63 protein-coding genes and 2 pseudogenes (2 of these 65 only partly in view) are annotated in these 56,283 nt (G+C 39.9%); 48 read left to right on the top strand and 17 right to left on the bottom strand.

The features are described from left to right. A protein-coding gene (locus ACG916_RS07130) for an MATE family efflux transporter (protein WP_419327720.1) crosses the window boundary here: on the bottom strand, positions 1-767 show its 5' portion. 589 nt of this gene lie to the left of the window's left edge; only the first 767 of its 1,356 coding nucleotides appear in the window; it begins with the start codon at positions 765-767; its stop codon lies beyond the left edge, outside the window. A gap of 40 nt (positions 768-807) precedes the next feature. Next, positions 808-1,269 (bottom strand): DMT family transporter, encoded by a 462-nt coding sequence (locus tag ACG916_RS07125; RefSeq protein WP_419327719.1) that lies wholly within the window; start codon positions 1,267-1,269, stop codon positions 808-810. Between the two features lie 118 nt (positions 1,270-1,387). Between ACG916_RS07125 and hemW the strand changes: the two genes are divergently transcribed. Together hemW and ACG916_RS07115 are read left to right on the top strand one after the other, a co-directional pair. Next, positions 1,388-2,542 carry a radical SAM family heme chaperone HemW gene (hemW, locus tag ACG916_RS07120; protein ID WP_336953469.1) on the top strand — a complete coding sequence of 385 codons (1,155 nt, stop codon included), beginning with the start codon at positions 1,388-1,390 and terminating at the stop codon, positions 2,540-2,542. Positions 2,543-2,618: 76 nt separating this feature from the next. After that, on the top strand, positions 2,619-3,104 hold the full coding sequence (locus ACG916_RS07115) for a hypothetical protein (RefSeq protein WP_419327718.1): 486 nt from the start codon (positions 2,619-2,621) through the stop codon (positions 3,102-3,104). A 210-nt stretch (positions 3,105-3,314) separates the two neighbouring features. Here the strand turns inward: ACG916_RS07115 and ACG916_RS07110 are convergent, their stop codons facing one another. After that, the gene (locus ACG916_RS07110) at positions 3,315-5,138 is read right to left on the bottom strand and encodes an acyl-CoA dehydrogenase C-terminal domain-containing protein (protein ID WP_004725609.1); all 1,824 of its coding nucleotides are present in this window, start codon (positions 5,136-5,138) and stop codon (positions 3,315-3,317) included. Positions 5,139-5,371: 233 nt separating this feature from the next. On the opposite strand from ACG916_RS07110, the gene ACG916_RS07105 reads away from it, so the two are divergent. After that, positions 5,372-7,777, top strand: coding sequence for a hypothetical protein (locus ACG916_RS07105; RefSeq protein ID WP_419327717.1), 2,406 nt, complete (start codon positions 5,372-5,374; stop codon positions 7,775-7,777). Positions 7,778-7,855: 78 nt separating this feature from the next. Here the strand turns inward: ACG916_RS07105 and aroE are convergent, their stop codons facing one another. Next, positions 7,856-8,644: a shikimate dehydrogenase gene (gene aroE, locus ACG916_RS07100; RefSeq protein ID WP_336953473.1), complete on the bottom strand. Its 789-nt coding sequence runs from the start codon at positions 8,642-8,644 to the stop codon at positions 7,856-7,858. A 674-nt stretch (positions 8,645-9,318) separates the two neighbouring features. Beyond that, entirely contained in the window at positions 9,319-10,260 is a 942-nt protein-coding gene (gene hemF, locus ACG916_RS07095) for an oxygen-dependent coproporphyrinogen oxidase (protein ID WP_336953474.1), read from the bottom strand. A 273-nt stretch (positions 10,261-10,533) separates the two neighbouring features. Here hemF and hemN point away from each other — a divergent pair, with 273 nt between their 5' ends. Next, positions 10,534-11,898 carry an oxygen-independent coproporphyrinogen III oxidase gene (hemN, locus tag ACG916_RS07090; protein WP_419327716.1) on the top strand — a complete coding sequence of 455 codons (1,365 nt, stop codon included), beginning with the start codon at positions 10,534-10,536 and terminating at the stop codon, positions 11,896-11,898. 217 nt (positions 11,899-12,115) lie between these two features. Here the strand turns inward: hemN and ACG916_RS07085 are convergent. Together ACG916_RS07085 and ribA are read right to left on the bottom strand one after the other, a co-directional pair. Next, positions 12,116-12,226 (bottom strand): annotated as a pseudogene (locus tag ACG916_RS07085) (DUF4844 domain-containing protein); the annotation flags it as partial. 212 nt (positions 12,227-12,438) lie between these two features. Beyond that, positions 12,439-13,041 carry a GTP cyclohydrolase II gene (ribA, locus tag ACG916_RS07080; protein ID WP_336953476.1) on the bottom strand — a complete coding sequence of 201 codons (603 nt, stop codon included), beginning with the start codon at positions 13,039-13,041 and terminating at the stop codon, positions 12,439-12,441. A gap of 315 nt (positions 13,042-13,356) precedes the next feature. Between ribA and dxs the strand changes: the two genes are divergently transcribed. The 10 genes from dxs to ACG916_RS07030 all read left to right on the top strand — a co-directional run bounded on the left by dxs (position 13,357) and on the right by ACG916_RS07030 (position 23,087). Beyond that, the gene (gene dxs / locus ACG916_RS07075; RefSeq protein ID WP_336953477.1) at positions 13,357-15,261 is read left to right on the top strand and encodes a 1-deoxy-D-xylulose-5-phosphate synthase; all 1,905 of its coding nucleotides are present in this window, start codon (positions 13,357-13,359) and stop codon (positions 15,259-15,261) included. Between the two features lie 130 nt (positions 15,262-15,391). Next, positions 15,392-16,222 (top strand): inositol monophosphatase family protein, encoded by an 831-nt coding sequence (locus ACG916_RS07070; RefSeq protein ID WP_004725624.1) that lies wholly within the window; start codon positions 15,392-15,394, stop codon positions 16,220-16,222. A gap of 179 nt (positions 16,223-16,401) precedes the next feature. After that, complete coding sequence (locus ACG916_RS07065) at positions 16,402-16,815, top strand: hypothetical protein (RefSeq protein ID WP_419327715.1); 414 nt, start codon at positions 16,402-16,404, stop codon at positions 16,813-16,815. A 33-nt stretch (positions 16,816-16,848) separates the two neighbouring features. Beyond that, on the top strand, positions 16,849-17,184 hold the full coding sequence (locus tag ACG916_RS07060; protein WP_419327714.1) for a hypothetical protein: 336 nt from the start codon (positions 16,849-16,851) through the stop codon (positions 17,182-17,184). A 336-nt stretch (positions 17,185-17,520) separates the two neighbouring features. Next, positions 17,521-19,458, top strand: a complete 1,938-nt coding sequence (locus tag ACG916_RS07055; RefSeq protein ID WP_419327713.1) for a DEAD/DEAH box helicase — start codon at positions 17,521-17,523, stop codon at positions 19,456-19,458. 400 nt (positions 19,459-19,858) lie between these two features. Next, positions 19,859-20,677, top strand: a complete 819-nt coding sequence (locus ACG916_RS07050; protein WP_004725631.1) for an ABC transporter ATP-binding protein — start codon at positions 19,859-19,861, stop codon at positions 20,675-20,677. After that, positions 20,674-21,453 carry a lipid asymmetry maintenance ABC transporter permease subunit MlaE gene (mlaE, locus tag ACG916_RS07045; protein WP_004725633.1) on the top strand — a complete coding sequence of 260 codons (780 nt, stop codon included), beginning with the start codon at positions 20,674-20,676 and terminating at the stop codon, positions 21,451-21,453. The genes ACG916_RS07050 and mlaE overlap by 4 nt, the downstream gene beginning before the upstream one ends. Further along, positions 21,453-22,130 (top strand): outer membrane lipid asymmetry maintenance protein MlaD, encoded by a 678-nt coding sequence (gene mlaD, locus ACG916_RS07040; RefSeq protein WP_244014196.1) that lies wholly within the window; start codon positions 21,453-21,455, stop codon positions 22,128-22,130. The genes mlaE and mlaD overlap by 1 nt, the downstream gene beginning before the upstream one ends. A 21-nt stretch (positions 22,131-22,151) precedes the next feature. Then, positions 22,152-22,772 (top strand): MlaC/ttg2D family ABC transporter substrate-binding protein, encoded by a 621-nt coding sequence (locus ACG916_RS07035; protein WP_004725637.1) that lies wholly within the window; start codon positions 22,152-22,154, stop codon positions 22,770-22,772. A gap of 27 nt (positions 22,773-22,799) precedes the next feature. Continuing rightward, complete coding sequence (locus ACG916_RS07030) at positions 22,800-23,087, top strand: toluene tolerance protein (RefSeq protein ID WP_419327712.1); 288 nt, start codon at positions 22,800-22,802, stop codon at positions 23,085-23,087. Between the two features lie 107 nt (positions 23,088-23,194). On the opposite strand, the gene ACG916_RS07025 is transcribed toward ACG916_RS07030, so the two are convergent. After that, entirely contained in the window at positions 23,195-24,208 is a 1,014-nt protein-coding gene (locus ACG916_RS07025; protein ID WP_004725641.1) for a magnesium and cobalt transport protein CorA, read from the bottom strand. Between the two features lie 158 nt (positions 24,209-24,366). Here ACG916_RS07025 and ACG916_RS07020 point away from each other — a divergent pair, with 158 nt between their 5' ends. Next, positions 24,367-24,984: an LOG family protein gene (locus ACG916_RS07020; RefSeq protein ID WP_419327711.1), complete on the top strand. Its 618-nt coding sequence runs from the start codon at positions 24,367-24,369 to the stop codon at positions 24,982-24,984. Positions 24,985-25,059: 75 nt separating this feature from the next. Next, positions 25,060-25,458: an NUDIX hydrolase gene (locus ACG916_RS07015; protein WP_056512162.1), complete on the top strand. Its 399-nt coding sequence runs from the start codon at positions 25,060-25,062 to the stop codon at positions 25,456-25,458. Between the two features lie 52 nt (positions 25,459-25,510). Here the strand turns inward: ACG916_RS07015 and ACG916_RS07010 are convergent, their stop codons facing one another. Both ACG916_RS07010 and recG read right to left on the bottom strand, forming a co-directional pair. Further along, positions 25,511-26,140, bottom strand: a complete 630-nt coding sequence (locus tag ACG916_RS07010; protein WP_419327710.1) for a ComF family protein — start codon at positions 26,138-26,140, stop codon at positions 25,511-25,513. 184 nt (positions 26,141-26,324) lie between these two features. Continuing rightward, entirely contained in the window at positions 26,325-28,370 is a 2,046-nt protein-coding gene (gene recG, locus ACG916_RS07005) for an ATP-dependent DNA helicase RecG (RefSeq protein ID WP_419327709.1), read from the bottom strand. 59 nt (positions 28,371-28,429) lie between these two features. Here recG and ACG916_RS07000 point away from each other — a divergent pair, with 59 nt between their 5' ends. Both ACG916_RS07000 and ACG916_RS06995 read left to right on the top strand, forming a co-directional pair. Then, complete coding sequence (locus ACG916_RS07000; RefSeq protein ID WP_419327708.1) at positions 28,430-29,251, top strand: NAD-dependent epimerase/dehydratase family protein; 822 nt, start codon at positions 28,430-28,432, stop codon at positions 29,249-29,251. A gap of 20 nt (positions 29,252-29,271) precedes the next feature. Beyond that, complete coding sequence (locus ACG916_RS06995) at positions 29,272-29,784, top strand: alpha-ketoglutarate-dependent dioxygenase AlkB (RefSeq protein WP_336953486.1); 513 nt, start codon at positions 29,272-29,274, stop codon at positions 29,782-29,784. Between the two features lie 252 nt (positions 29,785-30,036). Here ACG916_RS06995 and plsB read toward each other — a convergent pair whose 3' ends face one another. Further along, complete coding sequence (gene plsB / locus ACG916_RS06990) at positions 30,037-32,622, bottom strand: glycerol-3-phosphate 1-O-acyltransferase PlsB (RefSeq protein WP_419327707.1); 2,586 nt, start codon at positions 32,620-32,622, stop codon at positions 30,037-30,039. Between the two features lie 288 nt (positions 32,623-32,910). Here plsB and ACG916_RS06985 point away from each other — a divergent pair, with 288 nt between their 5' ends. After that, positions 32,911-33,786: an acyl-CoA thioesterase gene (locus ACG916_RS06985; RefSeq protein ID WP_336953488.1), complete on the top strand. Its 876-nt coding sequence runs from the start codon at positions 32,911-32,913 to the stop codon at positions 33,784-33,786. 152 nt (positions 33,787-33,938) lie between these two features. After that, a complete protein-coding gene (locus tag ACG916_RS06980; RefSeq protein ID WP_336953489.1) occupies positions 33,939-35,177 on the top strand; it encodes a dicarboxylate/amino acid:cation symporter in 1,239 nt (412 codons plus the stop codon). A gap of 97 nt (positions 35,178-35,274) precedes the next feature. Here the strand turns inward: ACG916_RS06980 and ACG916_RS06975 are convergent, their stop codons facing one another. The 6 genes from ACG916_RS06975 to ACG916_RS06950 all read right to left on the bottom strand — a co-directional run bounded on the left by ACG916_RS06975 (position 35,275) and on the right by ACG916_RS06950 (position 42,413). Continuing rightward, positions 35,275-36,222 (bottom strand): metal-dependent hydrolase, encoded by a 948-nt coding sequence (locus tag ACG916_RS06975; RefSeq protein ID WP_056512178.1) that lies wholly within the window; start codon positions 36,220-36,222, stop codon positions 35,275-35,277. A gap of 136 nt (positions 36,223-36,358) precedes the next feature. Next, entirely contained in the window at positions 36,359-37,216 is an 858-nt protein-coding gene (yihA, locus tag ACG916_RS06970; protein ID WP_004816856.1) for a ribosome biogenesis GTP-binding protein YihA/YsxC, read from the bottom strand. 123 nt (positions 37,217-37,339) lie between these two features. After that, entirely contained in the window at positions 37,340-37,783 is a 444-nt protein-coding gene (locus tag ACG916_RS06965; RefSeq protein ID WP_419327706.1) for an RrF2 family transcriptional regulator, read from the bottom strand. Between the two features lie 94 nt (positions 37,784-37,877). Then, a complete protein-coding gene (gene hmpA, locus ACG916_RS06960; protein ID WP_419327705.1) occupies positions 37,878-39,086 on the bottom strand; it encodes an NO-inducible flavohemoprotein in 1,209 nt (402 codons plus the stop codon). 295 nt (positions 39,087-39,381) lie between these two features. Further along, positions 39,382-40,941, bottom strand: coding sequence for a helicase HerA-like domain-containing protein (locus ACG916_RS06955; RefSeq protein ID WP_209827921.1), 1,560 nt, complete (start codon positions 40,939-40,941; stop codon positions 39,382-39,384). Positions 40,942-41,222: 281 nt separating this feature from the next. Beyond that, positions 41,223-42,413, bottom strand: a complete 1,191-nt coding sequence (locus tag ACG916_RS06950; RefSeq protein WP_336953492.1) for a PLP-dependent transferase — start codon at positions 42,411-42,413, stop codon at positions 41,223-41,225. A 180-nt stretch (positions 42,414-42,593) separates the two neighbouring features. Between ACG916_RS06950 and ACG916_RS06945 the strand changes: the two genes are divergently transcribed. The 28 genes and pseudogenes from ACG916_RS06945 to ACG916_RS06810 all read left to right on the top strand — a co-directional run. Further along, positions 42,594-43,319: a type 1 glutamine amidotransferase gene (locus ACG916_RS06945; RefSeq protein ID WP_419327703.1), complete on the top strand. Its 726-nt coding sequence runs from the start codon at positions 42,594-42,596 to the stop codon at positions 43,317-43,319. Positions 43,320-43,593: 274 nt separating this feature from the next. Beyond that, complete coding sequence (rpsJ, locus tag ACG916_RS06940) at positions 43,594-43,905, top strand: 30S ribosomal protein S10 (RefSeq protein WP_004725677.1); 312 nt, start codon at positions 43,594-43,596, stop codon at positions 43,903-43,905. A gap of 61 nt (positions 43,906-43,966) precedes the next feature. Then, entirely contained in the window at positions 43,967-44,605 is a 639-nt protein-coding gene (rplC, locus tag ACG916_RS06935) for a 50S ribosomal protein L3 (protein ID WP_004725679.1), read from the top strand. Positions 44,606-44,616: 11 nt separating this feature from the next. Beyond that, the gene (rplD, locus tag ACG916_RS06930) at positions 44,617-45,219 is read left to right on the top strand and encodes a 50S ribosomal protein L4 (protein ID WP_004725681.1); all 603 of its coding nucleotides are present in this window, start codon (positions 44,617-44,619) and stop codon (positions 45,217-45,219) included. Beyond that, positions 45,216-45,536, top strand: coding sequence for a 50S ribosomal protein L23 (gene rplW, locus ACG916_RS06925; protein ID WP_004725684.1), 321 nt, complete (start codon positions 45,216-45,218; stop codon positions 45,534-45,536). Before rplD ends, rplW begins: the two co-directional genes overlap by 4 nt. An 11-nt stretch (positions 45,537-45,547) precedes the next feature. Continuing rightward, positions 45,548-46,372, top strand: coding sequence for a 50S ribosomal protein L2 (rplB, locus tag ACG916_RS06920; RefSeq protein ID WP_004725686.1), 825 nt, complete (start codon positions 45,548-45,550; stop codon positions 46,370-46,372). A 19-nt stretch (positions 46,373-46,391) separates the two neighbouring features. Then, entirely contained in the window at positions 46,392-46,667 is a 276-nt protein-coding gene (gene rpsS, locus ACG916_RS06915; protein WP_004281508.1) for a 30S ribosomal protein S19, read from the top strand. 9 nt (positions 46,668-46,676) lie between these two features. After that, the gene (rplV, locus tag ACG916_RS06910; RefSeq protein ID WP_004725688.1) at positions 46,677-47,006 is read left to right on the top strand and encodes a 50S ribosomal protein L22; all 330 of its coding nucleotides are present in this window, start codon (positions 46,677-46,679) and stop codon (positions 47,004-47,006) included. A 1-nt stretch (position 47,007) separates the two neighbouring features. Then, positions 47,008-47,824 (top strand): annotated as a pseudogene (rpsC, locus tag ACG916_RS06905) (30S ribosomal protein S3). Further along, the gene (rplP, locus tag ACG916_RS06900) at positions 47,764-48,177 is read left to right on the top strand and encodes a 50S ribosomal protein L16 (RefSeq protein WP_004725694.1); all 414 of its coding nucleotides are present in this window, start codon (positions 47,764-47,766) and stop codon (positions 48,175-48,177) included. The pseudogene rpsC and the gene rplP overlap by 61 nt, the downstream one beginning before the upstream one ends. Continuing rightward, positions 48,177-48,374 carry a 50S ribosomal protein L29 gene (gene rpmC, locus ACG916_RS06895; RefSeq protein WP_004725696.1) on the top strand — a complete coding sequence of 66 codons (198 nt, stop codon included), beginning with the start codon at positions 48,177-48,179 and terminating at the stop codon, positions 48,372-48,374. The genes rplP and rpmC overlap by 1 nt, the downstream gene beginning before the upstream one ends. Beyond that, positions 48,371-48,628 (top strand): 30S ribosomal protein S17, encoded by a 258-nt coding sequence (gene rpsQ / locus ACG916_RS06890; RefSeq protein ID WP_004725698.1) that lies wholly within the window; start codon positions 48,371-48,373, stop codon positions 48,626-48,628. Before rpmC ends, rpsQ begins: the two co-directional genes overlap by 4 nt. A gap of 92 nt (positions 48,629-48,720) precedes the next feature. Further along, positions 48,721-49,089, top strand: coding sequence for a 50S ribosomal protein L14 (gene rplN / locus ACG916_RS06885; RefSeq protein WP_004725701.1), 369 nt, complete (start codon positions 48,721-48,723; stop codon positions 49,087-49,089). Positions 49,090-49,100: 11 nt separating this feature from the next. Further along, complete coding sequence (rplX, locus tag ACG916_RS06880) at positions 49,101-49,418, top strand: 50S ribosomal protein L24 (RefSeq protein WP_336953494.1); 318 nt, start codon at positions 49,101-49,103, stop codon at positions 49,416-49,418. 16 nt (positions 49,419-49,434) lie between these two features. After that, positions 49,435-49,971, top strand: a complete 537-nt coding sequence (gene rplE, locus ACG916_RS06875) for a 50S ribosomal protein L5 (protein WP_336953495.1) — start codon at positions 49,435-49,437, stop codon at positions 49,969-49,971. 9 nt (positions 49,972-49,980) lie between these two features. After that, positions 49,981-50,286 (top strand): 30S ribosomal protein S14, encoded by a 306-nt coding sequence (gene rpsN / locus ACG916_RS06870; protein ID WP_004725707.1) that lies wholly within the window; start codon positions 49,981-49,983, stop codon positions 50,284-50,286. Between the two features lie 13 nt (positions 50,287-50,299). Next, positions 50,300-50,695 (top strand): 30S ribosomal protein S8, encoded by a 396-nt coding sequence (gene rpsH, locus ACG916_RS06865; RefSeq protein ID WP_004725709.1) that lies wholly within the window; start codon positions 50,300-50,302, stop codon positions 50,693-50,695. Between the two features lie 13 nt (positions 50,696-50,708). Then, on the top strand, positions 50,709-51,242 hold the full coding sequence (gene rplF / locus ACG916_RS06860) for a 50S ribosomal protein L6 (RefSeq protein WP_004725711.1): 534 nt from the start codon (positions 50,709-50,711) through the stop codon (positions 51,240-51,242). A gap of 14 nt (positions 51,243-51,256) precedes the next feature. After that, positions 51,257-51,607, top strand: coding sequence for a 50S ribosomal protein L18 (gene rplR, locus ACG916_RS06855; RefSeq protein WP_004725713.1), 351 nt, complete (start codon positions 51,257-51,259; stop codon positions 51,605-51,607). Positions 51,608-51,609: 2 nt separating this feature from the next. After that, positions 51,610-52,107, top strand: a complete 498-nt coding sequence (gene rpsE / locus ACG916_RS06850; RefSeq protein WP_004725715.1) for a 30S ribosomal protein S5 — start codon at positions 51,610-51,612, stop codon at positions 52,105-52,107. Positions 52,108-52,113: 6 nt separating this feature from the next. Next, positions 52,114-52,290, top strand: a complete 177-nt coding sequence (gene rpmD / locus ACG916_RS06845) for a 50S ribosomal protein L30 (protein WP_004725717.1) — start codon at positions 52,114-52,116, stop codon at positions 52,288-52,290. 3 nt (positions 52,291-52,293) lie between these two features. Continuing rightward, positions 52,294-52,734 carry a 50S ribosomal protein L15 gene (gene rplO, locus ACG916_RS06840; protein WP_336953496.1) on the top strand — a complete coding sequence of 147 codons (441 nt, stop codon included), beginning with the start codon at positions 52,294-52,296 and terminating at the stop codon, positions 52,732-52,734. Positions 52,735-52,779: 45 nt separating this feature from the next. Next, positions 52,780-54,099, top strand: a complete 1,320-nt coding sequence (gene secY, locus ACG916_RS06835; protein ID WP_171066869.1) for a preprotein translocase subunit SecY — start codon at positions 52,780-52,782, stop codon at positions 54,097-54,099. A 21-nt stretch (positions 54,100-54,120) separates the two neighbouring features. Beyond that, on the top strand, positions 54,121-54,237 hold the full coding sequence (rpmJ, locus tag ACG916_RS06830; protein WP_000867907.1) for a 50S ribosomal protein L36: 117 nt from the start codon (positions 54,121-54,123) through the stop codon (positions 54,235-54,237). Positions 54,238-54,344: 107 nt separating this feature from the next. Further along, positions 54,345-54,701 (top strand): 30S ribosomal protein S13, encoded by a 357-nt coding sequence (gene rpsM / locus ACG916_RS06825; protein ID WP_336953497.1) that lies wholly within the window; start codon positions 54,345-54,347, stop codon positions 54,699-54,701. A 19-nt stretch (positions 54,702-54,720) separates the two neighbouring features. Then, entirely contained in the window at positions 54,721-55,107 is a 387-nt protein-coding gene (rpsK, locus tag ACG916_RS06820; RefSeq protein WP_004281491.1) for a 30S ribosomal protein S11, read from the top strand. A 12-nt stretch (positions 55,108-55,119) separates the two neighbouring features. Further along, the gene (rpsD, locus tag ACG916_RS06815; RefSeq protein ID WP_004725725.1) at positions 55,120-55,743 is read left to right on the top strand and encodes a 30S ribosomal protein S4; all 624 of its coding nucleotides are present in this window, start codon (positions 55,120-55,122) and stop codon (positions 55,741-55,743) included. A gap of 17 nt (positions 55,744-55,760) precedes the next feature. Further along, positions 55,761-56,283, top strand: partial view of a DNA-directed RNA polymerase subunit alpha gene (locus ACG916_RS06810; RefSeq protein ID WP_336953498.1) — the 5' portion only. 485 nt of this gene lie beyond the right edge of the window; 523 of the gene's 1,008 nt are visible here — the first part of the coding sequence; the start codon lies at positions 55,761-55,763; its stop codon lies off the right edge, out of view.

The following is a 56,283-nucleotide window of genomic DNA, read 5'->3' as shown; positions in this document are numbered from 1 at the left end:
AAGAAAATCGCCAAACCAATCGGCAATCCCAGTTTGAGAATGCGTTTAATCAGTACGCGGTCTATTTTCTCAAACATATTTAAGGGTTGTGTCGCTTGATAGCGTTTGGCTTTTAAAATATAGATGCTAATCGTGATGAACATGATCCACTGCAACAGGGCTGTTGCAAAACCACAGCCCGCACTTCCCAAGTGTGGAATCGGACCAAGCCCATACATAAAAATAAAATTGAGCGGAATTTGTACCACAAGTGCTACAAGGCTAATCACTGTAACTGGACGAGGATAGCCTAAAGCTTCTGAATAGCCGCGCAATGTTGAATACATGGTAAAAGCAGGCATACCAAAAGCAATTGCATGTAAAAACAAACTGGCTTTAGGCAATAAAGATTCAGGCACACCAACCAAAGGTAACAATAAAGGAATAATCTGTAAAATGAGCATACCAATAATACCCAGCAATAAGGCAACCCATAAAGACTGACGAACAATCGAAGGGATGTTTTCTGGAGTGCGTGCGCCATTGGCTTCTGCTACTAAAGGTGTAGTTGCGATCATGATGCCACTAAACAGCAGCATGACAGGAATCCATAAACCTACACCAACAGCAATTGCAGCGAGATCTTCGGGAGACATATGCCCAGCCATAATGGTATCAATCAATCCAAAGCCTGCCGCAGCAAACTGAGTGATTAATATTGGGAGCATTAAGTTAAAAAGTTGCTTTAATTCAAAGCGGGTAGTTGTGGCTTTTATCGATGCAGACACAGTAAATACTCGTTTTAAATGTGCTTAGAAAATAGATTGGTTAGCGTTGTAGAGTGAGAAGCACACCTATAAAAATCACCACGCCACCTAAAAGACGTTGCCAGTTGACTGGCGTTTTATCTGTACCCAGTAGTCCAAATTGGTCAACGATCATCGACATTGCAATTTGTCCAAAAATAATTAAGCCTGACAGGGTTAAAAAACCCAATTTCGGTGCAGTATAAATGCTCATACTGATTGCATAAACACCTAAACAGCCACCCAGCCAAAGATACCAAGGTATCAACGCTAAACTGGAAAGGGTTGGTCTTTGTTCAGCTTGTACAATCACCAAAATAGCGAGCAATAGTGTACCAACTAAAAAGGATAAAAGGGCAGCTTGTAATGGAGAGTGAAGATATTCACGTAGTTGAGTGTTAAGAGCTGTTTGAAAGGTCATGGCGATGCCAATACCCATAGTGAGTGGTAAAAGGAACAATAATTGACTCGATATTTTCAGCATTCTTCTTCATCTACTTTTATTGTTAATGTTTAGTCTAAAGCAAATTGATCACTTGTTCTAATCGGATGGTAGAAGTCATGTTAAAATAATCACTCTCTAAACTTGTTCTGAGCTTTCTTTGACTGATTTAACACCTCAAAATATACCTTTGTCGCTTTATATCCATATGCCGTGGTGTGTCCGTAAGTGTCCGTATTGTGACTTTAACTCACATGCTGTACCTGATGGGAAGCTGTCTTTAGATTTAGAGCAAGAATATTTGCTAGCATTGGTTGAAGACTTTAAAACCCAAGTGGATTTTGCTCAGGGACGTAAAATTCATAGTGTGTTTATTGGTGGTGGAACCCCGTCATTGATTTCTGCACAAGGTTATCAGTGGCTTTTTTCCCAGTTAAAAGCTTTAATACCGTTTGAGCAGGATTGTGAAATTACTTTGGAAGCCAATCCTGGGACAGTTGAACATGATCCTTTTGCAGACTATTTAGATGTTGGGATTAATCGTTTATCGCTTGGGGTGCAAAGTTTTAATCCTGATCATCTAACAAAGCTGGGGCGTATCCATTCCAATGATGATGCTGTTTCCGCCATTCAACATGCCAAACAAGCGGGTTTTCAACGCGTCAACGTAGATTTGATGCATGGTTTACCAGAACAGACTTTAGAACAAGCCTTGTATGACTTAAAACTTGCAGTCGAAAATGGGGCAACCCATATTTCATGGTATCAATTGACCATTGAACCGAATACGGTTTTTTTTCGCACTCAACCTATTTTGCCTGTAGATGATGTTCTGGAAACCATCCAAGAACAGGGAGAACAATATTTACAGGCCAATGGCTTTATCAATTATGAAGTGTCTGCATGGCGTAAAGAAAAACCGTCATCACATAATTTAAATTATTGGCAATTTGGCGATTATTTAGCGATTGGGGCAGGGGCACATGGCAAAATTACCCAAGCTGATGGTGTATACCGTTTTCAAAAAACCCGTTTGCCTAAAGACTACTTAGCCAAAGTGCCTGCTGAACATTTGCAATTTAAACGTATTGAAAAACAAGACATGCCTTTTGAATTTATGATGAATGCTTTACGTTTAAATGAGGGTGTTCATGCCCACATTTATCCTGAACGTACAGGGTTGAATTTGTCTGATTTAGATCAGGTAATTGGTTCATTAAAACAGCGTAAATTGATGTTGAATGATGACGCACAGTTGGCATGTACAGCGCAAGGTCATGTATTTTTAAATTCTGTGCTGGAAGAGTTTCTATAAATCTACAGCATAAAAATTTAGCTTTTGTTATGATCTGACTTAAAACAATAATCTATTAAAAGTTAAGGTCATCACAATGAATAAGTTTCTAATCAGTATGTTATTTGCTGTGGCAAGCCTATCACTGGCATATGCAAAAAACGATGTTCCTCAATTTAGCGACTATCCTGTGAAGGCTGTGTATACAGGCAAGACCGCGAAACTTGATCTTTCAGATCCAAGTGCCAATATGTTCCGCACTCGACTAAGAGAAGCATTAACACAAAAACCAGATTTTGCCGGTGAATATGTCACCACCATGTGGGGCTGTGGCGGGGGATGTAGAGTCTATTCTTTTGTCAATAAACGTACGGGTCAGCTTTTAGCGGATGGCTTTGGTGGGGAGGAACGGACTGAAGATGTGGTTGCAACACGTCCAAACAGCCGTCTCTTGGTCACACAAGAAGAGCATATGAATCAAAACTATGAAGTGGATCAAGTGACTACACGTTTTTATGTGCTCGAAAAAAATCGATTTAAGTTGATTAAAACCATTACTCAACCCGCTTCTAAAACTCAATAGTAGGGGATGACAGAATTATCTGTTGGCTTTTAAACAGGTCAATTTTTAAAAGCATTAAAGCAAGCGCTTAAGGGCATTTTTAAGTTCAGGCTTTCAAGGATGGGCTTCTGCTACAAGTAAATGAATATCACTGTAGTGCAGCTTGCACTGTTATATTTAAAAAAACAAAGAGCGCCGTAGCGCTCTTTGTTTTTTCAGAAATCTTAAATTTTAGTAATCAAAACTAAAATGTTCTGCATCAAGTGCCATCATGGTACGAGATGGATTTACCATAGACTCAGCATGACCTTGTGAACGTGGTAATAATTGTTCAAAGTAGAAATCTGCAAGTTTGATTTTTGCTTTATAGAACTCAGGAACTTCGGCACCATTACCAGACGCTAGTTTTTCAGAAGCGACTGCTGCTTGTTGAGCCCAGTAGTAAGCCATCATTGCATAACCAGAGAACATCAAGAAATCCACAGAAGCAGATGATACGATTTCGCGGTCTTTACGTGCTGCAAGCATAATACGTACAGTCAAAGCGTTCCATTGCGCACAGATCTTGGTTAAATCCCAAGCAAAACGACGCATATATTTGTTACGTGCATGTTGACCACAGAATTTCAAGATTTCAGCGGTATATTCACGAACCACTTTACCTTTAGATGAAAGCAGCACTTTACGACCAATTAAATCAAGTGCTTGGATACCTGTCGTACCTTCGTACAAAGTCGCGATACGTGCATCACGTGCAATTTGTTCCATGCCATGCTCTTTGATATAGCCATGACCACCAAACACTTGCATACCCAAATTCGCAGATTCAAGCCCCATTTCTGTTAAGAAACCTTTGAGAATTGGGGTATAGAAACCAAGCTTATCATCATATTCTTCAAATTTTGCTTGATCACCTTGTAACATTGCATCAGTCATTTTATCTGCAAGTTGAGCGGCATGATAAATCATTGCACGACCGCCTTCTGCAAATGCTTTTTGAGTCAAAAGCATACGACGTACATCTGCATGGTGAATGATTGCATCAGCCACTTTGTCTGGATCTTTTTTACCAGATAGAGCACGCATAGACATACGGTCTTTTGCGTATGGTAAAGCACCTTGGAATGATAATTCCGCGTGAGCAAGGCCTTGTACAGCAGTACCAATACGCGCCGTGTTCATGAAGGTGAACATTGCATGTAAGCCTTTATTCACTTCACCAATCAGATAGCCTGTTGCGCCATCAAAGTTTAATACTGCTGTAGCAGATGCACGAATTCCCATTTTGTGTTCAATAGAACCACAAGTCACAGGATTACGTTCACCCACTGTACCTTCAGCTGTAGGGATGAATTTAGGCACAATAAACAATGAAATACCTTTAGTCCCTGCTGGTGCATCTGGAAGACGCGCAAGAACGATATGGATAATATTTTCAGTTAAATCATGTTCACCCGCAGAGATGAAGATTTTTGTCCCTGTAATCGCGTAAGTACCATCAGCATTAGGTTCAGCCTTAGTTTTTACTTGACCTAAGTCTGTACCACATTGTGGTTCAGTCAGACACATTGTTCCTGACCATGTACCCGCAGTCAGGTGTGGCATATAGGTATTTTTTTGTTCGTCTGTACCAAATTGCAGGATGGTATTCATACATCCCATGCTCAAACCTGGGTACATGGTGAATGACCAGTTTGCAGTCCCCATCATTTCAGATTTGATTAGGTTTAATGACATCGGTAAACCTTGGCCACCAAACTCTTCAGGATAAGACAGGCCTTGCCAGCCGCCTTGAATAAATTGGTTATAAGCTTCTTTAAAACCTTTTGGTGTCGTGACTTCACCATCTTTAAAATGACAACCTTCTTCGTCACCAGATTGATTCAGCGGAGAAAGTACATTTTCACAAAAATCTGCAGCACCTTCTAAAATCATATCGACAGTATCAGCATCGGCATTTTCGCCAATTGATAGTGTTTTATAATGTGCAGAATAGTCAAAAACTTCATTCATTAAAAAACGTATGTCACGGAGCGGCGCTTTATATGCTGGCATGTGTTTAATCCTAATTTAAAAATAGTTTTGGATTTTCAATCTATAGCTTCATTATTCATAATCATATGGGAATTACATTGATAAGACTCTCTAAAAAAATTGTCAGAAATGCGAATTTGGTAGAAAAAGCACATGTGAATTTGTTGATTTTTTGATAGTCTTGTACACTTTGTTTTTTATTGTTTCATTGTTATTTTTATTGTCATTATAATATTCAAGTGGGTAGATCTATCATGCATTTAAAAAAATTAACATTGTGTTTATTGGGTTTGAGTTTATCAGCATGTTCTACACATGTGATTAAAAGCAATGCTTTAAATGCAGATCAAGACGCTCCGCAACGTGCAATTCAAGGGTTTAATGCCTTATATGAATATCCAAATTTTGATTACCGTGGACAAGTTAAGGTTCGACTTGATAGCGTTCAGAAAGCCAACACAGCTGATACAAAACAATTAGATACTACAATTGAAAAAAAGGTCAATCAATACCTGAAAGATCAAAAAATCAAGTTAACCGATGCGCAAAAAAAAGATCTTTATCAAGCAATTGCTAAACAGGACTCAAAGTATTTTAGTCGTTTTGCTGGTATGGGCGCAGATGTTGTACAAAATATCGTGAATGATTTGCAGATTCGTTATGATGGAACGGTAAATTATCGTCAGAAAATGGCATCGTTTAACTTAGAGACACTGTATAAAAAACCCAACCTCTCTGTGGAAATGCGTATTCCTACAGTTTTGGATTTAAATAATTATAAATTCTATACGCATATCTATTCTTTGATGCCTTATTTGGCTAATTCACAAGATCAGAATAAATATGCCTATTATGATTTTTCTAAATATAAAGATGATATTGCCAAGGTAAATGGAAAAGCCTTGGTTGAGTTGCTTAAACAATCAGGCGCAACCTCTTATTTAATTGCTTCCCCGAATCAAATTGAAAATCTTGCGGTGAGTTCAGCTGAGAAGCAAACAGGTGTGGTTGAAAAAATCCGCTTGAATACCACCATTGAAGAAATGTTTTTGCAAGGTCAATTGTATTCTACAGTAAATCGTCAATATTTCATGAATTCAGTGCTTGGATTGAGCGCTACTAATATTGCAAAACTATTAGATACTACAGGAGAAAGCCAATCTAGCGATGATGCTAACGAAGCGGCACAAGCTGCAATGAAAGCAGTAGAAGAAGCCTCAGCGGGGATCAATACTGATGATGCGGGAGTGGCTGATGCCGCTAGCGCCATGTATCAACTTTATAGTGCAGTCAATCGTCAATCTCATGACGCGTCTGAAGAAGAGGTGGATGCAGTTTATGCAGATGCACAAGACGCGGCTAAAAAAGCAGTTGAAGATGACGAAGACTATGCCACTAGCCAAGCTTCTGATGCTGCTGAGCAGGAAGATGACAATGTTGAAGCTGAGTCTGAAGACGTATCAGCAGCGCGTCAGAAAATTTTAACTGAACAACAGTGTGAAGATTTAACAAAAGCAAAAGCTCATCCACGTTTTGGTGATGTGGAATATTGCCAGTATCATTATGAAATTGATGTTTTAAGTACTGAACAAAAGGATGATGCATCTTCAGCCAGCAAAACTTTACAGCAGCAAAGTAATGCAGCGCTTGTCAAAACCTTTACAGGCTATGCGAAAGACCAGTTGGTTGATGCTCAACAATTTAAACAATTGTGGAATCAACATCATACTGAAGTTGAAGCCAGTTTGCCGGCTAAAAACAAACGTAATCCTTTAATCGTTGATCTGTCTTTAGATAACAAAGGCCGGGCGGTAAAAGTAGATTATGATTTGGGTGTGGATTTTGATAAATTAAATCGTAAGCTGAATGTTAAGATGGATATGCAATTCCTTAATTATGGAAATGCCAGCAAGATCGACCAGAGTGTTTTACAGCAAGCCAAACCATTTAAAGACATCTTTAAAGGCAGCATTATGGAGCAAGCTGTAGGTGGTATTGCGGGTGTTTCAGGTGATACAGGCAGCCGTTCAGAACAAAAATACTTAACTTTAGATGAGCGTTTAGCACAGTTGGCTGAACAGGTGTTTGCACAAACGGGTTCCTATGAAAAAACCTATAAAGCGGTATTTATTGCCAAACTGACTGCAGAAAAACCTGAGCTAATCAAACAATACTCTGCTCAAGATTTACAGGAAATTGCGGCAGTCTACGCTTATTCTTATTCTGATGAAGGGATTTACAATCCAAAAGGCCAGACTTTAAAGCAGATCCAAGCTTTACAGAAAAAACATCATTTGGAAGATGACCACCAATATGATGATGGACTTGGAAATGCTGTTGATGAGATCGTGGCTAAAGTCTGGAAAGATAAGCAAAGTGTTTTAGAAATTCAGAATTTAGTTAAGAAATACAAAACCACTGAAGCTGTTTTTGTGCAATATTATATGCAGAAGTTTGAAGCAGAAAATGAGATTGAAAAAGGGCAACGTGCTGACTTTATCAAAACAGCGAAGATTTTAGCCAAGTCTTATACTGCATTTAAACGTAATAAATTTAACGATCAGGTAGTGGCTGGCTTGGATCAAGACGCGACTGAATTTATTGATTATGATTTATTTAAGCAAACCTATCAGATCTTGAGTGATGCCAAGTTAAAGTAATTGATCTTGGTTTGGTTAAAAAGAACCTCAATTGAGGTTCTTTTTTATTGATTTTTTAAAACAAAGATACATCCATGATTAAAGAAAATCTTTTAAATTTGGACGAACCCCATTCCAAATATAAAATGCTTCGATGGCTTGTCCAACCAACATACCGAAGCCTTCTGAGCTTGGAATCTGGCGCGCTTTGGCTTGATCGATAAAACTTGAAGGTTTGCCATATGCCATTTCATAAGCATGGTGAAAGGTTAAGGTTTCAGGAAGAATCAGTGCATCACCCGTTAAGCTTGCCGAAGTCGCATTGATAACAAGATCAAATTGCCCATCTAATTCATCTAGGCTACAAGCGGAAAGTTCTGCTTCAGGAACAGCGCTTTGTAAATCTGCCACCAATTGTTCCGCACGTGAACGGGTACGGTTGGCAATCACAATCATTTTAGCCCCCGCTTTTACCAAAGGGTAAACCACACCGCGAGTTGCACCGCCTGCACCAATAATCAAAATATCTGTGTTTTCTAAAGTCCAGTCCAATGCTTTAATCGCATCGACTAAACCTTGTCCATCTGTATTGTCACCATGCAAAATGCCGTTTTCCATCCAAAGCGTATTGACTGCCTTAGCGATTTTTGCACGTTCTGTCAGTTGTTGGCATAAGGCAAAAGCTTGTTCTTTAAATGGCACAGTAACATTCATACCTATGCCATTGTGTGCAAAAAATTCATTAACACTTGCAGTAAAGCCATCGAGTGGGGCAAGACGTTTTACATAGTTGAGATCAATACCAGTCTTTTCTGCAAAGGCATGGTGTAGTTCAGGTGAACGAGAGTGTTCAATCGGATTTCCAATGACTGCGAATAGTTTACTCATGCCAAATGTCCAAGTATTGATTGTATTGATTTTTAGAGAATCTCGACAATATACTTGAAAATGGATGATACAACCAAACTATATGCAGTTTAGCTTATGCTAAAATTTGAATAAATTGATGATTTAGAGCTCTTTTTTAATCGCGCTAAAGCTGGTTTTTAAGAGGAAGGTTTTTTGGGAAATGTTGTGCTTTAAAAAAGATGCTTATGGGTTGCAAACTGACTCTAAGAAGTCAAGAAAAATCATAGCAAAAACAACAAGAAATCCAGCAGATAATACAACACTAGAGGTAATCGAGATGCTGTCAGAGAGATGGTTGTTAGAGATAATAGTGGTTGAAATAGAGCATGCTAATAAAAATAAAATACTGAATGAAAGTGTAACCTTGTGATTTTCTAATAAATTCCTCATACCTACCTCTGGTTTCTACCGCTATAATAATCTTTAATGCTAAGACTTTTTTCAAAAAAATTAAGGAAATTTTAAGGTTGGTATCTTAGCCAAGTTCGAACATATATTAAATTAAAAAAGTGTCCTAATCGTGAATTATTCTCATTTTAATTGTGAGTAAATCTTTCAAGACTTATTTTCTCAGAAGTATTCAACGGTTTAAGTTAAAAAGCTATCTTAAATGAAAGATAGCTTTTTAACGATGAAGCTTAAATTGCTGATGATTACTTTAATATGGACAACCAGTCTTTAGGCTTTAAATAATGATCAGTGAGGCGTTTTTCTGGGCTATTTTCATCCCATTCTGGGCGATAAGACCATGCAGCAAGTGGTGGCATGCTGACCAGAATAGATTCAATTCGCCCACCAGTTTGTAAGCCAAATAAAGTTCCACGATCATAAACCAAATTATATTCAACGTAGCGACCACGACGATACAGTTGGAAGTCTCGTTGGGCTTGTGTAAATGGTTTATCCTGATTTCTTTGGAAAATAGGCAAAATAGCATTTAAATAACCATGAGCGACCGCTTGTATATATTCAAAGCATTTTTCAAAATCCCATTGGTTTAAATCATCAAAAAACAATCCACCAATACCCCGTTGTTCATCACGATGTTTTAAATAGAAATAATCATCGCACCATTGCTTATGTTCCATATAAATTTCTTTACCAAACGGTGCACATAGATCAAATGCTGTTTGGTGCCAAGATAAAACATCTTCATCATTCGGGTAAAAAGGCGTGAGGTCAAAACCACCACCAAACCACCAAATTGGTGCCTGTCCTTCAGGTTCTGCAACAAATAGCCGTACATTGGCGTGAGATGTTGGAACATTGGGGTTTGTTGGATGAATGACCAAAGAAACACCCAAGGCTTGTGCTTTGGCTCCAGCAATTGCTGGATGGCGTTCTGTTGCTGAAGCTGGTAGTTTGGAAATGTTGATGTGAGAAAACATCACCCCGCCTTTTTCGATCACAGTACCATTTTGTAAAACACATGAACGGCCACCGCCCCCTTCAGGGCGTTGCCAGTCATCAATTTCAAATGTTGCAGTGCCATGGCCTAATTTTTCTTGTTGCTCTAGGGCAGAGCAGATTCGAGCTTGTAAATCTGTCAGGAAATCACGAACACGTTGAATATCTGCAGAAGTCGGGTTTTGCATGATCATCCTCAAAGGAGAATTGAAAAATTTTCTACATCAAAACATAAAAATTCAAAAAAAACAAAACGAAGTCATCATGAAGACATTTTTTGAACGTGCCGTGAATTAATTGAACGTGAGTGAAAATCTTTGGTTATCGTTGGCATAAGCTTCGCAATCCCGAGCAATTCGCTAGGTTGAAATCTATCCTTAAGCTCAGCACAATGTATTGAGGATAAATTCAATTTTGGGTTTATTTCATTTTGAATGTTAATTGCGTATCGAGCAGTGAATATGAGTTGTTCCTTGATTCAAAAATACAATGTTGCTGGACCCCGTTATACTAGTTATCCAACGGTTCCATATTGGGATGAGGCTTCATTTTCGCTGCAACAATGGAAACAAACGCTAAAGCGCTCTTTTGATGAGTCTAATCTCGCTGAAGGCATCAGTCTTTATATTCATTTACCGTTCTGTGAAAGTCTATGTACTTTTTGCGGATGCCATAAAAAAGTCACTAAACGGCATGATGTTGAACTACCCTATATTCAAGCAGTTTTAAAAGAATGGGATTTATATTGTCAGTTGCTAGAAGACAGACCCATCATTAAAGAAATCCATTTGGGGGGTGGGACACCAACATTTTTTTCAGTTGAGCATTTACAACAATTAATTCAGGGTATTTTAGCCAAAGCCAATATTGCGGATCGTTATGAATTTAGTTTTGAAGGGCATCCCAATAATACCACACGAGAACAGTTACAGGCCTTATATGAGCTTGGTTTTCGCCGTGTCAGCTATGGTGTGCAAGACTATAATGAGAATGTTCAGAAAGCCATTCATCGTGTCCAGCCCTTTGAAAATGTAGAAAGAGTCACGCAATGGGCACGTGACATTGGCTATACATCCATTTCACATGATCTGGTTTTTGGTTTGCCATTTCAAAAATTAGCAGATGTATTGCATACCATTGATTTGACTAATACTTTAATGCCAGATCGCTTGGCTTTTTATAGTTATGCCCATGTGCCTTGGATTAAGGGCAATGGACAGCGTGGGTTTAAAGATCATGATGTGCCCAAAGATGGAATGAAACGAACGCTATATGAAGAAGGGAAAAAGCAACTTTTAGCCCATGGTTATCATGAGATTGGGATGGATCATTTTGCTTTAGATCGGGATGAGATGTATCAAGCATTTCATGCAGGTACTTTGCATCGTAATTTTATGGGCTATACCTCATCAAAAACACAAGTCATGATCGGATTGGGTCTATCTTCAATTGGTGATAGTTGGTATAGCTTTGCACAGAATGAAAAAAATTTAGAAGCTTATTACAGTTGTCTTGAAAATGATGAAATTCCTGTGGTGAAAGGGCATGTGTTAAGTGTAGAAGATTTAAAGATTCGTCAACATATTTTGAATTTGATGTGTACCTTTCAAACCTCTTGGTCAGATCACATGATGGATTTTGCCGAACGTGGTGATGTGATTCAACAGCTTGTTGAAATGCAGCACGATGGTTTATTGAATATTGAAGTGGATCGGATTGTGATCACGGAGCAAGGGAAACCTTTTGTCCGTAATATCTGTATGGCGTTTGATTTGCATTTAAAACGTAGAAAACCTGAAACGCAAATTTTCTCGATGACGATATGATTCTATTTTACAAAATATTGTATTTAAACATTTAGATGAAGAAGTGTAGATGATTCCTTTCTTTTCAGGGATGAAAGAAACAAAAATCCTTAGTTGGGCAAAGGGGACTCCTGTCATCCTTGCCCAACGGTGACATCCCTGTCGCCATCCGAGAGAGCAAAATCTTTCTTGATGTTTTATTTATAAAAATTAGTGAATTATTAGAGATGTTATGGTTTTACTGATTCTTTTGTTCAATTAACTTATTAATGACTTCAACATATACCCAAGTATTTAAAATAATATCTGAGCTTTCTAGGCCAATAATATCTAAAAATTTTTCATAGCTAATCGAGTTTTTGCTTTAATTAAGGATTTTGTATCTCAGAATATAAAAAATGTCGGGCAAAAAGTGACCTTGTTGTTGGAGCTGTTTTAATTATTGAATGATTGCAGATTAGGCTTTTGAATCATATGCGTTGAATAAAAGGAGAATGATTGCAAATAAGATTGAGCTTAATTTCATTAGTTCAGTCTCCTATTATTTAACTTAGTGATTATTTAAAAATCATCTTTCTCATACATATGAGACATACGGTCATGTTTGGTTTTTAAATAATCTTCATTGAACTTATTTAAGCCCACTGTCAACGGTACACGATCTAATACATCAATACCTAAATCTGTTAAAGCTTTTAATTTTAATGGATTGTTGGTAATGAGTTTAACTTGTTTGACCTGTAAATGATCAAGCATGATGCTACACATATCATATTTACGTGCATCAGCAGGTAGGTTTAACAATAAATTTGCATCAACAGTATCGTGCCCTTGATCTTGCAGCGCATAAGCACGGATTTTATTGGTCAAACCAATACCACGACCTTCTTGGCGCAAATATAAAATCACACCCTGACCTGCTTCATTCATCATTTTCATGGTGTTGTGCAATTGAGGACCACAGTCACATTTTAATGAGCCAAAGGCATCGCCAGTTAAACATTCTGAATGAATACGAACTAAAACGGGGTTTGTAGGCGCGATTTCTAAACCCTTAGAAAGAGCAACATGCTCTTCACCTGTTTGTGGATCTTGAAATACAGAAATTTTAAAATCACCATAAGCAGTGGGTAATTTTGAAGTGGCAACAAACTCTATTGACACAGAATCTTCCATCTATTTGTTTAGAAATTGGCTAAAGTATAGCGTAATGCTTGGACATTGGTAGGTTTGTAAAGCATGTTTTTATAGATAACATTGCTATAAAAATTTCTTTTTTGTATAAAGCACACGATAATAGTTGATATATAGATAGATTATTCATGATAATTGACACCAATAGCACACTAGCTGACTTGGAAGTTCCAATGACGCATCATTATAAATGTGGCTGATCGAATGTGATATGATTTGTTCTCACAATCATGCTAACCCGTTTACCTAGCTAGATTTGCCAGGCTTTAGAAGGCTTTGCCACATATGTTGTATACCGAAATACCTAGTCATCGTCCTGTTACGCCTTTGTTGAATGAAATTAATCATCCTCAACAATTACGTCAGTTTGAGCAAAGCCAATTGCCGCAGGTCGCAGACGAATTGCGTCAATTTATTTTGTATGCTGCTGGACAAAGTGGCGGGCATTTTGGTGCAAACCTTGGCGTTATAGAGTTAACAGTCGCCTTACACTATTGTTTTGAAACCCCAAGAGATCGTTTAGTTTGGGATGTAGGCCATCAGGCGTATCCACATAAAGTTCTTACAGGACGCCGTGAGCAATTGATGACCATCCGTTCTAAAGATGGATTGGCAGCTTTTCCAGCACGTGATGAATCCGAATTCGATACTTTTGGTGTAGGACATTCATCGACTGCAATTTCTGCTGGCTTGGGCATGGCCTTGGCACGTCGTTATCAAAAAGATCCTTGTGAAGTTGTTGCCATCGTTGGTGATGGTGCGATGACTGCTGGAATGGCATTTGAAGCCATGAATGATGCAGTGGCACATAATGCTGATTTGTTGGTGGTACTCAACGACAATGATATGTCGATTTCATGTAGCACTGGTGGTTTTGCTAAGCATTTGGCTGCAATTTGGGAACAAGGGCAATTCATCAATATTGATGAAGAAGGGCAAGCTTTTGTACAGGATTGTCCTGAATGGAACTACAACTCTCGCTTACATCAATCTGCGACTGATGCCGCGGATAATCTATTTAAAGCGATTGGTTTTGATTATTTTGGCCCATTTGATGGCCATAATGTTGAGCAACTGGTCCAAGTCTTTAATGCGCTTAAAAAACGTAAAGGGCCACGCCTGATCCATGTCTATACTGTGAAAGGTAAGGGTTTTGCGCCTGCTGAAGCGGATCAAATTAAATATCATGCGATTGGCAAAATTAATGCTTCAGCTACTAAAAATTTAGCACCAAAATATTCAGATGTATTTGGGCAATGGCTTTGCGATGAAGCTGCACAAGATGACAAATTACTCGCGATTACCCCTGCTATGTGTGAAGGCTCAGGCATGGTACAGTTTGCTAAGCAATTTCCAGAGCGCTACTTCGATGTTGCTATTGCAGAACAGCATGCTGTGACATTAGCCGCCGGTATGGCTTGTGAAGGACTAAAGCCAGTTGTGGCGATTTATTCAACCTTCTTGCAACGCGGTTATGACCAGCTGATTCATGATGTTGCTTTACAAAATCTTGATGTGACCTTTGGTATTGATCGTGCAGGCTTAGTCGGTGAAGATGGTCCTACGCATGCTGGTGCTTATGACTATGCTTATATGCGTACTGTTCCAAATATGGTGATCATGGCGCCAAAAGACGAAAACGAATGTCGCCAAATGTTGCATACAGCATATCTATACAAAGGGCCAACTGCAGTACGTTATCCTCGCGGTAATGGTTTAGGTGTAGAAATTCAACAACAGTTGATTGAGCTGGAAATTGGTAAAGCTGAAATATTGTTAGAACTCAATACTGAACACGAAGACGGTATCACGATTTTGGCTTTTGGCAGTCGTGTTCAACCTGCGCTTGAATCAGCAAAACAACTCGCACCAACATTGGATATCGCAATTCGTGTGATCAATATGCGTTTTGTGAAACCACTGGATGAACAAATTATTCGTGATTTGGCAGATAAAACGCACTTATTTGTTACTGTTGAAGAACATGCGGTGATGGCAGGTGCGGGTAGTGCCGTAAATGAGTTCTTGGCACAGGCACAAATTCTGAAGCCAATTTTAAACTTAGGTTTACCTGATGAATTTCTTGCACAAGCAAGCCACTCTGAAATGCTTCAAGACTGTGGTTTAGATGAAAAAGGTATTCAAAACTCGATTGAACAGGCATGGTTAAAGCTAGTACAACACGTTTAAGCTTATGTAAAAATTGAAGTTGTAAAATTTTAGAAACAAAATTTCCCAAAAAGCGCCGATATTTGCTAAAATGTCGGCGCTTTTATGCATTATTCTTTATCAGTATCTTCAAATTTGTAGTGGGTGTTCAATGGAACCTATGGTGGTGATGGCTGCGCGTGCGGCTCAGTTAGTTGGTCAAGAGCTTTTAAAAGCGCATCAAAATCGTCATAAACTCGATCTACAAGTCGAAGAAAAAGGAATTGATGGTCCAGTGACTCGTGTAGATCGTTATATCGAGCAGTTGACTATTGATACGCTTCGTAAAAGTTATAAAAATCACAGCTTCCTTGGTGAAGAGTTTGGGCTACAAGAAGGTAAAGGTCATGATGCCGATTGGTGTTGGGTGATTGATCCTCTTGATGGTACTTTAAACTTTATCAATGCTTTCCCACATTTCTGTGTATCTATTGCAGTTCAACATAAAGGTGTAACTCAACACGGTGTTATTTATGACCCTGTGAAAGATGAGCTATTCTCTGCAAGCCGTGGTCGTGGCGCAATGTTGAATCAACGTCGTATTCGTGTGAATGTTAAAGACAGTCTTGAAAATACCTTTATGGGTGTAGGTCATGCTTACCGCGCTAAACGTAATGGTGAGATTGTTTCTTATGCGAAAAACCATTTTGAATCATTATTAAATGTAACTGAAGCTGGTGCACAATATCGTCGTGCAGGTTCTGCTGCATTAGACTTGGCTTATGTCGCAGCTGGTCGTTTAGATGGTTATTTTGAGCTCGGTTTAAAACCTTGGGATATCGCAGCAGGCGAGCTTATGGTGAAAGAAGCGGGTGGTACAGTCGTTGATGCTCGTGGTGGTTCAGATTCTATGGAAAATGGTCAAGTGATTGCGTGTTCTATGAAAATGTTAAAACCATTGATGCAAGCTGTTGTTCCTGCTTGGGGTGAAGCTGCGAAGTAATTTATACTTGTGTAGATTGAGTTTTAAAAAGCCTTCATTTTTATGAAGGCTTTTTTATGGGTTGTGATTTAATGCAATACTACCAATACTGAATGTCGTTGTTTAAACTTCTGTGATTGCAAGACCTAGCGAATAGTACTTATATAAAAAATAATACAACTTATTGGGGGAAGCTAAGGGTGAGAAATTTACTGGATAAAGTAAAAAAGTTATTTGGTTTTAAATCTATGAGCCAAAAAATGGAACAGGGAAATCCATATCTTAAAATAGATGAATCTAAAACAACTCAAGAGCAATGCGAAAGATTATTGCTATTAGAGCATGAGGATCATATGGAAATTATTTGGGATCTTCAAATGAGAAAAGATCCTTATGCTATTCCTTATATAAAGCGAGCAATTTTTTTAAAACCTCACTTGGCATATTTAGCTAGTGAAGAGGATTCTGCCTATTTCAAAAGATGTCTTTGGGTATTACAAGAAATAGGTACAGTAGAAGCTATCAATTTAATAGAAGAATATACGCATTCAGATAAAGAAGAGCTTGCAGAACAGGCACGGTATAGAATTTATCGAATTAATGGTGGCACTTAGATGAAATCCAAAAACTAACTCGGAATAGATCAATTGAAAACTATTTATCAAAATGAAAAATTTAGTCTAAAAACCCATCATACAATTCCTCATGAAGATGTTGCGCTGCAAAACATAGACTTTTGGGTCATTATAGATGGACAAACATTTTTGGGCAGTGCAAGCACAACTGAAAATATTCAATATTTAATGCAGAAAAATAAACAAACAGGAGAGTGCGCTTTAGGCACATATCATTGGCAATCCAATATGATTATTCTAAGTGAGTTTACCATTAGGTGTTTAGCGGTCGCTGTAGCAGATATTATTGAGGATGAGAGTCTAGTTGTAGATCAAGTTTTTTATTTAATTCCTGAATATTATGAATGATTTAATACAATACAGGAAAAAACAATAAAACTTCGTGACATTATTATAAATTCTGCTATACTCTGCGCACGCACTAAATTTCGTTCATTACCTGAACATTTCTCTTCTATATTGTGTATGCGCGTCCGGTCCAAAGAGAGGACAATATTTCGCGCCCCACCCAATCGCTTAAGCGATTCCTTCAGGTTGCGGCTGTTATCAAATGTGCGTTATACGCATCGTCGTTCTCGGATCGCCGCTGATTCTATATTTTCAGCGATTATTGCTGTGCCGCTTTTTGCCGATGTCCATCAGACCATATATTAATGGAGCACCCACATTAGGGTGAATATCTCTATGAGCAAAACTTTTGCTGAATTTTCATTAGACGAGTCGCTACAGAAAGCACTCGAGAGTCTTGGTTTTACTACGCCGACTCCTGTTCAAGAACTATCTATTCCAGCGGCTTTAGAAGGAAAAGACCTTCTAGTATCAAGCCAAACTGGTTCTGGTAAAACTGCTGCATTCTTACTCCCTACGTTAAACGCTTTAGCTGGTCAAGATACTTTTGTACCATTTAAAGATCGTATGAAAGCAGTAACTCAACCAAATATCTTGGTGATTTCACCTACTCGTGAACTTGCACAACAAGTATGTCAAGATGCGATTGCATTTGTACGCCATATGAAAGGTGTACGTGTTGCAGCAATTATGGGTGGTATGCCTTTTGGTAAGCAAATCCAACAATTAAAAGGTGCACAAGTTGTTGTTGCGACTCCAGGTCGTTTACTTGATCTTGTAAACCGTCGTCAAATTAAACTTGATTTAGTTGATGCTTTAATCGTCGATGAAGCTGACCGTATGCTTGACTTAGGTTTCTCTGAAGACCTAGAAGCAATCAGCGATTTAGCTTTAAATCGAAAACAAACATTAATGTTCTCTGCAACATTTGCACCACGTATCATTAATCTTGCTGAACGCATGATGAACGAACCTGAACGTATTGCAATTGAAACAGGTCATTCTACAAATACTGATATTACCCAAACTTTACATTGGACTGATGGCTTTGAGCATAAGAAAAAATTGCTTACGCATTGGTTAAATGAAGAAGACGTAGATCAAGCAGTAGTATTTGCTTCAACTCAAGAAGATACAGATATGCTTGCTGAAGAGCTTGCAGAAGCAGGTCTTTCAGTTGTTGCGCTTCATGGTGCTATGCCACAAACTGTACGTAACCGTCGTTTACGCAGTATCCGTGAAGGTCGTGCAAAAATTCTTGTTGCTACAGACGTAGCTGCTCGTGGTCTTGACGTACCAACAATCTCTCACGTAATTAACTTCGGTCTTCCAATGAAGAATGAAGATTATGTGCATCGTATTGGTCGTACAGGTCGTGCGGGTCGTACCGGTAAAGCAATCACTTTAGCAACTTACCGTGAACGCGGTAAAATCCGTGCTTTAGAAGATTATTTAGAAGCGCGTTTAAGTGTTTCTGAAATCGAAGGTTTAGAACCATCTCCACCTCCAGCTCGCGGTAGTCGTGATGGTGGCGGTCGTGGTCGTAGTAACGGTGGTGGTCGTCGTGAAGGCGGTCGTGGCGGTTTCGGCGGTGGTCGTCGTTTTGAAGGTGAATCAAACTTCAAACGTCGTGAAGGTGGTGATGATCGCCCACGCCGTAGCTTCGATGACAAACCACGTGGTGATCGTCCATCTTATGGTGATGACCGTCCTAAGCGTGATTTTGGTGATCGTCCACCACGCCGTGAAGGTGGTTTCGGTGATCGTCCACAACGTTCATTCGGTGGTGAAGATCGTCCTAAGCGTGATTTTGGTGATCGTCCACCACGTCGTGAAGGTGGTTTCGGTGACCGCCCACAACGTTCATTCGGTGGTGAAGATCGTCCTAAGCGTGATTTCAACTCTGATCGTCCACGTCGTGAAGGCGGTTTTAACGATAAACCTCGTTTTAACTCGAATGATGACAACCGTGGCAACAGCGTAGATTACAAACCACGTCGTGAAGGTAGTTTTGCTGATCGTCCTAAGCGTGATTTTGGTGATCGTCCACCACGCCGTGAAGGTAGTTTCGGTGACCGTCCACAACGTTCTTTCGGTGATGATCGTCCTAAGCGTACATTCGGTGGTGAAGATCGTCCGAAGCGTGAATTTAATTCAGATCGCCCTAAACGTGCGTTTGGCGGTGAAGATCGTCCTAAACGTGAATTTGGTGGTGAAGATCGTCCAAAGCGTGAATTCAATGCAGACCGTCCGCGTCGCAAATTCAACGATTAATTAGATATTTTTAATAAAAAACCAGCCTAAAGGCTGGTTTTTTATTGCAAGTTGAAAAGTATTTGGTAAAATAAAGTGTGACATAGTTCAATTTATTTAATAAAACAGTTAGACTTAACTTATGAAAAATTGAATCTAATAAAGTTGGTGATTTCTTTGAGGTAATTATGTTATACATGTTCTCACTTTTATTGATCTCAAATGTTGGGTACTTTTTTTATAGCCTGCTTTTTAGATAATCTATTTGCTCATTAAATAAAATTTAAAAGTAAAAAACTAAAAATAGACCAAGTAACCTTATTTATAAAGATGAATATTCTTTATTATCTTTTAATTACAAAACATATAGATATTTAAGAGTATAGTATGTGGGCTGATAAATGCAGGAAAAAGTTCAGCTATGAATAAACACAGTCATTCCGAAGCTGAAGCTTTAATTGAAGTCAAAAATTTAAGTTTTAACCGAGGTGAACGCGTTATCTACGATAATGTGAGTTTGCAGATTCGTCGTGGGCAAATTACCGCAATCATGGGACCATCTGGAACGGGTAAAACAACCCTGTTACGGCTCATTGGTGGTCAGCTTAGCCCAGATGCTGGTGAAGTACGACTTGATGGGAAAAACATTGCTTCGATGTCACGTAATGAGCTTTTTGCTGCACGTGCGCGTATGGGGATGTTATTTCAGAGTGGTGCGTTATTTACCGACATGACCGTCTATGAAAATGTTGCTTTTCCAATTCGCGCACATACAAAATTACCAGAAAATTTAATTGCTGAGTTGGTGGCACTAAAATTAGAGTCGGTTGGTTTGCGTGGTGCTGAAAAGTTAATGCCCGCAGAACTTTCTGGCGGGATGAATCGACGCGTGGCGCTTGCTCGTGCGATTGCGCTTGACCCAGACTTGATTATGTATGACGAACCCTTTGCTGGGCAAGATCCGATTGTGATGGGGGTTTTGACCCGATTAATTCGATCATTACGTGATGCTTTAGATCTAACAACAATTATTGTTTCACATGATGTTGATGAAACATTATCAATTGCTGACTATATTTATGTTGTGGCTGAAGGTAAGGTGCAAGGCGAGGGGACACCTGAGCAATTGCAACAACACGCTTCTCCATTTGTACAGCAATTTTTAACAGGTTCAGTTGAAGGTCCTGTTGATTATCAATTTAGTCATCAAGCCTATTTAAGTAATGAGGTTAGTTCATGAATGCTATTGCCTTATTGGGTAGACGCGTTCTAGAACGTGTTCAGGGCATTGGTGTTGCAATGCTCATGTTGTTGCGCATTTTATTCTCTTTGCCAACAATACTTGGTGTAAAACTTTTCATTTATCAGATGTATCGAGTAGGCGTACTGTCTTTATTGATCATTGCTGTATCTGGTCTGTTCATCGGTGCAGTACTCGGTTTGCAGATGTATAACATCTTGGTCACTTTTGGTAGTGAAGCAATGTTGGGTGCGGCTGTGGCTTTAACCTTGTTGCGTGAACTTGCGCCTGTTGTGGCTGCCTTACTTTTTGCTGGTCGTGCAGGTTCTGCTTTGACCGCAGAAATTGGCTTAATGAAGGCGACTGAACAATTATCCAGTATGGAAATGATCGGTGTTGATCCGTTAAAGCGCGTGATTTCTCCACGTTTATGGGCGGGTATTGTCAGTTTACCGATGCTATCTGTGATCTTTGCTGCGATTGGTATTATGGGCGGCAAAATGGTTGGAGTTGATTTTCTCGGCGCAGACGAAGGCTCGTACTGGAGTGGTATTCTGAGTAGTACTCAGTTTATGAAAGATGTGTTTAACGGGACCATCATAAAAAGTTTAGTATTCGCTTTAATTTGTACTTGGATTGCGGTGTATCAAGGTTATGCTTGTGAACCAACATCTGAAGGTATCGCAACATCTACGACACGTACTGTTGTGTATTCATCGTTATGTGTTTTAGGTTTTGATTTCGTGTTGACTGCGGTCATGTTCGGAGGTGTTTAATGAAATCACGTGCTAGTGAGCTGACCGTCGGTATTTTTGTCATCATTTTTGGTCTCGCTCTGTTCTTTTTAGCTATGAAAGTGAGTGGCTTGGTGGGTACAAACTTAAAAGATAGTTATGAAATGACTGCAACATTCGACAATGTGAATGGTTTAAAACCGCGTGCCAAAGTGACCATGAGTGGTGTTAAAATTGGACAAGTTGACGCAATTACACTTGATCCTGTGACACGTCATGCAACAGTTAAATTCGATTTAGATGGTTCATTGACAACATTCAATGCAGAACAGTTGAAAAAAGTAAAAGAAAATGCGCTAGGCGATTTACATTACAGTGCTGACTATCAGGCTGCGACACCTGAGAAACAAAAAGAAATGGAAACGCAACTGTTAGGTAACATGAAATCCATCACAAATATTGATGAAGATGCTTACATAATGGTCGCAACCAATGGTCTTTTAGGCGAAAAATATTTGAAAATCGTACCAGGTGGTGGCATTAACTACATTAAACGTGGTGAAAGCATTGAAAACACCCAAGGTACGATGGATCTAGAGGATTTGATTACTAAATTTATTACGGGTGGTGCAGGAAAATCATCAACTGGCGCATCGGAAGCTAAAGATGCATCTGCATCCACTGAAACAACTGATGCTCAAACTTCATTTGTTGAATAGGCATTAGAGGAGTTATTGAAAATGAACATGCTGTTAAAACAAACTTTTACTGCAACTATTTTAGCAACTATGGTGGCGACTGCCGCTCAAGCTGCTCCAGCAGAAGCACCACCAGCATTTGTTAAACGTGTTGCTGATGGCCTGATTTCACGCTTAAAAGCAGATCAAGGTAAATTGCAAAACCCTGCTACTGTTAAAGCGATTGTTCGCCAAAACCTTGATCCTTATGTCGATGGTCAAGCGTTTACACGTATTGTGATGGGAACTTATGCAAATAGCAGTACTCCTGCTCAACGTGCGCAATTTGAACAAAACTTCCGTAATACTTTGATTGAGAATTATGGTAGCGCATTTGCAAAGTATTCAAATCAATCGTATTCAATGCGTCCGTATAAGGCAACCAACAGCAAGTTTCCTGTCGTTACTTTAGACTTCAATAACAATGGCGAAAAGATCCCTGTATCTTTCCAATTGTCTGATGCAGGTAGCCAATGGAAAGTACGTAATTTGAATGTGTCTGGTATCGATCTAGGTTTGCAATTCCGTAACCAATTTGCTGCGAACGTGCAACGCAACGGTGGCAATATTGATAAAGCAATTGCAACATTCAAGCCTGATGCAGACGCTGCTGTTAAGAAGTAAGCTCATAACATAGATAGGTGCAAGCGAGTGATTGAATTTAAAAATCAGGAATTATATGTTAGCGGTAAAATTGCTTACGAGAATGCTGAAAGCTATTATTTAAATGGTTTGAGAGTGATTCAAAATGAGAAAAATTTTCCAATAACTGTGAATCTATCACAGCTTGAACATGGCAGTACCCTTGCTTTATCTGTGTTTGTGCAGTGGTTACGTCAAACATCAAATCTTCAGGGGCTGCAGTTTAAAGCAGTGCCTGAAAAGATGATGAAAATTATTCAAGCTTGCCATTTGCAAGATGACTTGAAATTAATTTAGCATATGCAAGATTGATGTAAAAAAGCACCTAAGGGTGCTTTTTTATTGACTAATGGATTTTGAACGATTGTAAATCTCAACACAATCCAACAGAAGGAGTGGAGTATTTAAATCCATTTCTTCCATCTAAAGTAAGCCAAAGGCCCTACAAAGAAAGCAATTAAGATGGTAATCACCACATAAAAGCTCCAGTGGCCATGGGCAAATGGCAGAATTTCAGTGTTCATCCCATAAATACTGGCAATCAACATCGGTGGCGCAAGCATACTAGGTAAGATGGAGAAGCGACGAATGGTATCGTTCTGTTCAGTGTTAATAAATCCAGAGGTGGTATCAAGCAAGAATCGTACTTTTTGGAACAAGAACGCATCGTGTTCGACAAGTGAGCGGACATCCTCACTCAACTCTCGAATATCTGCATCATAGATATGACTCCCCAAGGCACGAGGACGGGACAGAAAGGTCAAGACACGACGTAAGTCAATCAGACAAAGTTGCGCTTTTCCAAGCATATCTTCCTTTTGTGCTAAGCGGGTAATCATGTCATCTAAGTCTAAAATCATTTCACGATGACGTACGTTTAGGACTTCTGTGGAATATAACTCTAAGTCTTTGTGGATATCTTCTAAGATATCCGCAAGCTCATCTAGCTTTGCTTCCAATAAGCCTAAAAGAATCCATGTCGGATCTTTGTATTCAATTTCATAGTCATTACGGCGTGCACGTGCGCGAAAGGCACGAAAGGCAACCAACTTTTCACCACGTAAGGTAAATAAGCGGTCTTTATGCAAAATGAACGCAACCGTTTGCACATTGGCAAGCATGTTTGAAGTATCTTCGGGATCGCCTTCAACTTGGTAATTTTTATTTTTTGTTAAAAAATAAGTACTGATATGTAGAATCCCATCATCATCACGGTAGAATCGTGCAGAGGATGAAATGTCTTCTAAAGATTTAAGAGTTGGTAGATTTTGCTGGTAAGCATCTAAAACCCATTCTTGTTCTTCTTGTGAAGGTGCAATGAGGTCAACCCATACCAATTCAGGGTGTAGGTCGAATCCACCATTAATTGTTGCATCTTCTAAGCTACCGCGCTCAGTGGCGTAAAAGGCTTCAAGCATTATGTCTTTTCTCCCTTGCGCAGTGTGGTGTCAATTTGATGTGTGTATTTTAGACAAGGATTTTAGGAAAAACACTCATTACATTGCTGTTTTGTAAAAAAAATCTTGATTGGCCGTCTGCATTTTTAGCATGACAAAATTAAAGTTAGGTTAAATTTATGAATTCTATTGCTATTTTTTGTGGTTCATCATTAGGTACGGATCAAATTTTCGCTGATGTTGCGGAGCTGACTGGTGAAACAATCGCCAAGCAAGGGAAAACTTTGGTCTATGGTGGTGGCCGTTCAGGGTTAATGGGTATTGTTGCTGACAGCGCTTTGGCAGCAGGAGGCAAAGTGATTGGTGTGATCCCTCAGGGATTGGTGGATCGTGAATTGGCACATCCAGATTTGACCGAGCTGTATATTGTTAAAAATATGCATGAACGTAAAACAAAAATGTCTGAGCTTTCTGATGGCTTTATTGCATTGCCTGGTGGAGCAGGAACCATTGAGGAAATTTTTGAGCAATGGACGTGGGCGCAATTGGGAATTCATTTAAAACCTTGTGCATTTTTAAATGTTGAAGGTTTTTATGATGATTTATTGAAATTTATTCAACTTACGACAGACAAAGGCTTTTCTAAAGCACGTTTTACAGATCAGTTGATTGATTCTGCTTCGATCGAAGAAATTTTGACTCACTTTAATCACTATCAAGCGCCAGAACCAAAATGGGGTGTGAAAGAACGTGAAGAATTGGTGAAATTAGATCAAGCAGATCGTAGATTTGGTTAAAAACTAAAACACAATATATTGTTTTTAAATTTATTACTGTCACAATATATTGTGTTTTTTCTATTTTTAAAACTTATGAATGTAATTACTGTCGCGGCAGCTGTGATTTTGAATGATAAAAATCAATTGCTCTTGGTGAGAAAGCAAAATACACAATTTTTTATGCAGGTTGGTGGAAAGCTTGAGCCCAATGAACCACCTGAGCAGACCATGTTGCGTGAGATTTTAGAAGAAATTAGTGTTCAAGCAGAGATTACTCAGTTTATTGGGCGTTTTGAAACAAAAGCAGCCAATGAAGCAGACTTTCAATTAGTGAGTTATCTCTATCAAGTTGACGTAGAGCAAACACCAAAAATTAATGCAGAAATTGCTGAAATGAAATGGATTGATTTGGATGATGCGCAAACGCTTTTAGCGCCATTGACCAAAGAGATCGTGATCCCATGGTGTAAAGCAAATTTAATCCATTCATAATTTTTACGATGTTTGCTTCTCTATATTTGTATCGCTAAGCGATAATGGAAATTTATAGAGCTGCAGCAATACAAGCATTATAAATTTGCTGGCATCCTAAGTTTTCTAAAGCATGGGTTAAAGCATGAATTGAACTACCTGTGGTCACGACATCATCAATAATCAGTATTTTTTTAAATTTTCGTTTTTCTGTTTTAATTATTTTAAATTGATATTCAATATTTTCTAAGCGCTCAATTCTGCTTAGCCCTTTTTGTGAATGTTGTGCTTCTCGAATTACAGGTTGCCATACGGGGATGTTTAATTGTCTTGCCATGATTTTAGCGATAATTAGCATTTGATTGTAGCCACGTTCTTTTAAGCGATCATTAGAAATGGGCATAGGAACAATGGCCTGAATTTTAGGTAAGCTTAAATTTAATAAACTTTGTGCTAATAGATTTTGATAATGCAGTTGTTGTTCATATTTATAGACTTGGATAATGCGATCTATTGGGAAGTCATAACGATGAGCACAAAGAATTTTTTGTTGATGCCGTTCAATATATTGCTTATACCACGGAAGCTGTGCCCAACAATCATTACAGAGAGAATGCTTTTTTTGTTGATCTATCCCGCAAAGTAAGCAAGGGGAAATGCTTTGAATGCTTTTATGGAGAAGTTGATTGATAAATTGGAGCATGGCCTGTTCTATTCTTATTTGTTATTAATTTCTCATAGTGAGCTAAATAGATCAACCCAAGATTTTTTAAGCTTGATAATACTTAAACTTGATATATTCATAGGATTGCAACCTTCATATCATTAGGCGGAATTAATCAAACATCCGAGCTAAGACACTTATGCATGGATGTTTATATAGATCTTTATACATAGGCATATCTTGGCGCTTCAGGTAACCACCGTTTTAATAAAGCTTCAGCATTTTCTGGAGCATCTTTCAGGACTTGGCTGGCAGCATAATGCGCTTGATTAAGTAAATGATCATCTCGTTCTAACTTGGCAACACGGAAGCCCAAATCTCCTGTTTGCTTGGTCCCCAGTAATTCACCCGGTCCTCGAATTTCCAAATCTTTTTCTGCAATGATAAAACCATCATTGGTTTCGCGCATGATACGTAAACGCTCTTGGCCATTTTGTGATAAGGGATGCTTATAGAGCAGGGCGCAAAAACTTGCGGTTGCACCACGACCGACACGGCCACGTAACTGGTGCAACTGAGAAAGCCCTAAGCGCTCAGCGTTTTCAATCACCATAATGGAAGCGTTTGGGACATCAACACCGACTTCAATGACTGTTGTTGCAATCAGCAGTTGTAATTCATTGTCTTTGAATTGTTGCATGACCAATTGCTTCTCATCGGCTTTCATTTTCCCATGAACTAAGCCGATATTAATATGCGGAAAGCGATCTTTAATCTCTTGATAGGTGGCTTCTGCGGCTTGAGCATCGAGAGTTTCTGATTGTTCGACCAGTGTACAGACCCAATATGCCTGTTTGCCTTCAGCACAGTTCATGGTTATACGATTCAAGACTTCTTCACGTCTATCAAGAGGAATCGTGACTGTTTGAATGGGAGTACGTCCAGGAGGCAATTCATCAATCACTGAAGTATCTAGGTCGCCATAGGCAGACATTGCCAGTGTGCGAGGGATTGGTGTTGCTGTCATGACCAATTGGTGTGGTGTGGTGTTATGCACGCCTTTATTACGTAAAGCTAGACGTTGATCTACCCCGAAACGATGTTGTTCATCAATAATCACGAGACCAAGTTTGGAAAATGTAACATTGTCCTGAAATAGAGCATGGGTACCCACCACAATATTGGCAGTTCCATCCTTAATGGTTTGTTCAGCCGCAGCGCGTGCCTTGCCTTTTTGTTTGCCTGAAAGCCATGACACATTTAAACCGAGTGGCTCGAACCATTTCTTAAAATTGATATAGTGCTGTTCAGCTAAAATTTCAGTCGGTGCCATCAGTGCGACTTGCCAGCCTTCTTCCAAAATATGACAAGCCGCAACACCTGCAACCAATGTTTTACCTGCACCTACATCGCCCTGAACCAGTCGCAACATGGGTTTGTTTTGTTTTAAATCTTTGGCAATTTCATTTGATACACGTTTTTGTGCATTGGTCATTTCAAAAGGTAAGCTTGCCAATAAGGCTTTTGCAAATTTTTTACTGGTTGAAAATGCTGGCGCTGCAATTTGTTGAATATAAGCACGTCGGGTTAATAGGCTGATTTGATGTGCAACCAATTCTTCAAAAATTAAACGTTGTTGAGCAGGGTGAGAACCTTGTGAAAGTTGTAGCATATTGGCATTTACAGGAGGGTGATGAATATACTCCAGCGCCTGTTTAAGCGCATAACCATTGGTGAATTTTTCAGGTAATAACTCAGGTAAAGCATCAGCGTGTTGGTTTAAAGCTTGCTTAACGTATTCACGTAATTTGGGTTGAGTTAGGCCTTCGGTAGCAGGGTAAATTGCTGTCAGTTGGGTTTTAGGGAGTGCTGTATGTTCAGTAATTAACTGGATCTCAGGATGGTAAAGTTCAAGGCCACGAGCGCCAACACGGACTTCCCCAAAAATTCTTAAACGATTACCCGCTTTAGCACGATCTGTGAGTGCTTTATAGATATGATAGAAGCGTAAAGTAACCTTGCCAAAATCATCCTGCAATAAAATCGCCATCGATTTGCGTTTACCAGGTGGCATATCGATTGATCTGACCACGCCTTCCATGAGATAACTACGACCGACTTGTAATTGGTTCATCGGAATGATCGTGCTACGATCTTCATAATCACGTGGCAAATGAAACAGCAAATCATCTGTGGTGAAAATATTTAGTTTTTCAAGTAAAGCAGCGGCGGCATTGCCAACCCCTTGCAATTGATGGACGGCAGCCATGTCCCCTCAACTTAAGTTTGATTGATTTTGAAAATCGGTTTCGAAGAATAGGTCGTGTAATGCATATTCTATTTATTGGTTATGGTAAAACATCGCAACGTGTTGCCAAACAATTATTTCAGCAAGATCACCAAATTACCACAGTTAGCCGCAGTGTGAAAGATGATGATTTCGCACAACATTTGATTCAAGACATTCAACAACTCGATTTAGCGCAAATTCAGCCTGTCGATGTGATGTATGTATTGCTCGCACCAACTCGAAATTCTCCGCTAAGTGATATCGAAAATTATCAACAAACCTATGTAGATTCGGTGCAGCCAATTGTGAGGGCTTTAAAAGGCCATCCGCTCAAAAGAATTATTGTGGTTTCATCGACACGTGTTTATGGAGAAAACTGTGGTGAGCGTATTGATGATGAGTCAACGCCTATTCCAAGTGATCAACAGGGTCAATTGTTATTGGCAATGGAACAGCAATGGCAACAGGCTTATCCATCTAAATGTGTGATTGTGCGTCCAACTGGAATTTATGGCACATCCGTTGCTCGTATGGTTAAACTTGCAGAAACCACACGAAGTTATCCCAATATTCATTGGTCAAATCGAATCCATATAGATGACCTTGCACATTTCTTAGCGCATTTGCTTCACGTGGAACATCCAGAAAAATCATATATTTGTACAAATAATCAACCACAACCTTTGCATGAGAAAATTTTAAACCTTCAGCGCGAGTTGAATTTGCCAGAGTTGGTTTTGGAAAGCGAAAAGGAAACAGGTAAAAGAATTTTTGCGGAGAGGATGGTTGCAACAGGATTTAAGTGGGTACATCAAAATTGTTATATTGATTATGAGCAAAAATTATTGTCAGAATACTAAATTAAATTAGCGAGACTTAAGTGGAAGATATTATTTATATTAAAGATTTTTTAAAAGATAACCATAAATTATTTGCTCTTTTAAATAGAAAAATAATATGGGATGAGCGTATGACAGCACGTAAAACTGCGAGTTTTGGTAAATCTTATAATTATTCTCAAATGTCATATCCTGAAGCTCCTTTTTTGGGTGAAATAAGACCGATTATTGATTTAATTAAAGAGACTTTGAGTTTTGAACCAAATAATTGTCTTGTTAATTATTATATGAATGGTCAAGCGCGTATGGGATGGCATTCGGATCAAACAGATGTCCTTGTTTCGGGAACTGGTGTTGTGATTATTTCTTTAGGTGGTGAGCGGATTTTAAAATTTAGAAAAATAAATGCTTATGAGGTAACTTCTGAGTATTTGTTGTCATCTGGCAGCTTAATTTATATGAGTCAGCAGATTCAGGAGGAATGGCAACATTGTATTCCAAAATCAAATATTGAACAGGCTAGAATGAGTCTGACGTTTCGGAAGCTACTGTAAAATTTAGTCAGCAGATAAGTTGTTGGTGAGGCTAGAGCCTAAAAATAGAAATAATAAATTTAATTGATGAAACAGTTATTTTTTCGTAGCTAGATATACCACACTAGAATCTGAAAATTATAAATTAGTTCGTAGAGTCTTAGAATTATTCAATCATTGAGGTCTTGAGAAGTTCCCTCTCCTTGCAGGAGAGGGTTAGGGAGAGGTAATCATCCCAACCTTCTCCCAAAGAAAAAAGGCACTTTAAAGCTTTTATTTTTTCTTCCGTTTTAAACGCTTCTTGGCTTGTTGAGCGGCTAAAGCATCTAAAGCTTCTTTTAACTCCTCATCTGTAAATGAGGTGATATGGTGGAGCATTTGCAAAGTTACATCATCAAGCACCAAATTGGCATATTGTGCAACATTTCTAAACTGCTCATCAAAAACAATGGCATGGTCTTCATTGGTTTTGATATAGCCTTGTTCAGTTAAGACTTTCATAAAACTTTGGAATAACGCTTTATCAAAGAACTCAGGTGAGTTGAACTCATACAATACAGATAAACGTTGTCCAACCAAGTGACTTAATTCTTCAACTTGGCGAATAGAGATATTCCCAGAGCCACGTTGAGTAATTAAAGCCAGCGTCATGTAATAACGTTCAAGACTTTGACGTACTGGAGCAGCCAAAACAGCCAATTGATTATGGTCTTCTGAGTTTGGCGCAGGGCTGAAAATAAAATCTTCATCATCGACAAAAATTAAATTCGCTTGAGCCAAAGCATCGACATATTCAGTCACTTGAGCCTTGATTTCACTATCTTTCCATTTTAAGAACAACTCTGCTTTTAAGAATGGATAAAGGGTGCGAATCACATTGAGTAAATCAGACTTACTGATCTTACCATTATGTTCCACCAATGCTGCGACCAACGACGGTAAAACAAAAGCGTGCAAAATGTTATTGCGGAAGTAAGTCAGTAAAATGGCTTGATTATCTTCAATGGCAATAATATCGCCAAGGACGTGCTGAACACGTTTAATCAATTTTAACTTCATACCATAGGCAATGATTTCTTTACCTGATAATGGCGTGACCTGAGTGCGGCTATCATAAGGATTTGCGGTTAATAACTTGCGATATGTATCAAGCTGTTTAATGCAGATTTCTTCATCAAGTGTGTGTTTTGGTGTTGCCAATAAAATCAGTGACAATAACGAAACAGGGTTGATCACCACAGCACGGTTGATATTTTCCAGAATAGCATTTGCCGAGCTGGTTACTGCATCTGAGACTTCTTGTGGGATTGGATCATCATTATGTTCAATGGTGATTTGATCAGCGCCATGTGCTTTGAGTAAGTCATCTAAGAAAACAGGCTCACCAAAATTGACATGCACTTTACCAAAAATACGCTCAATTTTTTTCAGGGTTTGCAAGATTCCCCAAATGGATTCAGCTTCTTTTGGCTTACCATTCATTTCGCCGACATAAGTTGCGCCTTCCATCAAGCGCTCATAACCGACATAGGTTGGGATAAAGACAATTGGTTTGGCACGGCCGCGCAAATGACCATGTACCGTCATTGCGAGCATGCCAGTTTTCGGGGGTAACAAACGTCCAGTTCGTGAACGACCACCTTCGATAAAGTATTCAAGAGGTGTGTTTCTAGATAGGATGCTAAATAAATATTCTTTAAATACCGATGTATAAAGTGCATTGCCACGGAATGAGCGACGGATAAAGAATGCACCGCCTCCACGCAGTAATTGACCGACAAATGGCATGTTAAGATTATCGCCAGCGGCAATATACGGCACCATCAAGCCACGTTTATAAATCACATAAGACAATAACAAGTAATCGATATGGCTACGGTGACAAGGTGTATAAATCACTTCATAGTCTTTGACTAACTCACGCACAGTATTGAAGTTATGTACTTCAACGCCGTCATAAAGTTGTGTCCACAGACGAGTCAAGGCCATATCTGCAAAGCGTACAGCAGATGCAGAATAGTCGGATGCAATTTCGTTTACAAAACCAATCGCTTTATGTTCAGCATCTATCATGCTGATTTTTGAGCGAATACTTTCTTTACGAATCGCATCTTGTACATCAGGGGCTTTAATCAGTGATTGCATGACATTACGGCGATCAGATAAATCTGGACCGAGAATGACCTCACGCTGACGATCTAAGTAGTCATTTAATTGATTGACAATATAAGTGGCTGGTGAAATATTGGGATGAGCAATTTTCGCATGATCCACTAAAGCTCTAAGTGATTGCGCTTCATGGAATTCAAGGAATGACTGTCGACCATGTAAACCAATGTTCATCAACTGTTTAACTTTACTTGGCGTTGCCCAAGTGTCGGTAAATAACAGTTTAAACCAAGAGTCTTCTTTATCTGGTGAACGTCCCCACAGTACTGTGACAGGGATTAATTCAATATCTAATTCAGCATTTTGATCAAGTGATTCAATCAGTCGAACTAAACGCGGCGGATAAGCATGCGTAGGTGGATTAAAATAATTGTTTTCATCTTGGTGTTGTAAAAATAAAATCGCTGCTTTTTCGCGACTATTGCCAATCATTAATGGGTCAAGTGCAGGAGGAAGCTGCAAACGACGTGTTTCACCATCAACAACTAAAGCGTTACTTCGTGAGTAATTCTGTAGAACATAGCAGACAACTTTTTGAGTTGGGGGCTGAATGAGCTCAGAATTTTCAGTTGAAGGGTCTAAAGGTTGAGCTTCTGTAGGAACCTCTCCAAGAACATGTGGTGTTACCACAAGGTCAAGTATTTTACTCGAAAGTCGACGATACATTTGACCAAAGCCACTCTTGGACATAAATACTCCTAGCCAATGGTGAATCACGCAATAAAGCGGATAAAAAATATTTTCTGTAATTAAAGCACAGAACAGTATGTCATTTTCTGACAAACTGCATGTAGCTTGTCAGATTTTATCGTTAAAAAACGTATTTTAAACAATCCATCAGCACAAGAGAAGTGACAATACGGTTTATGAAAATTTAATGTTTCACTGTGGATTTGTGGCAAAATAGAGTTAAATCTCTAAAATATGAATACTTTGTCCTAGCCGTTGGAATAAAGTCAGTATATAGAAAGGTCACTTATGAATGCTTTAACTCAAGAGCTTGTAGAGCTCTTAACCCTTGAAAAACTTGAAGAACATATTTTTCGTGGTCAAAGTCGAAATTTAGTTGGTAAGCGTGTTTTTGGTGGGCAAGTTTTAGGGCAAGCACTGCGAGCAGCATCATATACTGCTGATCGCCCGGTACATTCTTTACATGCATACTTTCTATATGGCGGGGATATCAATGCCCCAATCATTTATGAGGTGGATCGCTTACGTGATGGCAAAAGCTTCTTAAGCCGCCAAGTCCGTGCAATTCAGCATGGACGTACCATTTTTTCTGCAATGGTGTCATTTGCAACACCTGAAGAAGGCTTGAATTATCAAATTGCTGAGCCAGAATATCCAGCACCTGATGAATTAAAAGCTGAGCAAGAGCTTAAAGAAAATTTAATCAGTTTTATCCCAGAAAATATTCGCGCTGCGTTTATGCGTCCACGTCAGGTAGAAATTCGTCCGCTCAATGTGACCAACCCATTTCAACCACAACCTGAAGCGCCGTCTTATGCACATTACTTGCGTACGCACGAGCCATTAACTACAGAACAGGCGGATGATATCTCGTTAAATCAGGCAATTGTTGCGTTTTATTCAGACTATACCTTGATGATGACTGCTTTGCGCCCACATGGTCTCAATTACCTCTCGCCAAGTTTGCAATGTGCCAGTATTGATCATACGATCTATTTCCATAAACCAGTAAAAGCAGATGATTGGATGCTCTACGATATGGATGCAACCGTCAGTGCAAATTCACGCGGTCTGAATTTTGGTCGTATGTGGCAAAATGGCGAATTGGTTTGTAGTACGGTGCAAGAAGGTTTGATGCGAGTACGTGAAATCGAAAATCAATAATATAGTTTGTGCTGTGATTCTAATTCTAAATTAAGCCATCATCTGTGATGGCTTTTCTATTTTTTAGCAGAGCTTGTGACAAAAAAATGCTCGATTCTAAATAACTTCAATGGCATAGTTCAACGTGTAAATATTTATAATAGTCAGCGAAGATGAGTTTAAACACCCAAATTTTTATTGCAGCCATTCTTGGTGTGGCATTTGGATTTTTATTAAACCAATTCCCCAATACTCAATTTTTAGATGCCAGTATTTATGGTTTGAGCATCGCCAGTAGTATTTTTATTGGTTTATTGAAAATGCTTTTGGTTCCACTTATTTTTAGTTCAATCTTGGTGGGTGTTTCAAACTTAGAAGCGGGTAGTCAACTCAGTCGAGTTTGGAAAATAACCTTGGCTTGTTGTGTGACCACAACGACATTGGCACTTATTCTTGGTTTAGCGTCGACACATCTATTCAATGTTGGACAAGGTGTGGATATTGCAATGTTTCAAGATGCAATGAATCAACATAAAAGCCCAGATTCATTGACCCCCAGTTCGTTTTTAACCAATTTTATTCAAAATACCCTCATCAATCCATTTAAAGCATTTAGTGATGGTAATGTTTTGGCAGTCGTGCTGTTTGCTTTGTTATTGGGCTTGGCATTGGTACATGGCGGAGAGCGGTTTAATTCAATCAAACAACTGGCACGTCAATTTTTTGACATTATGATGATGTTAGTTGGTTGGGTGATGAAAGTTGCGCCGATTGGTATTTTTGCTTTGATGGCAAAGCTGATTGCAACAGAAGACATCTCTATTTTAAGCCGTCTTGCTGAGTTTGCTATTGTTGTTACGGGAACCACTATATTTCATGGTGTCGTAGTTCTGCCATTGTTGTTATGGATCTTTGGAAAAATGGATCCGATTACCTTTTTTAAAGGAACGCGTGCAGCATTAATTACAGCATTTGCAACCAGTTCAAGTTCTGCAACCATGCCTTTGAGTTTAAAGTGTACTCAAGAAAATTTAGGCGTGCGCCCACAAATTGCAGGCTTTGTGATTCCTTTCGGTTCTCAGTTAAACATGGATGGAACAGCACTTTATGAAGCAGCAGCAGCGCTTTTTATTGCCAATTTAATGGGTTTAGAGTTATCAATTACCCAACAAGTGATTGTCTGTCTGACTGCGATGATTGCTTCATTGGGTGCGCCGGGTATTCCAAGTGCGGGCATGGTCACTATGATTATGGTGCTACAATCTGTGGGATTACCAGCGGAAGCAATTGCGATTCTTCTGCCAATTGACCGTATTCTCGATACTGTACGTACTGTAGTGAATGTACAAGGGGATATGATGATTAGTGTGGTTGTTGACCGAAATACCCAAGATATGGAAAGTCCAACCTAGTGTATGGTTAGGATCTTGTTCTAAAAGATTGACCCAAAAAAGCAGGATCTAAATCCTGCTTTTTTTATTTGATTTCAGTATCACTATTCAATAGTTATTATGCTGCAACTCTAGGCAATGCACGTTTTGCCGCAGGAGATTGATCCAAATAAGCAATCGCATCTTCTGTTTTAGCTTCATGTACGGGATCATACCAAGGCATTAAATAGCCCAATTGCTGTGAAACTAGCCATAATGGATGCGGCATTAAGCGATTATCTGATTGTGCGATACTCGCCCATTCACGCCAAATCCAAGGCTTATAGAATGCAGGCTTTTTATCTGCATAACGTGGGTCTTGCCCCATGATATGTGCAGCACCATCAACCCATAAGCCCAATACAGCGGCAATCACGATAACGCTTTGATAATAACGAGAAATATAACCACCACCTAAATGGCGATATAGATCAAAAGCCACTGTACGGTGTTCAATCTCTTCGGCACCATGCCATTTGACTAAATCAAGCATATTTGGATCTGCACCCAATTCCGCCCATTTTTTATTATAAAGTGCATATTTACCCAAGACACAAGTCATATGTTCAACAGTGGCGACGATACCTAAGCGGAACAAATCCCATTGATGATCGAGGACTTTGGGTACTTTAAAGCCGAGTGGTTGATCTGCAAGTAATTTGCCAAACAAGAAATCCATAATCTCAAGATTACGTTGAATATCAATATTACGCACAGTTAAGTATTCTTTATTTGCCGAAGCATGTGCTTGAGCATGCATGGCTTCTTGGCGGATAAAAGCACGAACATCTTCAGCTAATTTTTCATCTGTGATTTTGGGTAAAACACGATTGTATAAACGGCAGAACCAAAATTCACCTGCTGGGAGAATATTGTTAATTTCATTGATAAAGTAGCTGACAAATGGCTGATTTGGAATCCAATCGACAGGGGTATCTTGCCATTCAAATTTCACTTTACGTGGTTTGATGTGGTACTGAATAGACGATCCAATCCGACTGTTCTTTAATTTAGCGAGTAACTTCATCACAGTGTCCTAATTTTTCTTTGGTGATTTCACACTTTATTATTCAAGTATAAAAAAATGTCCTAAATAGTTATTAGCAATTTAGGACATTCCAGTATCAATATGTGATGAATTTTGTTAGACAAGACTTTTTTATTTATGCTTGTGGATTTTCATCTACATTTCCATCAATATTTTCACTATTGAATTCGGATTCTTGATCCTGATCAATGAACTCATCATCCAGATCATCTTCAGTGGCTTCAGGAATTGCATCAATATCAAAATCTAAAGTTTTGTCTAAGGTGTAATTTAAGCGACCTGCCATAATTGACGCAAGTTCTTCTAGACCTTGCTTATTGAGTGATGAAAACAGTTGTATAGAAAAATTCAACTTCATTTTCTTCAACTGTTGTTGTACATCTAACAACACTTTACTGGCAGGACCACGGTTGAGTTTGTCGGATTTAGTCAACAGTACATGTACAAACAAGTGACGTGAATATGCCCATTCCAACATCATCACATCGAAGTGTTGTAAAGGGTGGCGAATATCCATGAGTAGAACCAGACCTTGTAAACTTTTTCGATGAATCAAATAATTCTCAAGTTCTTTTTGCCAGACAATTTTCATTGCTTCAGGTACAGCTGCATAACCATAACCTGGTAAATCGACAAGGCGTTGATCTGGATTACCTAAACTAAAAAAGTTAATCATTTGCGTACGGCCAGGTCTTTTCGACGCGCGTGCCAATTGCTTTTGATTGGTCAATGCATTGATAGCACTTGATTTTCCGGCATTTGAACGGCCTGCAAAGGCAACTTCATAACCAGTATCTTCTACACAAAGATTCAGTTTAGGCGCACTCATCAGAAATTCAGCTTTACGCAACCAATTCAAAGATGAAGTTGAGTATTCTGAAATCGCAGGATCAGCCTTTTTTTCATAACTGATTTTTTGTTTAGGGGCGCTTGAGGTCTTACTATTTTTAGACTTTCCACTGCTGCGATGCATATTTCAACTTCAATAAACGGATAAACAAAGTGCATTATAAAGGAAGTCGGAGATTCAAGCGAATTTTGATCGTGTTAACTGAAATATTGGCTATTGGGATGCTGGACGATGAGCTTTTGTGACTTAAACATTGAGATTGGGAATGGGTGAGTTTACGATCTTTGGATGTTGTGGTGGCGCATGGAGAACATCGGCAACAGTATACTGATCTAGACTTTGATAAAACTGTTCAACGGCCTGATCTAAAATACCCTTTAAACCGCAACGTGGACGTAGCACACAAGGTGGCGTATTGCACTCTACAATTTGTGCATCACGTTGGAGAATTCGTACAATATGCCCTAAGCGAAATTCTAAGATATCTGGGTTTAAGCGCAAACCACCGCCTTTACCTCGTGTGGTAATTAACCAACCTTGTTTTCCCATAAAATGCACAATTTTGACCAAGTGATTTTCTGAAACATGCAAATCTTCTGCAATTTCGGCAATTGTATAAGGCATATCTTTTGGAGGCGCGATGTACATTAAGATGCGCAGGGCATAGTCGGTAAATTTATTTAGTTGCATGTAGGCTGCTCATCTATGGGTAAAGATGTATCTCATCCTGAAATAAATAAGGCCAGTCTATCATAGACCAGCCTTATAAAGAACGAATGGAGATTTAGATACCTGCACCACCCGTACCAAACGCTTCACTATGAATTTGTTCAGGTTTAATACCACGAGCCACCAATGCTTGGTGTTGTTGTTGCATAAATGGTATTGGGCCACAAAGATAATAATCAGCATGGGGTGGGAGTAATGCAGTATCAAGTGTTGCCAAGTCTAAACGACCAGCCACATCGTAATCTTCGCCGATAACATCACCGCTATGTGGGAACTCATAAGCTGTAAATGTACTGAGACGTGGGAATTTAGTTTTTTGCTCTTGGATATGTTGTTTCATTGCATGTACTTGGCTACTGCGACATGCATGGATAAAGCTAGCTGGTTGAGGCATGTCTAAAGTCACCAATTGATTAAGCATTGCAATCATTGGGGTTAAACCTACACCTGCACTAATGAAGACATTACGTTTGCTACTATCAATCAGGTAGAAGTTACCTGTTGGAGCAGACACTTCAATTTCTGAATCTTCAGCTAAGCCATGTAAAGTATTTGATACCCAACCACTTGCCAAATCACCTTTTTCATCTTCACGTTTAACTGAAATACGTAAATAGTCTATTTGTGGACTTGTTGATAGTGTGTATTGACGTGGTTGTTTTAAGCCTAACGCTTCAACAAATACTCGCACTGAAATATATTGACCTGCTTCATATTTAGGTAATGTACCGCCATCGACTGGAGCAAGATAGAAAGAGGTAATTTCTTCGCTTTCATTCGTTTTTTTAACGATTTTAAATTTACGCCAACCTAACCAGCTACCTTGAGTTTGTTGGTGCTGCTCATAAATCGCTTTTTCAGTACTGATAAATAGATCGGCCAATTGTCCATAAGCTGCAGCCCATGCATCAATCAATGGATCTTCCATCGAAATAGTTAATACTTCACTAATTGAATGTAATAGGTTTTCACCGACAATGTTGTAATCAGGTGCTTGAATATTCAGACTGACATGTTTGTGGGCAATCAGTTCAACCACAGGCAAAAGTACTGAAGGGTCTTCAATATTTTCAGCATATGCTAAAACAGCACCAGCCAAGGCTTGAGCCTGTGCACCACTACGTTGATGCCCCATGTTAAAGGTTTCTTTTAATTCAGGATTATTGCCGAGCATGCGGTTATAAAAATAACCAGTAAGTGCTACACCATTTTCGCGAAGAACAGGAACTGTTGCTTTTACAAGGTCAATTTGCTGCGGAGTCATTGTTGATCTCTCTTGGCTGTCATTTATAAGATGTATTTAAAATACATCTTATAAAGTGTATTTGCAATACACCTTTAATAAAAACACATAAAATAATTATGGTTTATTTTAAATTTAAGCCCTATTGATTGAAATCATTGGACTTATTTTTAAATTTTTTTAAATGATTTTTTAGATATGTTTAGATGGCTTGATTAAGCGAGATAAGCGAATGAAAAGATAAGCAAGAACATGCGCTATAAAATAGAGAATAAAAAAGGAGCGCTAACGCTCCTCACATTTGTGTTTAAGCGAATTAACGGCCACCAAATAATGAACCTAACAAACCGCGGACCAGTTTTTGTCCTGTAGGGCCGCCTAAAGTTCGTGCAGCACTTTTAGCAAAAGTTCCGATCACATCTTGAGTCAGTTTGGCACGCGCAGCTGCAGCTTTTGCTTCTTCTTTTTCTAAGCGTTCTTGCTCTTTGGCTTGTTGCTTATCGAGAGTCTGTTGTTGCTTTGTGAGCTCTTCTAATTGCTTGGCTTGTTGAGCTACAGCATCAAAAGCCACCTGCTGTTGTGAGCTATCAGAAACTTTACGTTGTAGCATTTCATAAGCGCTATCACGATCCACTTCATTGTCATAAACACCTGCGACAATACTTTGCGCCATCAATGCTTTTCGTTCATCTAAAGTAATTGGGCTAAATGATGAGTAGGGTGGCATCACCATCGCTCGTTCAACCACTTGAGGCGTACCTTGTTCATCTAGGCAACTAATAAGCGCTTCACCGACAGCTAGCTCTGTAATTGCTTGATCTACTTTAAACTCTGGATTGGCACGGAAGGTATCGGCAGCAGTTTTTACTGCTTTTTGATCTTTAGGGGTAAAGGCACGTAATGCATGTTGCACGCGGTTACCGAGCTGCCCTAAAACATTTTCTGGGATATCTAATGGACTTTGTGAGATAAAATAAATTCCGACACCTTTAGAGCGAATTAGACGGACCACTTGTTGAATTTTTTCTTGTAATGCTGGGCTGGCATTATCAAAGAGCAAATGCGCTTCATCAAAAAAGAACACCAATTTTGGCTTATCTAAGTCACCGACTTCAGGTAGCTTTTCAAATAACTCTGAAAGCATCCAAAGTAGAAAGGTTGCATAGAGCTTTGGTGTGTTCATCAGCTTATCCGCAGCCAATAGATTGATATAACCATGTCCATTGGCATCAGTTTGGATAAAATCCATAATATCAAGGCTTGGCTCACCAAAGAAACGTTGACCGCCCTGATCACCTAATGCCAATAGATTACGTTGAATAGCACCTAAACTTGCTGGTGATAGATTGCCGTATTCTGCTTTTAAAGCCGCAGCATTTTCACTGACATAGGTCAGCATGGCTTTTAAATCTTTAAAATCAATTAACAGTAAGCCTTGATCATCTGCAACACGGAACACCGCTGAAAGCACACCTTCTTGAGTGTCATTTAAATTCAGCATTTGCGAAAGTAACAGTGGGCCGATTTCAGAGATTGTGGTACGAATCGGATGTCCTTGCTCACCAAATAAATCCCAAAAAATAGTCGGTGATGCAGCAAAAGGGACACTGTCTATCCCTAAGCTTTTAATGCGTTCTTCAAATTTAGGATTGGTTGAACCTGCTTTGGCTATACTTGAAACGTCGCCTTTTGCATCAGCCAGAAATACGGGTACACCAATCCGTGAAAAACTTTCAGCAAGCACTTTAAGGGTAATGGTTTTGCCTGTCCCTGTGGCTCCTGCAATTAAGCCGTGACGGTTAGCAAATTGTGAATGTAATACAATATCTTGTGTTGTATCCGAAGTTTTTTTTGCGATGACGATTGGTGTACCCATTGTTATTCCTATAGCTTTAATTTGAGTTTGGATGTTTTTTATCTGACTCAATATTTATATCATTGTTGTTATACAAAATTGCATTAAATGATGATGTTGTAAATCTGTTTTTATTGTTGAATATGAATGTAGGGTGGTGCGAATTGTTTCCTGAAATGCAGAGGGAATAAGTAAAAACTAAATGTACTTTTTGCTGAATGAACTCTGCGCTTAATCGTGTTTAGAGGTGAGTATAGAGCCCTTGCCATCATTTGATATAGCAAAGACCCATATATTATGTATTAAGCCTGAATGGCTTGAAGCGCGTGTTGAATATCTTGGATTAAATCGTCTGGATGCTCTAAACCAATACAGAAACGAACCAATAGACCTTGCTCTAGATGTGCGCGTTCTAAATGACGCATGTCACTCAGATTATAAATCATGACTAAGCTGACAGGACCACCCCAACTAAAACCGAGTTTAAATAAAGATAAATGATCACAAAACTTTCGGATTTTGTTGATATCAAACTCAGGTTTAAAAATAACACTAACAAGACCAGCACTTTGTCCTGTTTGACAGGTCTGGTTCCAATAGGTGTGACTTATATTGTCAGAATCCGCAGGGTGTAAAATTTGAGCAAACGCATTTTGATTTTTTAGCCAATTTAAAATCTTTAAAGCACTTTGAGACTGATGCTCATAACGAATTTGCATTGAGGCCAAACTACGTTGCACTTGTGCGGCATCATCACCTGAAATCGCGATACCTTGAATGGCATGCATACGGAACAGCTTATGATGTAAAGCTTTATCTTGAGTGACCACAGATCCCATTAAAATATCACCCCCACCACTCGGGTATTTGGTCAAGGCATGTACACTGATATCTACGCTTAAATGTTCATGACTAAAATCAAAGGCATTAAAAGCTATACCAGCTCCCCAAGTATTGTCCAAGGCCGTCAGGATTTTCTTTGCTTTGGCTTTTTTGACTAAATTAACAAGATCCGGAAATTCAAGTGTGACTGAACCTGCGGCTTCTAACCAAATCAGTTTGGCATTTTCATTGGGTTGGAATGAGTCTGCATCAATTGGATTGTAAACTTGAACAATAATGCCATAACTTTTTTCAAGGTGACGTAGGTGTTCCATGTTGGGACCATAGATATTGTCTGCGACCCAAACTTCATCTCCATGACTTAAAAAACATGAATTGACTATGTTAATCGCAGATAAACCACTAGGTGCAAGTAAACAATATTCACCCCCTTCAATTTGAGCAATGTGATCGCCTAAGGTAAATGTTGTCGGTGTGCCATGTGTTCCATAACTATAATCGTAACGATCTGTCCAATGGCGATTAAATAGTGCATCGGTATTTTCAAATATAATTGTTGACGCACGAAATAGGGGAGGCTGTATAGTATTTATATATTGTGGTGCTTTACGAGAAGAATGAATTAAAGCAGTAACTGGTTCTTGTTTCACAGGAATACTCAATTTTTGTTAATAGCTGGACTAAAGTAAGCAAAACATAATCGCTCAGTGACGAAAAGCAATAAATTGTGAAAAATAATAAATAAAATTGATATTGGCTTCATTTTTGCATTTATCAGACTATGTTTTGTGATTTGTAGCGTAATTGATACAACAAGAATAGGTGATAACATGAAAAAACTTAAAGTGCATTATTTTCAGCATATTGCAGGTGAAGGCTTTGGAAGCTGTTATGAGTATTTGAAAGCAATGGGCGCAGAAATTACTGCAACAGAATTTTTTGCTTTACCTATAGATTCTCAGTTAGAAATAGAAGCTTTACCGCATGTCAATGATGTGGATTTACTCATCATTATGGGTGGGGAAATGAGTGTAAATGATGAAGCTAACTATCCTTGGTTAAAGGTTGAAAAACGATGGATTCGCCGCTATTTAGCATCGGAAAAGCCTGCAATCGGTTTGTGTTTGGGTGGGCAGCTGATAGCCAATGCTCTAGGTGCTAATGTTCGACGTAATACTGTACGGGAAATCGGTTGGACCTTGGTCAATAAAAGCAACCATGTGCCAGAAGATTATTTCCAATTGCCTGAGCGGGTCAATGTCATGCAATGGCATAGTGAGACCTTTGATATTCCTAAAGGTGCAATTCGTTTGGCGGAGAATCCAGCATGTCCCAACCAACTTTATCAAATAGGCAAGAATGTGTTGGGATTTCAGTTTCATCCAGAAATCACCCCGCATAGCTTAAAAATTTTCATTGAACATGAAGAAGAGGATATGGTGTTTAGTGGGCTACACAGTCAATCATTATTGGATTTAAAAAAATCACAACAAATGGACTATGTGATTGGTAATCAGTTACTCAATCATGCGATTGACTACGTTTTGAGGGTTTAAGTTGGTGTTTAAATAATAAGCGCTTTATTTATAATTAATTACTCAAAAAAAGGTAAAAATGTCCAAATAAGTTTGCTTAAGTGTTAAACAATCGTTATAATGAGCGACCCTCCAATATGGTGGGGTGAATGGCGAAGAAAGTCATTCAGATCGTTACAGTCGTGGCATCGATCACGACCTTAGTGATTTTCACTGCCTTTGACACTTGCCTACTTTAGTGGGGTGAGATGCGTCAAGGGTGATTCTTTATATATTTGGCTTGGAGTTAACTGGTATGTCTAACCAGAGAATTCGTATCCGTCTTAAGTCTTTTGATCATCGTTTAATTGATCAATCTTCTCAAGAGATCGTAGAAACAGCAAAACGTACTGGCGCACAAGTATGTGGTCCAATTCCGATGCCTACTCGCATCGAACGTTTTAACGTTTTAACATCACCACACGTGAACAAAGATGCGCGTGACCAATATGAAATCCGCACATATAAACGTTTGATCGACATCGTTCAACCTACAGACAAAACTGTAGATGCGTTGATGAAGTTGGATCTTGCAGCTGGTGTTGATGTTCAGATCGCATTGGGTTAAGGCTTTCGGTTAATTAACGCTTTATAAGTTAATTAGGCCGCTTTTTTAGAGGTTTATGCACATGGCTATTGGTTTAGTCGGTCGCAAGTGCGGTATGACACGTATCTTTACAGATGCTGGTGTTTCTGTGCCTGTAACAGTGATTGAGGTTGATCCTAACCGTATCACTCAAATCAAAACGCTTGAAACTGATGGTTATCAAGCGATTCAAATCACTACTGGTGAACGTCGCGAATCTCGCGTAACAAATGCTCAGAAAGGTCACTTTGCGAAAGCTGGTGTGGCTGCTGGTCGTTTAGTTAGCGAATTCCGTGCTACAGAAGCTGATCTTGAAGGTCGTGAAGTTGGTGGAACTATCGGTGTTGATTTGTTCGCAGTAGGTCAAGTTGTTGACGTAACTGGTCAATCAAAAGGTAAAGGCTTCCAAGGTGGTGTTAAGCGTTGGAACTTCCGTACGCAAGATGCTACACATGGTAACTCTTTGTCGCATCGTGTTTTGGGTTCTACAGGTCAAAACCAGACCCCTGGTCGCGTATTTAAAGGCAAAAAAATGGCTGGCCATTTAGGTGCTGAACGCGTAACAGTTCAAGGTCTTGAAATTGTATCTATCGACGCAGAACGTTCAGTTCTTGTTGTTAAAGGTGCGATTCCTGGTGCTACTGGTGGCGACGTTATCGTTCGTCCTACGATCAAGGCCTGAGGGGAAATAACGTGAATTTAAAAACTGTTTCCGGCTCTGCTGTTGAATTATCAGAAGTAGCTTTCGGTCGTGATTTTAATGAAGCTCTTGTACACCAAGTTGTTACAGCTTATTTAGCTGGTGGTCGTCAAGGTTCTAAAGCTCAGAAATCACGTGCAGACGTTTCTGGCGGTGGTAAGAAACCATTCCGTCAAAAAGGTACTGGCCGAGCTCGTGCGGGTTCTATTCGTAGCCCAATCTGGGTTGGTGGTGGTAAAACTTTTGCTGCTCGTCCACAAGATTGGTCTCAAAAAGTTAACCGTAAAATGTACCGCGGTGCAATGCAATGTATCTTAGCTGAACTTGTTCGCCAAGATCGTCTTGTTCTAGTTGAAGAGTTTGCTGTTGAAGCACCTAAAACTAAAGAATTGCTTGCTAAACTTAACGGCTTGAACGCTACTCGCGCATTAATCGTTACTGAAGCTGTAGATGAAAATCTATATTTAGCTGCTCGTAACCTTCCACACGTTGATGTGGTTGATGCTGCTGGGATCGATCCTGTTGGCTTGATCGCGTTTGATAAAGTTGTTATGTCTGTTGCGGCTGCTAAGAAGATTGAGGTAGAACTCGGATGAACAACGAACGTATCTATCAAGTCCTAAAAGGGCCTGTTTTTTCAGAAAAAGCACAAGTTCTAGGCGAAACTGCTGGTGTTCAAGTTTTTAAGGTTGCTATTGATGCAAACAAACTTGAAATCAAAAAAGCAGTAGAGCAATTGTTTGGTGTAGAAGTTGTTAAAGTTAACACGACTATCACTAAAGGTAAGACTAAGCGCTTTGGTAAAACATTGGGACGTCGTTCTGATGTTAAAAAAGCATACGTCACCCTGAAAGCTGGCCAAGATGTTGAAATGGCTGACTTGGGCGATACCGCTGAAAGCACAGCGGAATAAGGACGAAAATTATGCCAATTCAAAAATGTAAGCCAACGTCTCCAGGACGTCGCTTTGTAGAGAAGGTGGTTCATAATCATCTTCACAAAGGCGCGCCTTATGCACCGTTGGTTGAAGCTAAGAAACGTACTGGTGGTCGTAATAATAATGGTCACATTACCACTCGTCATGTTGGTGGTGGTCATAAACAAAACTACCGTATTGTTGACTTCAAACGTAACAAAGACGGCATCCCAGCTGTAGTTGAGCGTATTGAATACGATCCTAACCGTACATCTCATATTGCTTTATTGAAATATGCTGACGGTGAACGTCGTTATATTATTGCCGCTAAAGGCTTACGTGCTGGTGATAAAGTACAATCTGGTAACGATGCTCCAATTCGTCCAGGTAACTGCTTGCCGCTTCGTAATATGCCTATCGGTTCTACATTACATAACATTGAGCTTAAAATCGGTAAAGGTGCACAGTTAGTGCGTTCTGCTGGTACTTCTGCTCAATTGTTGGGTCGTGACGGTTCTTACGCAATTATTCGTCTTCGTTCAGGCGAAATGCGTAAAGTACACGTTGAATGTCGCGCTGTGTTAGGTGAAGTATCTAACTCAGAAAGCAACCTTCGTTCACTTGGTAAAGCAGGTGCTGCACGCTGGCGTGGTGTTCGTCCTACCGTTCGTGGTATGGCGATGAACCCAGTTGACCATCCACATGGTGGTGGTGAAGGGCGTAACAAAGGTATTCAACCTGTAAGCCCATGGGGTCAAAAAGCTAAAGGGTACAAAACACGTACCAATAAGCGTACGACTAAGATGATCATTCGCGACCGTCGCGTTAAGTAACAAGTAAAGGAATCTGACAATGCCTCGTTCTCTGAAAAAAGGCCCATTCGTCGATGCGCACTTGTTCGCTAAGGTTGAAGCGGCTATCGCGGCTAATAACCGTAAGCCGATCAAAACTTGGTCGCGTCGTTCGATGATCCTCCCGGATTTTGTTGGTTTAACAATTTCTGTACATAATGGTCGTAACCATGTTCCAGTGATCGTATCTGAACATATGGTTGGTCACAAACTCGGTGAATTCGCGCCAACTCGTACCTATCGTGGTCACGGTGTTGACAAGAAGTCTAAACGTTAAGGTGCTATGATGGAAGTTACTGCTAAATTACGCGGTGCCGCTATCTCGGCACAAAAAACTCGTTTGGTTGCAGATCTAATCCGTGGCAAATCTATTGCTCACGCGCTTAATATCTTAAACTTCAGCAATAAGAAAGCTGCAGTTATAGTAAAAAAAGCATTGGAATCTGCAATTGCAAACGCTGAACACAATAACAGTTTAGATGTAGACGACCTTAAGGTTACTACGATTTACGTTGATGAAGGCACGAGCCTTAAACGTATTATGCCACGTGCTAAAGGCCGTGCAGATCGTATTACTAAGCGTACTTGTCACATTACCGTTAAGGTAGGGGTTTGATATGGGTCAGAAGGTTCATCCAATCGGTATCCGCCTTGGTGTTGTAAAACGTCATAACGCCAACTGGTATGCGAGTCCGAAACAATACGCTGAATATTTGCTTAAAGATCTTCAAGTTCGTGAGTTTTTAACTAAAAAACTTAAAAGCGCGATGATCAGCAAAATTCTTATCGAACGTCCTACAGGCGCTGCTAAAGTAACTATTAGCACTGCTCGTCCAGGTATCGTTATCGGTAAAAAAGGCGAAGACATTGAGAAATTACAGCGTGAACTCACCAAGATTATGGGTGTTCCAGCGCAAGTAAGCATCAACGAAATCGATCGCCCAGATTTAGACGCTCGTTTAGTTGCTGAAGCAATTGCTTCACAATTAGAGAAGCGTGTAATGTTCCGTCGTGCTATGAAGCGTGCGGTTCAAAACACTATGCGTGCTGGTGCTAAAGGTATCAAAGTTGAGGTTTCTGGTCGTTTAGGTGGTGCAGAAATTGCACGTACTGAATGGTATCGTGAAGGTCGTGTACCTTTACATACACTTCGTGCTGACATCGACTATGCAACTATGCGTGCTGAAACTACTTACGGTACGATTGGTGTTAAAGTTTGGATTTTCCGTGGTGAGATCTTAGGTGGCATGAAACAAGTCATGAACCCTGCTCCTGCTGAAGAACGTCCAGCTAAACGCGGTCGCGGTCGTGGTGAAGGTCAAGAGCGTCGTGGTCGTCGCAATGATCGTTCTGCTGAAAAAGGAGAATAATCCATGTTGCAACCTAAACGTACTAAATTCCGTAAGGTGCAAAAGGGCCGTAACACTGGTCTAGCGCATCGTGGTAGCACAGTATCTTTCGGTACAATCGCACTTAAATCTGTTGAGCGTGGTCAAATGACTGCTCGTCAAATCGAAGCTGCGCGTCGTACAATTAGCCGTCGTGTTAAACGTGGTGGTAAGATCTTTATCCGTGTTTTCCCAGACAAACCAATTACTGAAAAGCCATTAGAAGTTCGTATGGGTAAAGGTAAAGGTTCTGTGGAATACTGGGTTTGCCAAATCAAACCAGGTAAGATCTTGTACGAAATGGATGGTGTTAGTGAAGAATTGGCACGCGAAGCGTTTACGCTTGCAGCTGCTAAGCTTCCATTTAAAACCACTATCGTTACTAAGACGGTGATGTAATGAAAACTAAAGATCTACGTGAAAAATCGGTAGAAGAGTTGGCAGCTTTGCTAGATGAGCAACAGCTTAACCAATTCCGTCTTCGTATGGCGAAAGCAACTGGTCAATTGGGTAAATCGCATGAAGTTGCGTTAACTCGTAAGACTATTGCTCGTATCAAGACCCTCCTTACCGAAAAACAGGGGAACGCACAATGAGTGAGCAAACAGTTCGCACGTTAACAGGCAAAGTAGTAAGTGACAAAATGGACAAGTCTATTGTTGTACTTATTGAACGCCGCGTTCAACACCCGTTGTATGGCAAATCAATCCGCCGTTCAACAAAATTACACGCTCATGATGAGAATAACACTGCTAAAACTGGCGATGTTGTAACCATTAAAGAAAGCCGCCCAATTTCAAAAACTAAAGCTTGGACTTTAGTGGAAGTTATTGAAGCAGCTGCTGAGTAATTAGACGTTCTTGTTGCATCATCGGTCAATTTCGAGTACTCTTTGAGCCTTTCGAAATTGCGACCGGTGATGCTCGGTTTTGGAGTAGGGCAATGATTCAGACCGAAAGTATGCTAGACGTAGCAGACAACAGTGGTGCTCGCCGCGTACAATGTATTAAAGTACTAGGTGGTTCACATCGTCGTTATGCTTCTGTTGGCGACATTATTAAAGTTACTGTAAAAGAAGCAATTCCACGTGGCCGTGTTAAAAAGGGTGACGTGATGAATGCAGTTGTAGTTCGTACTAAATTCGGTATTCGTCGTCCAGACGGTTCTGTGATCCGTTTTGATGATAATGCTGCAGTTATCTTGAACAACAACAAGGCTCCGATTGCCACTCGTATTTTCGGACCAGTGACTCGTGAACTTCGTACTGAACAGTTCATGAAAATCATTTCATTGGCTCCTGAAGTTCTATAATAGAGGCAATCATGGCTAAGATTAGAAAAGGCGATCAAGTAATTGTGATCGCAGGTAAAGAAAAAGGCAAACAGGGTACTGTTTTGTCTGTTTCAAATGACCAAGTTAAGGTTGAAGGCCTTAATTTAGTTAAGAAGCATCAAAAGCCGAACCGTGCAACAGGTGCTGAAGGCGCTATCGTTACACAAGAAGCTTCGCTTCATATTTCAAACGTGGCAGTTTTTAATGCTGCAACCCAAAAGGCTGACCGTGTTGGTTACCAAGTGATTGAAGGCACGAAAACTCGTGTTTATAAATCAAATGGTGAATCAGTGGCGGTAGCGAAGTAATAGGTTGAACTAGGCTATGGCCAGACTTAAAACACGTTATAACGACGAAATCCGAGCTAAGTTGAAAGAAGAACTTGGTTTGGGCAACGTGATGGAAATTCCTCGCGTTACTAAAATCACCATCAACATGGGTGTTGGTGCAGCTTCAGCTGACAAGAAATTGTTAGATGGCGCTTTGGCGGATATGCAAGCTATTGCTGGTCAAAAACCAGTTCTTACATTAGCGCGTAAATCAATCGCTGGTTTTAAAATCCGTGATGGTTGGCCGATTGGTTGTAAAGTAACTTTACGCGGCGAACAAATGTACGAATTCTTAGACCGTTTGATCTCTATTGCGATTCCTCGTATTCGTGACTTCCGCGGTTTTTCTGCGAAATCATTCGATGGTCGTGGTAATTATTCAATGGGTCTCAAGGAACAAATTATGTTCCCTGAAATCGATTTTGATAAGATCGATCGTATTCGTGGTATGGATATTACTATCACTACGACTGCTCGTACTGATGACGAAGGCCGTGCGCTAATCCGTGCATTCGGCTTCCCGTTCAAATAAGAGGTCGATATGGCTAAGAAAAGTATGATTAATCGCGAATTGAAACGCGAAACTACAGTTGCTAAATACGCTGCAAAACGTGCTGAATTAAAAGCTACGATTGCAAACGTAAATGCATCTGATGAAGAACGTTTCGAAGCGATGATGAAGTTACAAGCATTACCACGTAATGCGTCTCCAGTACGTCTTCGTAACCGTTGTGGTTTAACTGGTCGTCCTCATGGTTACTTCCGTAAGTTCGGCTTAAGCCGTAACAAATTACGTGACACAGTAATGCAGGGTGATGTACCGGGCGTTGTTAAGGCAAGCTGGTAAGGAGCGACTATAAATGAGTATGCAAGATACCGTTGCCGACATGCTAACACGTGTTCGTAACGCACAAATGGCAAAGAAACAAACTGTTTCTATGCCTAATTCTAAGTTGAAAGTTGCAATTGCAAACGTACTTCAACAAGAAGGTTACATTTCAAATGTAGAAGTTGCTGATCTTGAAGGCAAAGCTACTTTGACAATTACTTTAAAATATTTTGAAGGCAAACCAGTTATCGAAACTGTGAAACGCGTAAGCCGCCCAGGTCTACGTCAGTATCGCGGTAAAGATGCACTTCCAAGCGTTAAGCAAGGTTTAGGTATTGCAATTGTTTCTACAAGCAAAGGCATCATGACTGATCGCGCTGCACGTGCTGCAGGCGTTGGTGGTGAAGTTATTGCTTTTGTTTCTTAATAGGTGATTCCTCATGTCTCGTGTGGCTAAAGCCCCAGTAACTGTACCTAACGGTGTAGCAGTTACTCAGAACGGCCGGCAGGTCGAAGTGAAAGGCAGCAAAGGTACGTTGTCTTTCAACCTGCATGCGCTGGTCGAGCTTAAACAGGAAGAAGGTCAACTTCATATTGCTCCAGTTAAAGAATCTCGCGATTCTTGGATGCAAGCTGGTACTGCTCGCGCTGTTCTTAATAACCTTGTAAAAGGTGTTAATGAAGGCTTCGAACGTAAGTTACAACTTATCGGTGTTGGTTATAAAGCTGCGGTTAAAGGTACAGTTGTGAACCTTAACCTTGGTTATTCTCATCCGATTGATTACGCTCTTCCTGAAGGTGTAACTGCTGAAACTCCGACTGCTACTGAAATCATTTTGAAATCAGCTAACAAGCAATTGTTAGGTCAAGTTGCTGCAGAAATCCGTGGTTATCGTCCACCAGAGCCGTATAAAGGTAAAGGTGTTCGCTATTCTGACGAAGTTGTACTTCGTAAAGAAGCTAAGAAGAAATAAGGCGCGAGGTTCTTATGAACGAAAAGAAACAATCCCGTTTGCGTCGTGCGAAAAGCACACGCTTGCACATTCGTGCATTGGGTGCGACTCGCTTGTGTGTAAACCGCACGCCGCGTCACATCTATGCTCAAGTTATTTCTGCAGATGGTGGCAAAGTATTAGCGCAAGCTTCTACTTTGGATGCATCTTTACGTAGCGGAACTACAGGTAATGTAGATTCAGCAACTAAAGTAGGTGCTTTAATCGCAGAACGTGCAAAGGCTGCTGGTGTAACTAAAGTTGCATTTGACCGTTCTGGTTTTAAATATCATGGTCGTATCAAAGCCTTGGCTGATGCTGCTCGTGAAAACGGCTTGGAGTTCTAATCATGGCTAAAGTTGAACAAAACGAAGGTCTTGTTGAAAAGCTGGTTGCCGTTGATCGTGTAGCCAAAGTTGTTAAGGGTGGTCGTATCTTCTCTTTCACAGCATTGACTGTTGTGGGTGATGGTAATGGTCGTGTAGGTTTTGGTCGCGGTAAAGCGCGTGAAGTTCCAGCTGCTATTTCTAAAGCACTTGAAGCTGCACGCCGTAACATGATCACTGTTGATCTTGTTGATGGTACTGTACAACATCCTATTCATGCTCGTCATGGCGCTAGCCGTGTTTACATGCAACCTGCATCAGAAGGTACTGGCGTAATCGCTGGTGGTTCTATGCGCGCAGTTTTAGAAGCTGCGGGTGTACGTAACGTATTGACGAAATGTTATGGTTCTACTAACGCGGCTAACGTTGTAAATGCAACTTTTAACGGTTTACGTGATATGACGTCTCCTGAGAAAGTTGCTGCTAAACGTGGTCTTTCAGTAGAACAAATTTTAGGGTAATCAATCATGAAAACGATTAAAGTTACCCAGACTAAATCTTCTTCGCATCGTTTGAAAAATCACAAACTTTGCCTACAAGGTTTAGGTCTGCGTCGTATTGGTCATACAGTAGAAGTAATAGATACACCTTCTAACCGTGGTATGATCAACAAAGTCTACTATATGGTTAGTGTAGAGGAATAAGCCATGACTCTGCGTTTAAATGAGCTTGCACCTGCTGAAGGTGCAAAACGTGACAACCGTCGTTTAGGCCGTGGTATCGGTTCTGGCGTTGGTAAGACTGGTGGCCGTGGTGTCAAAGGTCAAAAATCACGTAAAAGTGGTGGCGTTCGTCCAGGCTTTGAAGGTGGTCAAACTGCGTTATATCGTCGTTTACCTAAATTCGGTTTCACAAGCCAATTGGCTTTGAAAACTGCTGAAGTACGTTTGTCTGAACTTGCTAAAGTTGAAGGTGATATTGTTTCACTTGAAACTTTGAAAGCTGCGAATGTTGTACGTAAAGATATGTTGCGTGCTCGTGTTGTTCTTTCTGGTGAAATCACTCGTGCATTCACTGTTCAAGGTGTTGCATTGACTAAAGGCGCTAAAGCTGCTCTTGAAGCTGCTGGCGGTAAAGTCGAGGAGTAATCGCGAGTGACTATGTCTCCTAGTTCTTCAGGTCATGTCAACATGATGAAAGGTCAACCATTTCACGTGAAATATCGTGAAATTATTCGCCGATTAATGTTCTTGATTGGTGCATTGGTAGTCTTTCGACTAGGAGCGCATATTCCGCTGCCGGGTATTGATAATGTTGCTCTAGAACGTTTTTTCAAAGCTAATGAAGGTACTTTTTTAGGTTTGTTTAATATGTTCTCGGGTGGAGCATTAGAACGAATGTCCATTCTTGCGTTAGGGATCATGCCGTATATTTCTGCATCAATTATTGTGCAGTTGATGTCGACAGTGGTTCCTTCGTTAGAAGCATTGAAGAAAGAAGGCGAGCAAGGTAAGCGTAAGATTAATCAATATACGCGTTATGGCACCCTATTACTTGCATTAGTCCAAGGTATTGGAATGTGTGCTGGTCTAATCAGTCAAGGTATTACTTTGACTTCAGGATTAGCTTTTTACATTCCTGCGCTAACATCGTTAGTTGCAGGTACCATGTTCTTAATGTGGTTAGGCGAGCAAATTACTGAACGTGGTGTTGGTAATGGTATCTCAATGATTATCTTTGCAGGTATTGTTGCTGGTTTACCAAATTTAGTGATTCAGGCATTTACTTCGGTAGATAATGGTCAATCAAGTTTAATTGGTTTGGCTATCTTTGGATTGCTATCAGTTGCTGTTTTAGCAGCAATTGTGTTTATTGAAAAAGCTCAACGTCGTATACCTGTGAACTATGCTCAAAAACAGCAAGGTCGTCGTGTATTCACTGCACAGCAAACGCATTTGCCATTGAAAATCAACATGGCAGGGGTTATTCCAGCAATTTTCGCTAGTTCGTTATTGTTGTTCCCTGCAAGTTTAGGTCAATGGTTAGGCAGTGCTGATCCAAATGCAGGAATTGTAAAACGTAGCCTACAAGATTTGGCATTGGTATTATCGCCTGGACAACCGTTATATTTAGTGCTCTTCGGTGCGTTAATTATCTTTTTCTGTTATTTCTATACGGCGCTAGTTTTTAGCCCGAAAGAAGTATCAGAGAACTTGAAACGCAGTGGAGCTTATGTACCTGGTATTCGCCCAGGTGAGCAAACTGCTCGTTACTTAGATCATATTCTTAATCGTTTGACGTTTATTGGTGCAATCTACATTACCGTCATCTGTTTAATGCCGATGATTTTACAGAGTTCTTTTGGTATTCCATTCCATTTGGGTGGTACATCATTACTCATCGTAGTTGTAGTTGTTATGGACTTTATGGCTCAGCTTCAAGCCCACTTAACATCACATCAATATGACGATCAATCGTTAATGAGAAAAACGACTGCTCATCCTAAGGGATAAGCGCACTTAGAAGGTTTCATCATGAAAGTACAAGCTTCTGTAAAGAAAATTTGTGGTAGCTGTAAAGTTATCCGTCGTAATGGGGTTATTCGCGTAATTTGCAGCGCAGAACCTCGTCATAAGCAGCGTCAAGGTTAATTTAATTAAGACCTGTTGATTTCAGTAGGCTAATTAGGTTATTATCCGCCCCTCAAGATTTTTGTGGGGCGGTTGATTATCTCTACTGCCTTTTTGGAGAAATTTGAATGGCTCGTATTGCCGGTGTAAACATTCCGGATAACAAGCATGCTGTTATCTCTCTTACGTATATTTTTGGTATTGGTCGCCACACAGCTAAGAACATTTTAGCTGCTGCAGGTATTACGACTACTACGAAAATTCGTGAATTAGATGATGCTCAGCTTGATGCGATTCGTGCAGAAATTGCTAAGGTTCCGACCGAAGGTGATTTACGTCGCGAAATTTCCATGAACATTAAACGTTTAATGGATTTAGGCTGCTACCGCGGTCTTCGTCATCGTCGCAGCTTGCCTGTTCGCGGACAACGCACCAAAACTAACGCACGTACCCGTAAAGGTCCGCGCAAACCTATTAAGAAATAAGATTTCTGGAAGCTAAAAGATGGCTAAAGATACTCGCGCACGCAAGAAGGTCACTCGTACCGTCTCTGAAGGTGTTGCACACATTCACGCTTCTTTTAATAACACCATTGTTACGATTACTGATCGTCAAGGTAATGCATTGGCTTGGGCTACTTCAGGTGGACAAGGCTTCCGTGGATCACGTAAATCAACTCCGTTTGCTGCTCAGGTAGCTGCTGAAGTTGCTGGTAAAGCTGCTTTAGATTACGGTTTGAAAAACTTGGACGTCCTTGTTAAAGGTCCTGGTCCAGGTCGTGAATCTGCGGTTCGTGCATTAGGTGCAGTGGGTTATAAAATTAACAGCATTACCGACGTGACACCGATCCCGCACAACGGTTGCCGTCCACCTAAAAAACGTCGCGTGTAAGGAGAAACATTCATGGCTCGTTATATTGGTCCAAAATGCAAACTCTCTCGCCGCGAAGGGACAGACCTGCAATTAAAATCTGGCGTTAAACCATTTGACGTCAAAACAAAAAAATCTGCTAAAGCTCCTGGTCAACATGGCCAAAGCCGTGCTAAACAATCAGAGTATTCACTACAATTACGTGAAAAACAAAAAGTACGTCGTATGTACGGTGTTTTAGAGCGTCAATTTAGTAATTACTACAAAGAAGCTGCTCGTGTTAAAGGCGCAACAGGTGAAAACTTGTTGAAATTGCTTGAAAGCCGCCTCGATAACGTTGTTTATCGCATGGGTTTTGGTTCTACACGTGCAGAAGCTCGTCAGCTAGTATCTCATCGTTCAATCACTTTAAATGGTCGTCGTGTTAACATCGCGTCTATCCAAGTTAAAGCGGGCGACGTGATTGCAGTTCACGAAAGCGCTAAACAACAATTACGTATCAAAAACGCGATTGAATTAGCTGCTCAACGTGGCACAGCTGCTTGGATTGAAGTAGATCATTCAAAACTTGAAGGTACATTTAAAGCTGCACCAGATCGTTCTGATTTACCTGCTGAAATCAACGAAAGCTTGATTGTAGAATTGTATTCTAAATAATCCTTGAGGTAGCAATAATGACGCGTACTGCAAACGAGTTTCTAACCCCGCAAGCGATCAAAGTCGAAGCGGCAAGCGGGACCTCGGCAAAAGTGATTCTTGAACCATTAGAGCGTGGCTTTGGTCATACTCTTGGTAATGCTTTACGTCGCATCCTATTATCTTCTTTGCCTGGCGCAGCCGTGGTTGAAGTAGAGATAGAGGGTGTCGAGCACGAGTACAGTACTTTAGAAGGCTTGCAGCAGGACATCGTCGAGCTCTTGCTGAACCTAAAAGGATTGTCTATTAAGCTGTTCGATCAAAACGAAGCATATTTGACATTGGAAAAACAAGGTCCTGGCGATATTACTGCTGCTGACCTTCGTTTACCACATAATGTTGAAGTGGTTAACCCTGAACATTTGATTGGTACTTTAAGTGCTTCAGGCTCATTAAAAATGCGCTTGAAAGTTTCTCAAGGTCGTGGTTATGAAACTTCTGACTCACGTTTCCCTGAAGGCGAAACGCGTCCTGTAGGTCGTCTACAGTTAGATGCTTCTT

The organism is Acinetobacter legionensis (assembly GCF_048552295.1).
Classification (GTDB): Bacteria; Pseudomonadota; Gammaproteobacteria; order Pseudomonadales; family Moraxellaceae; genus Acinetobacter.
Note: the sequence above shows the minus strand (reverse complement) of the source record. Positions and strands in the feature narration are given on the sequence as shown.

What these genes read in the sequence shown, in the direction of transcription:
- rpsJ (WP_004725677.1), top strand. Translation starts at nt 43,594, where the DNA reads ATGTCTAACCAGAGAATTCGTATCCGTCTTAAGTCTTTTGATCATCGT.
- ACG916_RS07050 (WP_004725631.1), top strand. Translation starts at nt 19,859, where the DNA reads ATGAATAAACACAGTCATTCCGAAGCTGAAGCTTTAATTGAAGTCAAA.
- ACG916_RS06975 (WP_056512178.1), bottom strand. Translation starts at nt 36,222, where the DNA reads ATGAAGTTACTCGCTAAATTAAAGAACAGTCGGATTGGATCGTCTATT.
- rplV (WP_004725688.1), top strand. Translation starts at nt 46,677, where the DNA reads ATGGAAGTTACTGCTAAATTACGCGGTGCCGCTATCTCGGCACAAAAA.
- rpsN (WP_004725707.1), top strand. Translation starts at nt 49,981, where the DNA reads ATGGCTAAGAAAAGTATGATTAATCGCGAATTGAAACGCGAAACTACA.
- ACG916_RS07010 (WP_419327710.1), bottom strand. Translation starts at nt 26,140, where the DNA reads ATGCTCCAATTTATCAATCAACTTCTCCATAAAAGCATTCAAAGCATT.
- ACG916_RS06965 (WP_419327706.1), bottom strand. Translation starts at nt 37,783, where the DNA reads ATGCAACTAAATAAATTTACCGACTATGCCCTGCGCATCTTAATGTAC.
- ACG916_RS07070 (WP_004725624.1), top strand. Translation starts at nt 15,392, where the DNA reads ATGGAACCTATGGTGGTGATGGCTGCGCGTGCGGCTCAGTTAGTTGGT.
- recG (WP_419327709.1), bottom strand. Translation starts at nt 28,370, where the DNA reads ATGGCTGCCGTCCATCAATTGCAAGGGGTTGGCAATGCCGCCGCTGCT.
- hmpA (WP_419327705.1), bottom strand. Translation starts at nt 39,086, where the DNA reads ATGACTCCGCAGCAAATTGACCTTGTAAAAGCAACAGTTCCTGTTCTT.
- ACG916_RS06985 (WP_336953488.1), top strand. Translation starts at nt 32,911, where the DNA reads ATGAATGCTTTAACTCAAGAGCTTGTAGAGCTCTTAACCCTTGAAAAA.
- plsB (WP_419327707.1), bottom strand. Translation starts at nt 32,622, where the DNA reads ATGTCCAAGAGTGGCTTTGGTCAAATGTATCGTCGACTTTCGAGTAAA.
- dxs (WP_336953477.1), top strand. Translation starts at nt 13,357, where the DNA reads ATGTTGTATACCGAAATACCTAGTCATCGTCCTGTTACGCCTTTGTTG.
- aroE (WP_336953473.1), bottom strand. Translation starts at nt 8,644, where the DNA reads ATGAGTAAACTATTCGCAGTCATTGGAAATCCGATTGAACACTCTCGT.
- ACG916_RS07025 (WP_004725641.1), bottom strand. Translation starts at nt 24,208, where the DNA reads ATGCTTGAAGCCTTTTACGCCACTGAGCGCGGTAGCTTAGAAGATGCA.
- ACG916_RS07055 (WP_419327713.1), top strand. Translation starts at nt 17,521, where the DNA reads ATGAGCAAAACTTTTGCTGAATTTTCATTAGACGAGTCGCTACAGAAA.
- hemF (WP_336953474.1), bottom strand. Translation starts at nt 10,260, where the DNA reads ATGCAAAACCCGACTTCTGCAGATATTCAACGTGTTCGTGATTTCCTG.
- secY (WP_171066869.1), top strand. Translation starts at nt 52,780, where the DNA reads ATGAAAGGTCAACCATTTCACGTGAAATATCGTGAAATTATTCGCCGA.
- rpsQ (WP_004725698.1), top strand. Translation starts at nt 48,371, where the DNA reads ATGAGTGAGCAAACAGTTCGCACGTTAACAGGCAAAGTAGTAAGTGAC.
- rpsS (WP_004281508.1), top strand. Translation starts at nt 46,392, where the DNA reads ATGCCTCGTTCTCTGAAAAAAGGCCCATTCGTCGATGCGCACTTGTTC.
- ACG916_RS07020 (WP_419327711.1), top strand. Translation starts at nt 24,367, where the DNA reads ATGAATTCTATTGCTATTTTTTGTGGTTCATCATTAGGTACGGATCAA.
- mlaD (WP_244014196.1), top strand. Translation starts at nt 21,453, where the DNA reads ATGAAATCACGTGCTAGTGAGCTGACCGTCGGTATTTTTGTCATCATT.
- rpmD (WP_004725717.1), top strand. Translation starts at nt 52,114, where the DNA reads ATGAAAACGATTAAAGTTACCCAGACTAAATCTTCTTCGCATCGTTTG.
- rplO (WP_336953496.1), top strand. Translation starts at nt 52,294, where the DNA reads ATGACTCTGCGTTTAAATGAGCTTGCACCTGCTGAAGGTGCAAAACGT.
- mlaE (WP_004725633.1), top strand. Translation starts at nt 20,674, where the DNA reads ATGAATGCTATTGCCTTATTGGGTAGACGCGTTCTAGAACGTGTTCAG.
- rpsM (WP_336953497.1), top strand. Translation starts at nt 54,345, where the DNA reads ATGGCTCGTATTGCCGGTGTAAACATTCCGGATAACAAGCATGCTGTT.
- rplB (WP_004725686.1), top strand. Translation starts at nt 45,548, where the DNA reads ATGCCAATTCAAAAATGTAAGCCAACGTCTCCAGGACGTCGCTTTGTA.
- rplX (WP_336953494.1), top strand. Translation starts at nt 49,101, where the DNA reads ATGGCTAAGATTAGAAAAGGCGATCAAGTAATTGTGATCGCAGGTAAA.
- ACG916_RS06955 (WP_209827921.1), bottom strand. Translation starts at nt 40,941, where the DNA reads ATGGGTACACCAATCGTCATCGCAAAAAAAACTTCGGATACAACACAA.
- rplN (WP_004725701.1), top strand. Translation starts at nt 48,721, where the DNA reads ATGATTCAGACCGAAAGTATGCTAGACGTAGCAGACAACAGTGGTGCT.
- ACG916_RS07125 (WP_419327719.1), bottom strand. Translation starts at nt 1,269, where the DNA reads ATGCTGAAAATATCGAGTCAATTATTGTTCCTTTTACCACTCACTATG.
- rplC (WP_004725679.1), top strand. Translation starts at nt 43,967, where the DNA reads ATGGCTATTGGTTTAGTCGGTCGCAAGTGCGGTATGACACGTATCTTT.
- rplW (WP_004725684.1), top strand. Translation starts at nt 45,216, where the DNA reads ATGAACAACGAACGTATCTATCAAGTCCTAAAAGGGCCTGTTTTTTCA.
- rpsK (WP_004281491.1), top strand. Translation starts at nt 54,721, where the DNA reads ATGGCTAAAGATACTCGCGCACGCAAGAAGGTCACTCGTACCGTCTCT.
- rpsE (WP_004725715.1), top strand. Translation starts at nt 51,610, where the DNA reads ATGGCTAAAGTTGAACAAAACGAAGGTCTTGTTGAAAAGCTGGTTGCC.
- ACG916_RS07015 (WP_056512162.1), top strand. Translation starts at nt 25,060, where the DNA reads ATGAATGTAATTACTGTCGCGGCAGCTGTGATTTTGAATGATAAAAAT.
- ACG916_RS07115 (WP_419327718.1), top strand. Translation starts at nt 2,619, where the DNA reads ATGAATAAGTTTCTAATCAGTATGTTATTTGCTGTGGCAAGCCTATCA.
- ACG916_RS06945 (WP_419327703.1), top strand. Translation starts at nt 42,594, where the DNA reads ATGAAAAAACTTAAAGTGCATTATTTTCAGCATATTGCAGGTGAAGGC.
- yihA (WP_004816856.1), bottom strand. Translation starts at nt 37,216, where the DNA reads ATGCATCGCAGCAGTGGAAAGTCTAAAAATAGTAAGACCTCAAGCGCC.
- rpmC (WP_004725696.1), top strand. Translation starts at nt 48,177, where the DNA reads ATGAAAACTAAAGATCTACGTGAAAAATCGGTAGAAGAGTTGGCAGCT.
- ACG916_RS07105 (WP_419327717.1), top strand. Translation starts at nt 5,372, where the DNA reads ATGCATTTAAAAAAATTAACATTGTGTTTATTGGGTTTGAGTTTATCA.
- rplF (WP_004725711.1), top strand. Translation starts at nt 50,709, where the DNA reads ATGTCTCGTGTGGCTAAAGCCCCAGTAACTGTACCTAACGGTGTAGCA.
- rplP (WP_004725694.1), top strand. Translation starts at nt 47,764, where the DNA reads ATGTTGCAACCTAAACGTACTAAATTCCGTAAGGTGCAAAAGGGCCGT.
- rpsH (WP_004725709.1), top strand. Translation starts at nt 50,300, where the DNA reads ATGAGTATGCAAGATACCGTTGCCGACATGCTAACACGTGTTCGTAAC.
- rplE (WP_336953495.1), top strand. Translation starts at nt 49,435, where the DNA reads ATGGCCAGACTTAAAACACGTTATAACGACGAAATCCGAGCTAAGTTG.
- ACG916_RS07035 (WP_004725637.1), top strand. Translation starts at nt 22,152, where the DNA reads ATGAACATGCTGTTAAAACAAACTTTTACTGCAACTATTTTAGCAACT.
- ACG916_RS07000 (WP_419327708.1), top strand. Translation starts at nt 28,430, where the DNA reads ATGCATATTCTATTTATTGGTTATGGTAAAACATCGCAACGTGTTGCC.
- ACG916_RS06980 (WP_336953489.1), top strand. Translation starts at nt 33,939, where the DNA reads ATGAGTTTAAACACCCAAATTTTTATTGCAGCCATTCTTGGTGTGGCA.
- rpmJ (WP_000867907.1), top strand. Translation starts at nt 54,121, where the DNA reads ATGAAAGTACAAGCTTCTGTAAAGAAAATTTGTGGTAGCTGTAAAGTT.
- rpsD (WP_004725725.1), top strand. Translation starts at nt 55,120, where the DNA reads ATGGCTCGTTATATTGGTCCAAAATGCAAACTCTCTCGCCGCGAAGGG.
- ACG916_RS07110 (WP_004725609.1), bottom strand. Translation starts at nt 5,138, where the DNA reads ATGCCAGCATATAAAGCGCCGCTCCGTGACATACGTTTTTTAATGAAT.
- hemN (WP_419327716.1), top strand. Translation starts at nt 10,534, where the DNA reads ATGAGTTGTTCCTTGATTCAAAAATACAATGTTGCTGGACCCCGTTAT.
- rplR (WP_004725713.1), top strand. Translation starts at nt 51,257, where the DNA reads ATGAACGAAAAGAAACAATCCCGTTTGCGTCGTGCGAAAAGCACACGC.